This is a genomic window from Micromonospora sp. WMMD730, assembly GCF_049178955.1.
Taxonomy (GTDB): Bacteria; Actinomycetota; Actinomycetes; order Mycobacteriales; family Micromonosporaceae; genus Micromonospora; species Micromonospora wenchangensis.
Map to the genome: position 1 here is coordinate 7,437,263 of NZ_JBMHML010000002.1, position 57,671 is coordinate 7,494,933.

Below are 57,671 nucleotides of genomic sequence, written 5' to 3' on the forward strand. Positions count from 1 at the left end.
ACCGGTTCATCGCCGACATGAGCGACCTCTACGACACGGTGTACGCCGAACCGCCCTACAACGGCGGCCCCCTGTTCACCCGGGACCGGTTCCAACAACGCACCGACCGCCAGAAGCAGACGCCAGGATTCACCCTCGTCACCGCCCACACGGGCCATGTCCTGGTGGGCTTCGCCTTCGGTCTGCCGTTCGGCGAGGACAAATGGTGGGGTGGCACCAGCACACCGCAACCCCCCGCCGAGGTAGTCGCTGGGACCAAGTTCGCCGTCATCGAACTCGTCGTCCACCCCGACTGGCGCGGCCAGGGACTCGGCCGCACCCTACTCGACAACCTCCTGGACCAGCGGCCGGAACGCTACGCCATCCTGCTAGCCGAACCCACCGCCCCAGCCCGACAGATCTACCACCGATGGGGCTGGCAGCAACTCGGCGACGTACAACCCGCCACGGATGCCCCCCACCTCAACGCACTCGTGCGCCCCCTCAAATCCGAAGCAGTCTGACGCTCAACTGCTCCACGTTCTGACGAACAGTCCATTCTGTAGTCGCATGCCCGCCTCGCTGGACAATCGGCGTCTGACGAGGCGGTCAGGTTCAACAGCGACTTCTCCCTCGTCGCTTCCACGGTCAGACTGTGGTCATGGATTTGATCACCACCGCCACGACCGCAAGGCTTATGACTTGACGCCGTCGATCGACCGGTAGTCCCACCAGCTCGGGCTGAAGTCGCTGTTCTCAGCGAACGGATACCAGATCACCTGGTCACCCGGTCCTGGTTGCTTCTCGATGAAGTCGAAAGTCACTCGACACATCCTATTTCGCGCACGGAGCGAGACGGGAGCGGCGGCATCGCCATGGCCGGGCGCCCGGCCAGCGCACCCCACGGTCGGCAAGATCGCCACTGCCCTGATCAGCTGTCACCGCGCCCGAGGTGCCCGTTCGGAGAGCACCATGGGCAGTCCTTGTCACGGCGTGGCATCTGGCCTGTGCGTTCGCGCCGTCTGGGCAGGTGGATCGTGGAGGTGGTGTCGTCGGGGTCGTGGTGCATGCCGGTGACGGCGAGCATGAAGTGGTTGATGGCCTCGGTGGCGACGAGGCCGTTGAGGGCGATGACGCTGGGTGCTGGAACGCTTGCGACGTAGCGGGCGGCAGCCCGTACGTGTTCGGGTTGCATGTCGATCGCGAGTTCGGTCGGGTCGATGAGGCCGTTGCACCACAGGCAGCCGCTTCCAGGAGCGATGAACCGGTTGACAGCGTGGATCTCGCCGACGACGCCGTCGTTCACGGGGATCTTGACGCCGATCTGCGTCGTGGGGATCAGGTACTGGTTGGCGGCGGCGTTGACCCAGTACCGGGCGGAGTGGCTGTCTGCGGCGAGGAAGATCCAGTCACAGGAGTTCAACGACTGTCTCGCCGTGCTGCTCTCGACTCGTTCCGCCATCACCGTCAGGTCGATATCCGGGTTCGCCCGACGGGCGTTCCGGACTGCGGGGAGGGTTTTCGGCCGGCCGACGTCGTCGCGTTCGGCGGCGAGCAGCCGGGGCAGGTTCGTCTCGTCGACGATGTCGTCGTCGATCAGGACGAGGCTGCCGACGCCGAGGCGGGCGAGGAATTCGACGAGGATGCTGCCGACTCCGCCGAGGCCGACGACGGCGACCCGCAGTCGGCTGAGGGACTCTTGGCCGAGCTGGCCGAAGAGCCTCGCCTGGCGGTCGTGCAGGAGCTCGGCTGTGCCGGCGTGGGCGGGGCGAGGCCGCAGGCGAATGAGGTTGCCGCTGGGGATGACGACCTCCGCGAGGTCGACGCGGGACCCGTCGGGCAACCACAGGTCACCGGCGGCGGCCTGGGCGGTGAGGACCAGTCCGCCGACGACTTGGCCGGTGATTTGTCGTAGCGCCGGGTAGCCCCGCTCGTGGCTGGCCAGGTCGATCCGGGAGAAGTCGACCGTGGCACCGCCGAGGTGGTTATGAATGGCGAGGTAGGCGAGTCCCTCTTCCCGTGCCCGGACTGCGGCGTCGCGTACGAAGGACGGTGCGAGGGCCCGGTACCCGGTCTCACCCGGCACATAGTCGACCCCGTCGTTGGCGAGGATCAGCTCACGGGCGAGCAGCCGGGGCCCGCGCGGGCCCTTCGCGCGGCCTGCGAGGATGACCGCGCCGTGTTCGTCCCTGTCGCCCCGGAACAGGTGTTTGGACAGGTCGGCCCACAGCCGAGCTGGCATGGTGAGGCTCCAGCCGTCCGCCGGCGGGTTCACTGGGTGACGAGCCATGTGATCACCTTCTCGGCCTTGAGCGCGGCGTTGTCGATCCCGGCCTGCCACCCGTTGGAGCGGCGGGATAGCTGCATGGCCGGCCGGTTCTGCCATTCGACCTGTTGGATGGCCTGCCCGTGGGGCTGCCCGTCGGTGCGGGTCAGCCTGCCGGTGTAGTGGGGGTACACGTCCGCGCAGGGATAGGCGGCGCTGATCTGGAAGCCCAGCCACGTGGTCGACGGGATGTAGCCCGGGCCGATCTCAATGTCGTTGACGATCACGAAAGCGCCGCCGGCGCCGTCCGGGGTCACCTCGACCGGCTTGCCGGCGAAGTGTTCCCGGACGGCGTCGACCGCGGTGGTGACCGCCGGGGTCGGCTCGGTCACGAGTTGTCGTCCGGCGCGACCGCGAGGAACTCCTGGTGAGGGTGCACCGTGATGGTGTCGTCGTCGCCGATGACCTCGTAACGGTTGCCCCGCTTGACCGAGAGCTGGAAGTTGGGCTGGATGTGGACGCCCTGGGCGACGGCGGCCTGCTTGATGTCCAGGCCGCTGAGCCGGCGCTCACGCAACTCGACCTGCTGGTTGTTGACCGAGACCGTGATGGTCTGGGGCGGGCGCTGGGTCTCGTGCACGCCCTTATCGATGCTGCTCGTCATGTTGATCTCCTCGGGTTGAGTCCTCACATCTGCTCCTTCTGCTTGAGCGGGACCGTGTCGACCGGCTCCGCGGTGTCGGGGACTGCAGGTAGAACACCTGCCGCTCCTGAACAACCAGTTTCACTGAGACCAGTTAAACCGATGATAGCCGGGGGCGCAACCCCGAAGGACCCATGAGCTCGCTCCGTCGCTTGAGGACGTGCGGGCAGCCCCGCGAGCTAGCTGTCATGCTTGCTGGGTGCGCATCGAGCTAGCCGGCCGGAACCCCCTCCGACGCCGAGAGCTGAGGGCTGACTTTCACGGCGACACGGGGAACCTGGTGCTCGACGCACGAGGACTGCGGTGGGTCAGCCCACTCGAGCTCGCCGCCATCGTCACGATGGGGACCGTCGCCGCTGCCCGCGGCCGTGAAGTCCACCTGCTCGTACCTCACGACCCGAAGATCGCGTCCTATCTCGTGCGGATGAACGTGGTGGAGCTGCTTGAGCCCTTCACCGAGATCGAGGGGCCGGTCCCAACCCAGGTGCGCCGCGACCACTCCGACAAACTCCTCGAGGTTGCCGAGGTTACGCCCGCCAACATCGACGATGTAAGCGACAGGCTCGGTCAACTGGTAACGGCGAGGCTTGGACCGAAAGCGGGCAGAGCGGCATTCGGCAGCCTCAGTGAACTGCTTGACAACGCCACTACACACGGCTACGGCAAGACCGGTGCCTTCACTGCGGCCCAGCTCTACACCGGCACCCTCAGCCGTACACCTGGGTTCGAGTTCGCCGTCTGCGACTCCGGCGACGGGATCCGAAAAGTTCTGTCCAGCACTACCAACCAGGACCTGGAAGGACCCGTGGCTCTTGAGCTAGCACTAAATGGCGGCAACCGGCTCCCCGAAGGGGGAGGTCACGGACTGCCGAGCCTGTGGCGGCAGGCCGTCCGAGGTGGCAAGGGAGGTGAACTTATGCTCCGCAGCGGAGACGCCGTCGCCACCGTGAAGCTCCGCCTGGAACCCACCTCGATCTGCAGCCGCGTCGCTGAACCGGTGGACGGCACCTGGGCCTGGCTCCGCGTCCGAGTTCCGTAACGAGCCGTAACGTGTTTCAATCAGTCAGGTGAAACCGGATCCCGCTACGACCATCACCTACGATGTCGGACAACACCGGGCGTTCCTGGCAACCAGGGAACGCGGCAGGAAAGTGCTTCACGACTTAGAAGATCACGTCCCGCCTGACGCCAGCCTTCTTGTCATCGACTTCGCCACCGTGGAGGCGATGACTGTCAGCTTCGCCGATGAGTTCCTCCGCAAGTACTACTCCACCCTCGCCACGCAGGACGACGGGCCGACCTCCGTGCTCGTCGCCGGACTCAACAACGACACCCGCGAAACGATCGTCATCGCCTTCGAGCGCCGTGAACTTCTCGCGTTGGAGCGACTCGGTGATGACCTTGTGCTGCTGGCGGCGTCGGATGTTCTCTCGGACACCTTCAAGCTCGCTAGGGAGCTGGGAACTTTCACGGCGACGACGGTCGCTGAACAAATGGGCATCAGTGCCCCCAACGCGAATAACCGACTAAAACGCCTCGTTGCTGCGAGAGCGCTCGTTCGGCGGCGTGGGGTCGCCGAGCGCGGCGGCAAAGAATTCACCTACTCCGCACTCGAACCTTGAGCGCCTGCCGTTATGCCCCCCCTCGCGGCCCAGCAACGCACGCTCCGCTCAGGCTCATCACGTGACGCTGTCTGGGGCCGTCGACTGCCCTACTGGTGGGCCGTACAACGAATCCGTCCGTGCGGTCCGCCGCGTCAAGGGCACCGAGGCTGCTTCGGCTGCTGACTACGGCGTTGGTCGGAACGAGGCGTCGCTCGCCCCCGCGTGCTGGTCAACGCCCAGATGCGGCTTCGTCGCGAACCACACGCGCTCGGGAACGTGGCAGTGAAGCCTGGGATGTCAGCGCTGCCACGTGGTCGCTCTGGCGCAGGGCTTCGGGCTGCTGACGCCGGCGGCGGTGAGCGAGACGCTGCGGGTGCGTGTCCTCGCCGCTGAGGCCTTGCAGCGGACGGGCAGGCCGCACCAGCAGCAGGAGTTGTACCTGGTCATCGCGCAGGCGGCGGCGCTGCTGGCCAGCGCGAGCGCTGACCTGAGCCTGTGGGCGTCAGCGATGCAGTACGCCCGTGCCGCGGACGCGTACGGGGAGATCATCGGCCATTCCGGTGTGCGTGCGTATGCGCGGGGGATGCAGGCCACCGTCGCGTACTGGACGGGCCGGTACGACGATGCCGTGCGGTACGCCTCTGCTGCGGTCGAGATCGCGCCGCCCGGCGTCGCGCGGGTGCGCGCGCACATGGGGGTTATCCGGCGTTGGTTGCCGCTATGAGGACAACTCGTTTCCGATCGCTGAGGGCGTCGGTTGGTCGCGTCCCACGGTGTTGACCCGTGCGCGGTCGCCGTTGAAGCCCGGGTCCAAGCGGTCGGCCAGACAGGACCGGTGCGCGGTGAACGACGCACATCCCGGTCCTTCACTGCTGCGCACGTCGACGGTGACGCCGTCGCCGCCGGGGCTGAGGATTGTCAGCTGACCGCAGCATCCGCATGGCCAGCTGAACTCCTGTAGGTCCGCTGCACGCATCGTGAGGCGTATCCAGACGGGTGGGTGGTACCGGCTGATCTCTTGGACGACCGCGTCGACCTGATCGCCGACTGGCGGGTACTCCTCGGGCAGTGCGCGAGGTCTGCCCGACGGGCTGTCGATCACGGCGGCGTCGACCGACGCGCCCACCGTTTCATGCCCGAGGACCTCGGCCCTGACCCCCCAACGCTCATGACTGATGATCGTCGCCCGCACGGCGGTGCCCACCACCAGGTCACCACCGACGCTGTCGAAACGCTGCATTGGTTGATCGTCGCGCATCACCTCGTCAGCGGCACAGCCCCGGCATGCCCGTACTCGGTGGTAGCGCCGGCTCTGCACTCGGAGCTGCACGCCGGCAACACGGGCCGTACTCGTCGCGCCTGACGCGCCGGGCCGTGTCGAAGGTTCGTGTCGAGGGTGTTCGACGAGTGTCGACCCGCTTCTACTTGTTTCTGGCATTGAGGGTTCGGTGGTTGGCCGGGCACCAGGGACGGCGTCAGTGGCGTCGGGAGGCATTCCGGATGCGGCGGCACCCGTAGAGGCGGGGGGCGCAGCGGGCGTGTCCAGACCGCATCGCGATCTGTGGACGGGTGCCGTTGAAGAAGGGAAGCGGTGGTCATGGGCTTGGATCACGCGTTTGCTGGGGAAGAGATCATCCGGCACCGCAGGATGTTCATTGGCCCGGAGGGGATTGACGGGGTCGGCAGGACAATCGCTGTCGATCGTGCCGTCGAGGTGTTGGGCGGTCGTACCGCCCTGAGGCTGCGCTGATGGCTCGGCCGCCGATTCCCCACGTCGCTATGCGTCCGCTCTGGCGGTGTCGCAACTGCGGTGCCGAGTGGCCTTGTCAGCCGGCTCGGCTGTCGCTGCTGGCGGAGTACCGGCATGACCGGACCGCGCTGCTGCTGTTCCTCGGGGCGTTGATGACTGAGGCGAGTGGTCAGCTTCACCAGCTCCACCCGGACCGCAGGCTCGACCTGACGGACCGGTTCATGTCCTGGGCCAGGGCCCGCTGATGAGGGCCATGCCACGGGTGAGAGGGCCCCCGGCCTCGACCCTGCCGCGAGTCACCTGCGCTTCATGACCGCTTCATCAGAGAACAGGCATGCGGACCCCAGCTCCGTGCGCGGCGTCGATCAGCGCCGCTGACTGCACCAGGTGTAAGGAGAGAAGTCGTGACTGTCACCGCACACGAACCGACCACGACCGCGAGCACGACCGCCCTCGACCCTCGGACCCTCGTCACGTCCGAGGTGTTCGGGAAGCTGGTCGACTACTTCGCTGCCGACCGGCACGTCACCCGCGTGTACGCGGAGCGGGCCGTGGAGCAGTTCCTGGTCTTCCTCAAGGCGCACGCCGACACCGTGGGCAACGAGGACTTCGGGATGCTGCTGCCCGACGGGTCGATCGGCCGTGTCGTGCCGACCCTCCCGGTCGACGCCGTGTGGCATTCCGTATTGCAGCACACGGTGCCCTACAACGCCGCCTGCGAGCAGATCGCCGGGAGCTTCGTCCACCACATCCCCATCCTGACCGAGGGGATGATGGACGGCACCGCCGTCACGTTCACCCTTGCGGCGCTGCACGCCACCGGGTACCGGGTCGACATGGAGTTCTGGCACGGTGAAGCCGAGTCGTGCTGCCCGCCCGGGGAACCGGATTTCACCGGCAAGTAACGAGAGGTGACCATGCGCAGCGACTGGGCCGCACTACCCGAGCGAGTCGGGATGGCGGTCGCCGAACGAGTCGGCGGCATCGTCGGCGTGTACCCGGCTCCGTGTGGTGACCACGCGGAGATCGCGTCGACCGTCATCGGTTCCACCGGCACCGTCTTCGTCAAGGCCGCCTGGTCGGGCCCGGGCGTCCGGTCACTGCGCTACGAACTGGCGGTCACCAGGACCATCGACAGGTTTCCGCCTGCTGTTTTGTGGGACTTCGAGTCCGACGGCTGGTTGGTGGTGGGGGCCGAGCACCTGGACGGCCCCCACCCCGACCTTTCCCCTGGTAGTCCCGACCTCGACACACTCGCCGTGACCCTCACACGGCTGCAGGAGACCACCGCACCGGACCTGCGGCTGTACGGCCCGGCCGGGAGGCTCAGCTTCGCCCACCCGGCGATGGACGGCGATGCGCTCGTGCACTCCGACCTCAACGCGGCCAACCTGATCCTGACACCGCAGGGACTCCGGATCGTCGATTGGGCGTACGCGACCAAGGCCGCACCGTGGGTCGAGCTGGCGTTGCTCACTCAGTGGCTGATCGGCAACGGCCACACCCCGGCCCAGGCGGAAGACTGGCTGAGCCAGTTCCCCGCCTGGGCCGGGACCGACCCTGAAATGCTGGACGACTTCGCAGCGAGGAACGCCTCGAAGTGGGCCACCAAGTCACGACAGAGCACAGAGAGTTGGGTGCACGACCTCGCCTGCTGGACCCACGAATGGGCGGCCTACCGGGCATAAAGTATCGGCCGCGCAAACGGAAGGCACCCCTGTCAGGATCATTGCATTGTGGGTAGCTGCTGGTCACGATGGCGATGGTGAGCGGACCGTTGGCTTAAAGGGTGGCGCAACACGCACGCCCGGGTATCGAACACCCTCGACGCCAAGTCCCGACAGCCGCTCCGGCCGTCACCCGCTCAAAGGGCTCGATCAGTCGGCGTGGTCCGTTCCGTCGTCCCGGTTGGCCAGTTCGATGAGAAGTCGTTTGTACTCGGCCTGGCTGCCGATAGCCGGCCGGTGTTCAGGACGATAGACGTAGTGTCGGATCGCGGCGGCGAGGAACCGGGCGTCGACGTTGTCTGTGCGCAGTGCGTTTCGGCTCCACGGGATGCCACGGCGCTTCACGAGCAGCGGTTGCGCGAAGGCCATGCGAAGCCGCAAGGGACGATCGGCGCTTGGGCGGAGCTGAGCTGCGGGGAGGGCCTCCCACGGTACGGTGAGCGAGCCGAGCGGCCAGCTCTGCCGTATGCCGTAGGGCCGTAGTTGCACCTCGTTGTCCCGCCAGGCATCGATCAGTAGCAACGTGACTGCCACGAGCCAGGCGAGAGCGAGGACCACGTCGAGCGTTGACACGATGTCCGCCCTCGTGGAGCGGACCAATGCGCCGAGGCTCGCCGAGTTGGGCCAGAGGACGCCCAGGGCGAGGAACACCTTCCATGCCGGCGGCGGCGTCGCGAAGGCCGGCACCTGCGGAAGCACCACGAACGAGGCCGGCCGTATCCCCATGGCGATGACCAACAGGACCAGGACCGCCAGGGTGATCAGGACGAGCGGGATGAACAGGACCTGTCCCAGGGCGGGCGTGAGCCCGATGGTGGCAGCGTTCACGACTGCTACCAGCAGGCCAAGCAGGAGAACGACATGCCGATGGCGAGCTCACTGATCATGCCCGTGACGATACGAGCCAGCGGTAGCGGGACGGGCTGGGCCAGCCGGCTCTCATCCGCAGACGTCTTCGGTCAGATCGACTGACCGTCGATCTCACGGCACCGGGCGGGACGGGCTACTCGACAACGACCTTGCGACGGCGGCGGCGTTCGCAGGCTGACCTGGGTGACGATGAGCGTGACCAGTGCGGGGCGCCTGCGAGTTCCGGTGGAACGGCAGGCCAGTTCAGCCCTGCTTTCGCAGCCCGTCGACGGTCCGTCGTGTCGCGCGACGAAGAGGCCGTGTCGTACCTGCGGTGTTCGTCTTCGCCTGATAGTTCGAGGCAACCAACGCGGACAGGTGCTTCGGTGTGCTCATGATTCGCACAGGGTTGTTCCGGTGGGTGTCCCCGGGGAAGGTGGAGTGGGTTTTGCTCCTGATCGCCTCAATCGTGGGCGGGCTGGTATGGCAGGCGGGTGCACCTGGCTGGGCGGGCGTCGTCCTGTCGGTCGTCATCGCCCTGATGGTTCGATGGGTGCGGCACCGAGGTCTCATCGATCGTTTCCTCGTCCGCTGGCTGCACCGTCCCGAGACGCCTTCCGTTTCTTGAGAGTTGGCGGCAGCCGCTTCTGCTCGATCGGGGCGCGTTGGGTCGTGCGTCGAAGTGCTCTCTGACTGGACGTTTGTTTCGCGTTCGCGTCAGTAGTGGCCGATTCATGTTTGGACATCGGTAGCGCGATATGTCCAAACCGGTCCAGTAAGAGCGCATAATGGCAGACGCACACCTGCCCGACTTCAGCGCATTCCACCCCGGGATCGTGTCTGGTTCACATTCATCCCCGCATAGGCGGACATGGCGTCCGCCCAGCCGTCGCCCCGACACGTACGCCTACTGCATGACCACACGACGCCCCTACCCGTCCGACCTGTCCGACGCCCGGTGGGCCCTGATCGCACCCCGACTGACGGCCTGGCGACAGGCCCGCACCGACGCTGGCGTCAGCGGACGCGCACCCACCCACAACCTCCGCGACATCTTCGACGCAATCCTCTACGTCAACCGCACCGGCATCGCCTGGCGCTACCTGCCTCACGATTTCCCGCCCCACGCCACGGTCTACGGCTACTTCGCCGCTTGGAGCAAGGAAGGCATCTTCACCGACCTGAACTACCAGCTCACCGGCCTCGTCCGTGACCACCACGGCCGCACCGTCGAACCAACCGCATCCATCATGGACAGCCAGAGCGTGAAGACCTCCACCAACGTTCCATTGTCCACACAAGGCACCGATGCAGGGAAGAAGATCGTCGGCCGCAAACGCGGCATCATCACCGACACCATCGGCCTGCTCCTCGCCGTCACCGTCTGCGCCGCCAGCACCAGCGACAACAACATCGGCATGAACCTGCTCGACCAGGCCACCACCACCTACCCCACCCTGACCAAGACCTGGGCCGACGCCGGCTTCAAGAACCGCGTCGTCGAACACGGCGCACACCTCGGCGTCGACGTCGAGATCGTCACCAAAGACCCACAGATCAAGGGCTTCAGCGTCGTCAAACGCCGATGGGTCGTCGAGCGCACCATCGGCTGGCTCATGCACCACCGCCGACTCGTCCGCGACTACGAAACCCGACCCCACAACTCCGCCAGCATGATCACCCTCGCCATGATCGACAACCTCGCCAAACGCCTCACCACCGAAACCACCCCAACCTGGCGAGAACCCCTACAACCACAACACACACAAAATACGTGAATCAGACGTCCTCTGAGGACCGGCTCGTAACCCTAGGTGGGCCGGCGGGGGTGCCTATGTTGCGAACCCTCGTAGGGCGGATGAGGACCCGCCGGCCGCCGCCGTAGGTGCGGACTTCCCCCTCATTGCGAACCCTCGTAGGGCGGATGAGGACGAGTAGTAGGACACCTGCCCGTAGGAGCTGACCTCCGGTTGCGAACCCTCGTAGGGCGGATGAGGACGGCCGCCCGGACCTGCGCCCGCTGCCAGGCCATCCGGTTGCGAACCCTCGTAGGGCGATGAGGACTCGTCGGTATCCAGCGCGTGATCGGCGGCCAGCACAGGTTGCGAACCCTCGTAGGGCGGATGAGGACGCGGATCACCGCTCTGCACCTGGTCGTGACCCAGGCGTTGCGAACCCTCGTAGGGCGGATGAGGACGAACACCCGCAGGTCGCTGCCGGCGGAGTCCATCTGTTGCGAACCCTCGTAGGGCGGATGAGGACCGCCGGGTCGACCGGTGGCCCGGATGACTGCTCCGCGTTGCGAACCCTCGTAGGGCGGATGAGGACGGCGCCGGCTGGCGCGGGCGAGCAGCTCGTCACCCCGTTGCGAACCCTCGTAGGGCGGATGAGGACGAGTGCGGGCAGGCTGCCCAGCACCCCGCCGAGCAGGTTGCGAACCCTCGTAGGGCGGATGAGGACGCGGGTACAGCAGCGCCCGGTACACCCCGGGCGGCTGTTGCGAACCCTCGTAGGGCGGATGAGGACGAGGCGGTCGACAAGCTCACCGGCCTCGGCATGATGTTGCGAACCCTCGTAGGGCGGATGAGGACGTTTCCCACGACACGGCGATCTGGTCGCCGTACTTCGGTTGCGAACCCTCGTAGGGCGGATGAGGACCCGCGCCTCGCCCCTACCACCAGACAGGAGGGAGCGTTGCGAACCCTCGTAGGGCGGATGAGGACCCGGGATGACCGGCTCACCGGTGAGAGGGTTGAGTTGCGAACCCTCGTAGGGCGGATGAGGACCGGTCACATGCTGGGCCAGCGGGTACACCGCCTCAGGTTGCGAACCCTCGTAGGGCGGATGAGGACCACCACCCCCAAGTTCGTCGGCTGCCTGGCCAAGCGGTTGCGAACCCTCGTAGGGCGGATGAGGACCACCACCCCCAAGTTCGTCGGCTGCCTGGCCAAGCGGTTGCGAACCCTCATAGGGCGGATGAGGACCGGTCACATGCTGGGCCAGCGGGTACACCGCCTCAGGTTGCGAACCCTCGTAGGGCGGATGAGGACCACCACCCCCAAGTTCGTCGGCTGCCTGGCCAAGCGGTTGCGAACCCTCATAGGGCGGATGAGGACCGGTCACATGCTGGGCCAGCGGGTACACCGCCTCAGGTTGCGAACCCTCGTAGGGCGGATGAGGACCACCACCCCCAAGTTCGTCGGCTGCCTGGCCAAGCGGTTGCGAACCCTCGTAGGGCGGATGAGGACCCCGCCGACCGGCGGGACCTCTGGTGAGCCCCACCATGTTGCGAACCCTCGTAGGGCGGATGAGGACCTCCGCGCACGGCACCGCGATCCCCGACAGCACCGTATTGCGAACCCTCGTAGGGCGGATGAGGACATCAGCAAGGAGTCCCGATGCACCTGAACCCTATCCGTTGCGAACCCTCGTAGGGCGGATGAGGACCGGTGTGCATGGCGTTCGGGGGTGTGATGGTCGCTGTGTTGCGAACCCTCGTAGGGCGGATGAGGACCCGGCGGCGCGTCGACGGCAGCCGGCGTGTGGGTGTCGTTGCGAACCCTCGTAGGGCGGATGAGGACGGTGCTCGTGGGGGGGGGGGGGGGGGGGGGGGGGGGGGGGGGGGGGGGGGGGCAGCTGGTCCACCTCGACATGTTGCGAACCCTCGTAGGGCGGATGAGGACCGGGCGAGGCTGTCAATGCCGCCGCCGTAGGCCCAGCGTTGCGAACCCTCGTAGGGCGGATGAGGACCTTAGCTCCAGCCGCACCCCGGTCGCCACTTCATGTTGCGAACCCTCGTAGGGCGGATAAGGACGTACGACGCCCTCGACCCCCTGGCCGCGGCGTTGCAGTTGCGAACCCTCGTAGGGCGGATGAGGACCCAGCACCGCAGGGTTGGCGGCGGACGGCTCCATCTTGTTGCGAACCCTCGTAGGGCGGATGAGGACTTGACGCTCTCGCCGAGCTGGTTGCGGAGGTCGGGTTGCGAACCCTCGTAGGGCGGATGAGGACCACCCGATCGACCAGCTGGCCTATCCGGACGGCGTGTTGCGAACCCTCGTAGGGCGGATGAGGACACGGGGCCCGAGGCAGTGGCTGACATCTGGCGGGGATGTTGCGAACCCTCGTAGGGCGGATGAGGACATGTGGAGCCGCTACGGGCGCTGGTGCTGCGCCCGTTGCGAACCCTCGTAGGGCGGATGAGGACCACCAACAACCCGACCGAAGGGAACCCTGTGCCCATGTTGCGAACCCTCGTAGGGCGGATGAGGACTTGAACGCCATGTCCCACGAGGCGATCAGTTCGTGTTGCGAACCCTCGTAGGGCGGATGAGGACACCCGAACCACCTGGCCGGCAAGACGTTCTACTACGGGTTGCGAACCCTCGTAGGGCGGATGAGGACCCGCGCCGGCGAGGGCATCGGCGGACGGACGCTGGGTTGCGAACCCTCGTAGGGCGGATGAGGACCCTTGTAGTCGGCACCCTTGGCCAGCCCGTCGGCGACCGTTGCGAACCCTCGTAGGGCGGATGAGGACGCCACCCCCGCTGCGGGGGAGGTCACCGCGATGACCGGGTTGCGAACCCTCGTAGGGCGGATGAGGACCGTCCGTCATCTAGCGCCCCAGGATGCCAGCGGAGAGTTGCGAACCCTCGTAGGGCGGATGAGGACGGAATGGGTGGACCTGTGGGTGCGCCGGTGGCGCCGGTTGCGAACCCTCGTAGGGCGGATGAGGACCCGAAGATTAAGTTGCAGGTCAAACGGGTTGGAAGGGCTGTCTTCGGGCTTGATTTTTCAGCGGACCTCCGGTTGTGGAGCTTACTCCGGCGTGTTGCTGAAATCCTGATGATGATCTAGAGGATGTCCAATGGTGCCGGTTGGGTGCGACCCCACTCCTGTCGTTGGCCTGTAGTGCCCGGCTGGAATGTGTACACGAGGACGCTGTCGTAGCCGCTGTCGATGGCCTGTTCGACGGCAGCGCGGAAGCGGCGTAGCTGGGCTTCGCTGAGGTCGCCCTCGAAGACGCTGCGCTGCACGTGGTGCAGGTACTGGCGGCAGGTACGCAGAATCAGCGGGTTCCGCTTTACGGCGGTGTCGTAGACGACGAGGACGTACATGGGTTTACCACCAGATCCGGAACGGCTTGTACGGTTCGCCTTCCAGGCAGTGCCGAGCTAATCGCAGTGCTTCCAGGTAGAGCAGTTCGTCGTAGGCGACTTTGCGGCCGAGGGAACGATGTTGGACGGTCGTGCCGAGTTCGTCGCGGACGGTCTGCACGACGAAGCGGCGTCCGCTTTCGCTGAGCATCGCCTGGTTGACCTCGCTGTCGAAGTGCTCCATGCGGAGTTGACCCCGGCCGGCGAGACGTAGCAGCAGCCGTTCGGCGAACAGCGGCTTGAACACCTCGGCCAGGTCCAGGACCAGCGAGTGACGTTGCCGTTCCATCGTCGAGTGCAGGAAGGCCAGGCCGCTGTGCAGCGGGGTCAGCCGCACGGCGGTCAGCACTCGGGCGTAGATGATGCCGTTGACGTAGCTGATGAAGGCGTTGCCGGCGTTGCTAGGCGGGCGGCGGGTGCGGCCACCGAGTTGGAGCCACTCCGGTAGCCGGGTGTCGAGCATCTGCCAGGCTGAGCGGCGGAAGGTGCCCTCCGCGCCCATCAGTTGCGCGGCACTGGTCGCCTTCGCGGCCGACTCCTTGAGCGTGGTGTATGGCGCGGTGAGCAGGTCGCGGTCGATGACTCGGCGGACGTTGAACGCGGTCGCCACCACCAAGTCCCGGGCGATCCTCAAGCTGGCCGTCGGGTCGGCAACCAGCCTGGCCTGGGCCAGCACTGTTTCGCCGGAGACGCTGGTTTCGCTGGTCAGCAGCGAGCCGACATAGTCGCCGTAGTGGCCCAGCAGGTGCACGCTGACATGGTGCCGGTTGAGCAGTGACGCGACCGCCGTGTTGATGTCCACCGGCTGAACGGCGACGATATCCCGGACGTCGGTGACTGGGATGTGTACCTTGTCGCCGGACTCGCGTTCGATGACCAGGGACTGGTCCTGTCGGCGGATTCGGCATGCGGTGGTCAGCCAGTAGGTACGGGTGGCAGCGGGCATCAGTCGCTCCAGCAGTAGTCGGCGAAGCTGCATCCCCGGCAACGGGTGCGGGGGAGCCGGGGAGGGGACTCGGCAGCGCCGGTGACAGTGAGGGCCTCAGCGATGTCCTGCTCGGCGCGGGCGGCCTCTATCGCGTCGTACTCGATCCTCCTGGTCCTTCTGGTCTTCGGGTAGTGCAGCACCGCGCCCCGGGTTGCCACCCCGACCTGCCGCAGCCGGTAGCAGTAGTGCACGACTTGGGCCTCGTCGGCGCTGGAGGGCCGCGAGGACGACTTGACCTCATGCACCCACTGGTCGCCGTCGATGAAGTCCAGCACTGCCGCACCGAGATCAACCGGGGAGTTGCGCCGGTAGGATAAGTCGTGTACCGCCTCGCCGAGCTGCACGGCGGCGCTGAGCTGTTCCGGTCGCACACCGCGGGCGTAGAGCCAGAGTTGGCGGCGGCAGTGGTGTAGGTATTTGATATGTACGCCGCCGATGTCGTCGGTTCGCATCAGAACACCTCGCCGAGTCGGTAGCGGGCGCCTTCGACCGCGTTCACCTTCGTCAACCCGTACTCTTCGTCGTATTCGCCGTTGACCACTCGAACGCCGAGGCGGTGGTCGAGCCGGGCAAGCCGGGCGGCGTATGCCGGCATCGGGATCAGGTAGTCGTCGGCGAGTAGCCTGCCCACCGGCCGCTGGCCGGCCAGCCCGAGAGCCGTCTCGTAGGAGGCTAGGTCGTCTTGGATGATCGCTTCGGTGCCGTCGAACAGCTCGTCGAACCGGTCGGTCAGGGGTATGCGGTCCGCGTACGGCTCGCTGAAGGATAGGAAGTCGTCGTGGAACCGGGCGCGTTCTCGGTCGACTTCGGCCCACCACGCCTGTCCCCACACGGTCACATAGATGCTGTCCAGCCAGCCTCCAGCCTGGACTTCGTCGACCGACTGCCCGTCGTGCCCGCACAGGATCCGCCAGCCCGCCTCGACCGGTTCGCGTAGGTACACGCCGTCGGCATAGTCCCGCCTGGTCGGGTCGCCCCGACGCGGACCGAACGCCGCTGGATGCACGATGACATCGGCGGCGGCGCGGCGACCGAGCCGGTTGACCCGACCGAATCTCTGCAGCAGCGCCTCCAGTGGTGCCGCCGAGGTGAACAGCACATCGAAGTCCACGTCGAGCGATACCTCGACGACCTGGGTGGCCACCACCAAGCCGCCACGGCCCCGTCCGGCCGCCCTGGCCTGGGTGCCGTACCTTCCGATAATCCGCCGCTCGATGTGCGACCGGTCGACCCGCCGGAACCGCGAGTGCAGCAAGATCGCCGCATCAGGGTCAGTGCCGTCGGGGCTGTCATGGTGGCGGGCACGGGCGCTCGGTGCCAGCGCGTCGTAAAGCTGCTGGGCCTGGGCCACGTTGTTCGCTACCACCACGACCGACTCGCCCGCAACGAGCCGTCCCCTCATTTCGGCGATCGCGTCTGGGCTGATGAGCGTGTGGTCGCGGATCCTGACCCGGTGTCTCGGCGGGACGCAACCGGGGTCGGCCGACACCGCTTGCACGGGGGACCGCATGGCCTGGGTGAAGAGTTCGGCCAGCACGGTCGGTAGTGTCGCCGAGAGTACTGCGACTCGTCCGCCGAGCCGTTCCCACAGTTGCGCCGTTGCCAGGATGTAGCCCAGCCGGACGGGTTCGTAGGCGTGCAGCTCGTCTAGGACGAACACTGAGTTCGCCGAGTCGACCACGATGCCGGCGTGGATCGGGCCAGCCAGGGCGCCGCGCAGCAGTTGGTAGGGCGTCGATATCCGCACCGTCTCCCGGAATAGCCGGGTCGCCGCCGCCCGTGACACCGCTTTACGGGCTGCCGCCACCCGCCGGGCGTCCTCATCGGCCGTCCCAGGGGTCGCTGCCGCGTTCTCGTCCTCGGCGCTGATCGCCGTCGCGAGGTGATAGGAAGCAGCACGCGAGTGGGCCACGCCGGTCACCTCGTCGCCACCGAGCAGCCGGCCGAGCCTGCGCGCCATTGCGTTGATCGACGCGAGGTAGGGCAGGGTGTAGACCACTCGGGGTACCCCGCCGACCGTCGCCATAAGCTCGGCGACCTGTCCAGCCGCCCACAGCAGACCAGCCTCCGTCTTGCCGGTCCCGGTCGGTGCCCGCAGCAGCAGATGCCCCCGTACGTCCCGCGCCTGCTCCTGGTGCCGGTGCAACGCCCGGCCACTGGCGGCGAAGTCGCCGGCCAGCCGGGTCACGAACCCGGGCGCGATCGGTTGTGTCCTGTGCAGCGTGCCGTGCGCCGAGGACAGGTGGTCGGCTAGCGTTACGGCTCCCTGCACCAGGATCGCGGCGAGATCGTGATCGTGTCCTGCCCAGCCCTGCTCATCCCAGTACCGCAGCGTCTCGTCGAGCAGGGCATGCGCTGACGCGACAACGTCCGGTGCGGTGGCGGGCCCGAGCGTCGGCAGGCCCGCCGACATCGCTGTGCCGGCTAGCCAGCGGGCAAGCTCGGCGGCCACCGCCTGATCGACGGGGCCGATCCGTGCCCGGAAATCCGCCAGCGGCAGGCCGCCGTGTCCGTATGTCTGGGCGATCGACGGCTTGCCCGCGCCGTCGGGCGACGAGGCCAGTGCCCGGTGGTGGGTGACCACCCCGAACGCCACCCACCGACGGAGCAACTCGTTGTCGATCAGCAGCGGCAGGAAACCGAGCGACAGGACCTCGTGCCGTTGCCCCCACGCTGCCGATCTGCCCGCGAGCATGTCCTGGAAGCCGTCCGCAATCTTCCCGGCGTCGTGGCTAAGCGCCGCCCAGCGCACCACCTGCCAGAACAGCTCACCGAGGGTCTTCTCCACGACCTCGATCCGACCGACCCGTTCAGCCAGGGCGTCCGCTGCCGCCAAGGTGGCAGCCAGGTGAGCGGTGAGCGACTCGACCGGCCGACCACGCTGGGAACTCTTGGCTAGCACACGGTCGAGGACCGTCGTCGTGGACGACGCCGTGCCCGGCTGAGCCGCTCCGGCCGGCGTCGTGTCCAAGGGTGCCGTCACGATCGTCGCCCCCGTCCCAGCACGGATCAGCCGGCCGTTGACGGGTGAGGCGCCGGCAGCAACGCCACGGCTTGATCGTGCTCGTCAATCCACTCGGAGGTGATCGTGCCGGCACGGCTGGAGGCGTCGTAGCGATACTCGTCCCACCGGGTACGCGCCCGATCCAGCGACACCGCAGTCGGCAGGCGCAGCCGCAGCCCTTGCGCGGATTGGGAGCCCGGCACGACCGCCGTGCCCTGCCGGCCACCGCCGGCACGGAGGGCCACCTGGCGTAGCTGCACCCCGACAAGGTCCTGGCTGCGGCCCAGCCGCAGTGGCCACACCGGCCGCCGCAGCCGGTTCCACCAACCATCAATGTCGTCGACCAGCCAGACCGTCAACGTGACGTCAGCCAGGAACGCCCGCAGCCGGGGCGTCGGATCCGCCTTCCGGCCGGTCGCCTCCAACGGGTGGTAGGTCTCCAGATCCTCGCCAGAGCCACCGCACCGAAACGCCATCGCAAACCGTAGACCCGGATCGACTCGGTGCCACCCACCTGCGGCGGCGGCGAGCATCCCACCGACCGTAGCTGGCGGCGGACACGGAAGACCGACCTGCACCCCGGCGTAAAGCGGATTCCGGAACGACACCACCGGCGCGGTGACCGTCACCTCCAGCGCACGCAGTTCACCGGGCATTAGCGCTTCGCATCCTCGAACCACGCGTCGTGGGCACCCCGGGCGAACTCATCCCCGAGGGCGTTGAGCAGCGAGCGCGGATGACCGAACACGACCTGCCCGCCCTCAATCAGGTCGGCCAGCTCGCGGCGGACCCGCTCCCGCTGGTCGCCGAGGAAGCCCGGCGCCCAGCCGAGCAACACCGGCCCGTCCAACTCGTCCGCCCATGCGCCGATCTCCTCCCGAAGGACATCGGCCCGGAACACAGTGTGCCGATCCTGCGCCGCCAACACCCGAGTGAACGGGTTCACTCCGCCCTTGACCGGGGCCAGCACCATCAGCGCCGGCGCCCGGTCACCGTAGTGCAGCGACTGCTTGGCACCCCCACGCACGGCGGCGAGCGTACGTAGCAGCAGCGCGACCCGCCGGCGCCGCTCGTCGAGTGGCAACCGCAGCGCCTGCGCGTCGCGGAACTCAGTCGGCTCCGCACCATCCTCCCTGGCCTCAACAGCACCGGCCGATGTCAACGCCACCTTCAACCCGGAGGCGTCCGTCTCGAATACCCCAACGCGAGGCAGGTCGAGCAACAGGTCACCAGCCAACTCGGCGGTATAGAACTCGTGCCCGTGAATGACTGGATTCTCCCCGGCACCGAAACCCCGGCTCATCGTGCCGAAATCAGACTCCGGGTAGCGCGGGGAAACCGCGACCAGGGTGCCGGTGGCCAGCACCGTGTCCCGCTGGCAGGTACTGGAATTGCCATCGGCGTCCTTCTTCACCGCCACCATGTAGCCGAACAGGTCGTCGTCGAGGTAGCGGTGCGGTCGGCCCGCCGTGTACGCCTGCTGCTTCTTGCCGCTGCCGGACCGGATCACCGGGGACCGTGGCTCGCCGGCCGGTAGGGAATCCCGTAGCCAACGGCGGAACGCCTGCGCCGACACGTACGGGAAGACATCCCGACCGACCCGCATCGTCTTGACCTTGGCGACGTTATCCTCACCCAGGCCGTTGTTCGGCGCTCCGGCCACCACCCCGAGCGCTACCTTGCCCACTAAATAGGTCACCGCTGGTCCTCCTCATCGTCGTCACGGTGGAACATGAACCCGTTGTCGGTCGGGCCCAGGTCGTCGTTGGTCAGCTCAACGGCGACCTTCGCCGCGTCGGACGGTCGCCACCGCAGCCGGTGCAGCTCCTCCAACACCGCGATCAGGAACACCTCCCGGTGAAACCACGCGTTGCTGTCTGCTCCCGGGTCGAACAGCAGCTCATAGCCACGGGTGGTGACCAGCGCGCCCGCTGGGTCAGGGACGGACGCCGGAGGGGCGAGCATCCACCACACGGCCTGCCTGCGTAGCCAGCTCCGCAGCCGCGCCGGCTGTTTGAAATCCGCGTGGAAGGCCTTTATCTTGCCTGCGCTGTCCTGCGCGGCCAGGAGCGCAGCGACCCGTGCCGCCGTCCCCTGGATCTCTTTCAACGTGCTGTCATCCATATCGAGAACCTCGGTGGTGTACGAGTAACAGATGGCGGCGATCCGGTCGGTGTCCGGTCGGTGATTGCCGGTGACGGCAGCGGCTGCCAGGTAGTGGCCACAAGTGGTCACGACCCGCTGCGGGTCGCGGAACGCGTTCCTGGCCATGTTGACGATTCCCGGCCGGTCCGCAGTCTGGTGCGCCCGCAGCAGTGGCCGGAAGCTGCCCTGGTGCGGGCCGCCCGTCAGCGTCGCCCGCAGCCACTCTGCCAATGGCTGGTCCAGGGCGTAGGTCTCCAGCGTCTGCCCACGGTTGTTGTTGTTGAAAACGATCAACTCGATGCCGGCGCTGATCCGGTGTTCGTAGTCACGGAGCCGGCGCAGCGCCAGCACCTCACGCGAGGGCGGCTTGCGCGGCTCCCGGCCAACGCCGATGACCATACGGTTGCCGCGGACCTGGCGCCGCACGCTGTGCGCGAGGAACTGGTCGTCCCAACTGTGGACCGCGACTGTCGATCCACCAGTGAGCTGACATCCGTACGGCAGAGCGTGGAAACTGCACACACACGGCCAACACAACGCCAACCCCTCATGTCCACGAGGCGTGTTGTTGCGGTAGACGTTGCTCTCGGCAAGCGGCACATCGACCTTGCCGAAGAAGCCGACCGCTTCTCGCCCGCATAGAGCACACGGCACCCCAGGCCAGGATGCTTCCGGCGGCCGGGTGCGCCACCGCCGTACGCCGTCGCCGATCTCCTCGTCGGTTCGCTTGCCGAGCGTCGGCATGTGGTTCATCTTCGAGTTCGGGAAAAGCGACTGGCTGCACTTCAACCAGAACCCGCGCGCCGCCTTCGTATCACGCACCAACGCGGCACCGGTCGCGTCCTCCGCCATCGTCGACACCGCCTGGTCGAAGGCGTCCCGGGTCAACCGGTGCGGATCAGGCGCGCCAGCCAGGACCGCGAGCGCGTAAGCGCCCACCCGCTGCAGCGGATGCGGTGTCAGCACCACGCTCTCGGCCGACGACGCGATCATGCGGCCGTGCCCTCCGCCGCGACCCAACCGAATCCAGCCGAGTTGGCCTGCCCGAGCCCCCAACTCCAGATTGCCTGCAACCCCTCAGGATCGCCTCGCAATTCGGCCTCCACCGGCGCACCGGGCTTGAGCCCCTTTCCCACCGAGAACGACCGCTTCGCGCCGACCCACGTCAGCCCATCGAGCGCAACTTTCGCCTCAAGACCCAACGTCTCAAGCTTCCGCCGCAGATTCTGATCAAGGTAGGCCGGGAACTCGATATCGGTCGGCAAGAGCCACGCCTGCCGCGTCGTCCGCTCCCCGCTCTCGTCGCGGCCGGAGCCCTTCATCACCACAGGGGTGGCGGTCCGCATCCGGGCGACACCGGCCTCGAACTCTGGAGGATCGACCGGGGTCACCCGGGTGATCCGGAACGCCACCCCTCCCCAATCGATCAACTCACACTGCCGCAGCGCGGCAGCCCACGCTTCGACGATCTCGGGGACCGGGCTACCGAACTCGACGAAACCCCGCCCACCGACCGCATACCTACCGCGAACTCGAACCGCCGCCGGGAAGAGCGGCGCGCTGAAACCGAACGGCGCCATGCGGTTCGGCCCCCACCCGTTCGCATGTACCTGCTGGCCCAACCCACGAGCCGTGCGGGACAACAGCTCATACGCCAGGCTCCGCCCCGGCGCCAACACGTTCGACCAGGGCAACTCAGTAGCCGAAGTGACCACCTCGATCCGCAATCGCATCAAGACTCCTTGACTCGCCACGCTGAGACCAGCGGAACCTACAACGTGCATCCGACAACAGACCGAAACGAGCTACTCCGGCGCTCAACAAGCAAAGGAGGGTCGAGCCCAATACTCCGACTGCCGCGCCCGTCGACGCGGCTCCGACCGGCGGAACCGCACCCCGATCCGGGCATGAAGCTGATCCAGTTCCGCATGCCAACGATCGACATCAACGTCTGCCACGACATGACCAACGAACCTGACCCGAAGACGATTCGCCTACTGCTGTGGGAGCCTTAACCCGCGCCTCCACCGCAGCGATCCAGCCAATCGTTGATTTCTCGTTTAAAGCTACGGGCGGGCCTGAGTGCGGCGGCCCCGACCGGATCACTGTGCACCCCGACATCGCCCTGCGCCTGACCGACTAGCCGGCGCCACCCGCTCATAGGTCGCCAGACGAGCTGAGGGCCGGCTGGCGGGTGACGTCAGGCCGCGTTCAGGTCGCGGGCGTCGAGCCGGAACGGGTGCCCGTACTCGGCGCCGCAGCTGGCGCACCAGGCCCGGAACAGCAGGCTGGTCGCGGTGTTCGCCGTGGCCGGTTCCACCCTGTACCGCACGCCCTCGATCACGGTGTACAGCCGCCGCCACCGGGCCGGGCAGGTGCAGACCGTGCTCACGCGGTCGCCTCGCTGTCGTCGGGATCGGGGGCCCGCCACTCTCGGGGCTTGGCGCCGGTGGCGTCGGCCACCTGGGCGACGTCGCGGTGGCCGTAGGCGGTGCGTACGCCGGAGATGGACATGCCCGCAGCCGCGGCCAGGTCGCCCAGCGTGTACGGGCGGGGCTGGACGAACTCTCGGCCGTAGGCGAGCAACTCGCGGATCTGCTGCTCGGCCTCTTCCTTGGTGCGGCGTGCGAAGGAGAGGGCTCCGAGCAGCGGATCCTGGTCGCCCTCCTCCCACGACAGCCGCAGGCTCTCGGCGGCGTCCCGCTGTTCCTCGGCTGCCTGCCTGCGCCATTCGAGGAAGCCGTCGCGGTCTTCCTCGGCCGCCTCGGTGGGTTGCGGGAGTGGGTGCAGGATCGCGGCCACGTCGGTGAAGATGTCTCGTCGACTCATGCCTACAGTCTACGCACTAAATTGCGACGATCGCAATAGTCTGCGCCGAGCGCACCTCCGTCTTCGGTTCCTACTCCTGGCTGTTGCCGCGGGAAATGACCGATTCCCCACGACAACGCGCTACGGCGCGACCTGACCGACCACAGCGAGTAGCACGAGGTCGAAGTTGTCGTACCGCTCTGCCACCCTCGACCCGTACGCATTTCCTGCGACGAGCCATGAGGTGCGCCGGTGGGGCAGGTCCACAAGCTCAGGACGTCGTATCCGACGCCGACCTTCGCCCACGCGATCGCGACGTTCCTCGTCGCCCACACCGCCGTCGGCGCCTGGTCGTCCGGGAAACACCGTCAAGTCCCGGCAGACCCTGACCGCGCTTGCCGGCACCTCGGTCGGTGACGACCTCGCCGCGCTGGACACCGGACCCGGTGCGGCGGCACTCGCCCGGGCGTACACGGCAGCTTTCGGCACCACCGCCCCGGCCACCCGGGTCCGGCACCTCTCCACCCTGCGCTCGGCGCTGGCCTGGTGGCGCGAGCCGGCCGGGTGGATCGCCAGGGACCCCACCGCAAGCTGGGTCCGGCCGAAGGTCACCGTGGACACCACCCCGGCGTTGACTCGCGACCAGGTCGCCGCGCTGTGGCGCCTCGACGTCGGCCTGCGCGACAAGACGCTGTGGCGGCTGCTCTACGAGACCGTCGCCCGCGCCGAGGAGACCCTCACTCTCGACGTGTCCGATCTCGGCCTGGCCAGCAAACGGGCCCGCGTGGTGTCCAAGGGCGGCAGGACCGAGTGGGTGTTCTGGCAGACCGGCGCCGCCATGCTGCTGCCCCGGCTACTCGCCGCACCCACGGCCCGGTGTTCTCGCCGACCGCAAGCCGACCCGCGCCGTGGCCACCGTCGACCTGTGCTCCATCACCGGCCGGGCCCGGCCGTCTTACCGCCGCGCCGCCGAGACCTTCGAGTACGCGACCCACCCTCTCGCCGATCCGGTCGACCGGGCGCAGGGCTTCACGCTGCACCAGTTCCGCCACGTGATGCTCACCCACGAGGCCGAGAACGGCACCAACACCGCCACCCTGCTCGCCCGCTCCCGGCACGCCTCCGTGCGCTGCCTGGAGCGCTACGCCCGGCCCGATCCGGAAGCCGTCGCCGCGCACGCCGCCTCCCCCGACTCGGCCGTCCGCCGCTGGACGGGGCAGGGTCGGTGACATGGCGTTCGCGGCGGGTATCTGCCTACGACTTGCGCTTACTCCTCTACGGCCGCGATCACGCCGCAACGAAGAAGCTGCCGTTGTTCGCGGCCTCGGTGCTTCTCACCCGTCCATCACGACTCGAACGTGAAGCGCAGCGCCTTGGCGTCGCGGACGCCTCCCAGGTTGACGGAGCCCTGCGGAAGTACGCTGAGGTGGTTGAGCGGATCCGTGATGATCCGGACCTCCGGGGCCTTGCCGCCTTCCTCAACGTTCCCGACCACGACGAGGAAGAACTGCTCGGTCTCCTGCGCACGGCGGAACTCGGAGCTGGTCAGCGAGATTGTCTCCGGGATCTGCCCGGCATAGACCTTGAGCTCGAAGAAGTTCTTCAGATCGTCCATCGCGTCAGCGCCGACGTTGCGCTGGTGCCGGATGTCGACAATCTGTTCCTCGTCGCCGCCGAGCACACGCCGTACCAACGCTAGCCCGGCAGATTCGCGCTCGAGCTCGGTGTAATTCTTGGGACCTCGTCCGCCATCCACCGACGGCTTTTTAGGGTTTGAGGCGTCGGGGTCGCGAGGCTTACCGGACGACGTCGTCGACCTTTTGCCAGTGGGTTCACCGTCTCCGGCAGGTGCCCCACCGATGATCTCGCCGTCCTCGTTCTTCAGTTTCAGGCTGTCGGGGTCGACCAACTTTCTGGTCGTCTTCGGCTCGGCCTCGGTCGCGGTAGCCGCCTTGCTGCCCTTGGCGTCCGAAACGCCCTTGCTTTTCGAGCGTCGGTTCTTGCCCTGCTCGGCCAACTCCCGCAGGAGTTCCTCACTGCGCTCGTCGCGTTCCTTCTTACGCTCGGCGTCCAAGCGCGCCGCCGTCGTGACTTCTTCCTCGCGGTGCCCTTCGAGGGCGACCGACCAGGCGGCCACCCAGTCGTGAGCGATGCGACGGGCGTCGCCGTCGAAGACGGATGCGATGGCGTAGGCACCCGAACTCGGGGAGCCAATCGCCCCTTCGTCAGCGACATAGAATACGCCGGCGGGTAGGTCGAGCCAGGTGTCAAGCTCGACGGTTTCGTCGAGGCCGTAGGTTGGCTCGACCAACCGGACCCGGAGCCGAGGCGACTGCTTGATGGTGACTGCCTCCAGCTCGCCCCACGAGACGTGCAGGCTCTGCTCAGCCTTGGGGTCGCTCAGCGCAAGGTCGGCCCGGAGATTGGCGACAGCGCGGGAGAAGACCTGCGTGAGTTCAGCCTGGTAGGTCGCACCGTCCGGGTCAAGCACCTGCCCGTGGGGAGCGTCGAGCCGCGCCAGCTTGTATGCGTCAACCAGCGGATCAAGCTGGGCCAGTGACCCGCCGGGGCTCCAGATCGGCACTCGGCCCTTGAGCACCTGAGCGATCAGCGCATTGCGCGTCGCGTAGACCGGTCGCTTTCGCTCCCACCGATCACCGACCCAGACAGCCGCCTTCCTAAGCTTGGCCAGTTCGCTCTCAGGCACTCCGATTAGCAATCGAAGTGCTTCGAGCATGATCAGCTTTTCATCGGGCTTCAGCGACTTCTTGCGGGCAAGTTCGCCAAGTACGCCGCGCGCGTCCTGAGCGGTTGGTCGTTGGATGGCGAGCAGCGCCCAGAGCGCGTCAGTGCCCGAGACTGATGGCACGAAGTCGCGCATGTCGCCGAAAATTGGAGGACCAGCAAGCACCACGCTCGGTCGACGCCAGCCGGCCCGGGTTGCGATCAGGCCGTCGCCGCGACCGAAGGCGTTCCGGGCTGTGATTGCCGGCTGCCCGCCGAGTCGCTGGCCGCGGACCTGGGCGGCGAGCGCCTGGTAGAGCGGTGCCGCGAGGTCCTCAGCGGTCTTGGGCGTCGAGTTGGTCTCGGCGCGTACTTCCTCGAGCTTCTGGATCAGTTCGGTCACGGCCGGATCGCCGGCGACGCCGAGGCGAGCGAGAATTTCGTGGTAGGCCTCGTTGTCGAGGGCCGGGCTCAGGTACCGCTCCGGGTCGTCACCGTAGAGCGCCATGGTCGCCGAGCTCTTGATTCGGAGCTGTTCGGGCGCCGTCGCCCTGCCTTTCTCGGACGGCAGCCACGCGATTGAGGCGGCGCTGTTGATCCACCAGGCATCGACCACGCCCTGGTCCTCCCAACCGTAGTAGGGCGTGGCCGCTATGACGCGCGAGTGTTCGCGCAGACGATCCCAGGCCCGCGCGAGGGCGCCGAGCACAGCGCCCGCTCGTCGGCGCTGTTGGCGTGGGTCCTTCTCCGTTGCAATGCTCTTCAGGACCGCATCGAGGTCCGGTGCGATCCAGTCCTCAAGGGTGTAGGTCGCCTGCAGCTGCCGCAGTGCCTCGCGACGGCGTGCCGGTGACCCGGTAGCCGAGGCAGGTACGCCGGGGCTGTAGTTCGCATACCGCCATTGGTTGGCCGGGTGACTCTTGATGCGTGGCGCTACCTCTGCACCGAGCAGGCGGAACAAGCGCTGGGCGCCGATGCCATCACGGCCGCCGTCGGTCCGGATCTTGTCCGAGTAGCGCCGGTCAATCCAGATCAGGCCCGGCGTCTTCCCAGCAGCCACGATCCAGGTGTTGACCTCGCGCTCGATAAAGTAGGCATCGCACGGACGGGCTTGGGTGCCCTGCCGCTGGCCATTCGCGTCGTGCACGACAGCATCGACCTTCACCGCCCGGCCAAGGCCAGCGCCGAGGGCCGGGCGCTCGGCCTCTGTGATCGCTTCGAGTGCCCGACGAAGCCCGTCGACCTGCGCATCGGTCAAGGGCCGTTCCAGCGCGGTTCCCGCCTTGCCAGCGCCGGCCAGGACGAACAGCGCGTCCGCACTCGTCGCCGAAGACCGCAGCCACTTCCTTTCCTGGAGCCAGTCGCGGATTACGGCCCAGTGCGGCCGACCCATGAACGCCGGGTGTAGCCGTGCCCCGATTCCCAGCAGCTCCCACACCGCATCGGGCCCCGCCGGGAGCAGGACCGCCAGGCCCTTGCGACTCGCTGGTGGCACGCGGACGCCGCTGTCAAGGAGCAGACAAGCTCGTGAATCGAGAGCGGTGCCAAGGCCCGCTTCGACCGCGACTGCCAGCAGATCGGCGATGAACTGTGGCGATCTCTGACCGTCATCCAGCAGGACGCTCGCGTCCTCAACCCTCACGAATGTCGGCGTAGTGGTTCCTACGGCACGAAGGTCGTCAAGTACCTCGCGCCAGCGGTCGTCACTCGATCGCGCCGACTGGGCCAGCACGCCTGGCTGTCCCGACACCAAGCGAACATCCTCGGGCGAGAGGACCGCAGTGAGTTCGGCCGCCTCGTAGGCGAGTTCGTCCAGCCTGTGCGTGGTCCCTGCGTAGGTGAGGGTCAGGGTTGCAGCGAACTCGATGCGAGCCCGGCGTAGTAGATGCTCCTTGAGGCAGGCCCCGAGCCGACCGGTGGTTCGTTCGTCTGCCTCGAACTCGGCCGTCGTCGGGACGATCGCCCAGCCCTGCGCCGGCGCCAGTTGGAAGACGTCGAGCGCCGCGTCGCGCCAGAGATCGCTGAGCAATGGGACGAGAGCCAGGTTCCAGTCGGTGTCGGCGATGTCGCGACGAGAAGGTTGGGGATCAAACTGCGCGAGAAGGCGGAAGGGCAGGCCCACTGGCCGAACTGGCAAGCCGACGTGGATGTGCCCGGTGTCGCCTTCGTGCAAGGCGAACGCGAAGGCCAGTGGTGTACGAGCGCCTTGCGCCTTCCCCACCCGCTCCATCTCCGCGGGTGAAGCGGCGCTGCGGCTGTAGACCAGCCACTGACGGCCGTCGGCGGCCGCGACGCGGCGCCGAGACGTGCGACCGCCGGGAAGCTCCAGTGCGGCCTCAGCGCCGTACTCAAGCTGCAGTCGAACAATCTCGCGCTCCGACTCGTCGACCAGCCGGACCGTCGAGAGGTGGCGGAGGAAGACCAGGCCCGCGTCATCCCAGTGCCTGAGCCACTTCGCGGCGTCGTCGCTCTCGATAGCGCCAGAGAGGAAGGGGACAGCGAACGTAGTCAACGAAATGTCGGCCCGCGGCCAGGCGATGTGATCGTTCAGCGGCCGAATCGTGTCGGCACCGAACCGCACGCGGAAGTGGCCTTGGTAGACCTCGAGGACGTCCGAGAGCGAGTGGAGCGTCTTGAGCCCGATGCCGAATCGGCCGAGCTTCTCTTCGTCGGCGGCCTTGAGGCTGAGCCACGGAATAGCCAGAGCCCAGACGTCATGCAGGGTGAGTGCGGCGCCGTTGTGCGAGAACAGCAGCCGGGAACCGAGGCTGTCGACCGCGATAGTGGCCTCGGTTGCGCCGAGGTCGTCCGCGTTTTGAATGAGCTCAGCCAGCCCCTGAAGGCGGTCATCGCTGAGGTAGGCGGCACTGTCGCCCGCCCGCCTCAGGGCGGACCGGATCGACTTCGGCAGGCTGTGTAGGCGCTCAACCAGCGCGATGACGCCCGCGTCGGCCGCCGACTCGTCCTCGGGCAGGAGAGCGGCCGTGCGCGGCGTCTCGGGGTCATGATCGGCAACGAGGTGGGCCACCTCGGACGCTTCGTGGGCAGCGAAGATGCGCGGCGTCAGCTCACTCGCCATATCCACTCCCCATTCACGTTGATCCAGCGGTGCCTCCTCATCCTCCCGCACCGTACCGACAAGGAGATGGGCCTTACGGGTACGGATGACCACGTCAATGGCACGGCAAGCCTCGCTCGGGTTCTTTGTTCGATCTGGCGACGAACTCGCCGCAAGGTGAGGTTGATGAAGGCGAGCCCCACTCGGTGATCAGTCTGGGCCAGCGGGGCGGCGTCAGCCGCTGAAGCCTTCGGAAGGGTGTCGTACTCGGCTGGGATGGTGCCGGCGTGGCTACAAAGACCCGGGAGACGGTGGCGAGCGCCCATCCGGAACTCCTGCCGGAACTGCTCGAGGTGAAAGGTTGGACGGGGGCTTTGGGCGACCTTCCCCGGGGCTCGAACCGTGAGGCGCGGTGGAGGTGCGCGACCTGTGAGCACAAGTGGTGGCAGGCCGCCGCCGTGCGGGTGCGAGCGGCACCCGGTTGCAAGGCTTGCCGGAGCCGTCTACGGCGCAAGGCCGAGACGCCGGAGCCGGGCCGTAGCCTGGCGAACGTCATGCCGGAGCTGGCCGCGGAGTGGCTGGAGTGCATCACCTACCCCACCGCCACACCCGAGACCATTAGCGCCCAGTCCTCGGCCGAGGTGCGGTGGCGCTGCTCGGCCTGCGGCCACTGCTGGGTGGGGCCGATCGTCCGGCGGACCCGGTCTGGGGGCGGCGGTTGCAAGCCGTGCGCGAGCAAACGCCGCTCCGAGGCCAACTCCCGGCGAGTGGCCAACCGGGTCGGCGACGCGTGCCCGGAGATCGTCGAGTTTTTCCTGCGCTGGGAGGACCCGGCTGAGCAGGCACCGGTGGCAGAGGTGAGCGTCCGCTCCGACAAAGTGGCCTGGTGGCGCTGCGCCTGCGGCAACGCCTGGCACACGAGAGTTCGGCTCCGGGTCGCCGGAAGCGTCTGCCCACGGTGCCGGGCCGCGAACCGTCGGCCGCGTACCACAGCGCCATTGCGCAGCACCCACCCCAGGGTCGCCGACATGTTTGTCCGCAACCTCACCCATCCGCAACGCACCCCCGACTCCATGCCGAAATCCGCGACTGACCGGTGCCGATGGCGGTGCAGCGCCTGCGATCACGAGTGGGAGCAAACGGTGTTGAACGTGGTCGGCGCCAGTCGGCCCTGCCCTCGATGCGCCGTCTTGATGGTCGGCGCGCCGCAGCCCGGCCGATCGCTCGCTGACCTGTACCCCGAGATCGCGACCCAGTTCGTCGCCAACCAGCGGCGTCCCGAGCGCGGCCCCACCCTTCTGCGTCCGAGCTCGGTCGACCGGTGCTTATGGCGCTGCGGCGACTGTGCGCACGAGTGGATGTCCACCGTGACGAATCGGACCGCTGGCCGCGGCTGCCCGCCCTGCGGGCGCCGACGAGCGGGTGAGCTTCTGCGGGATCCTGGTGAAGCCGCTTCGTTCAGCAGCACGCATCCCGAGCAGGCCGCCACGTTCGTCGCCAACAAGTCCCACCCTGGCCGGGGCCCGCAGAGCTTCACCGCAGGGACCAACGACATCTGCGTCTGGCGCTGCCCAGAGTGTTCCCGGCACTTCGAACGCTCCGTCGCCACCCATGCAACCCGGCTGCTCTGCGCCACATGCGCGTACCTGGCTCTGGGTGCCGCCAAGCGGATCGCCCCTGAGAAGAAATCGCTCGCCACGCTCATGCCGAAGGTCGCTTCGTCCTTCGTGGCGAACCTCTCCTGGCCCGGGGAGGGACCGGCGACGCTGTACCCGCGAGCCGGTGCCCTCTGCTCTTGGCGCTGCCGGTGCGGTGCGCTCTTCGAGGCGCGCGTGCGCGATCGCGCGAAATCGCCCGACTACGGCTGCGGCCGGTGCCGCCGCCGTGGCCGAAGCCTCCTTGAACTGGAGCTCGCCCACCTGCTGGCGGCCGCTACGGGCGAGGAGGTGGAAGTTGACGTCCGCATCGACGGCGGCCGGCGCTCGGCGGAGCGGCTTGACCTCTTTCTGCCCAATGCCGAGATCTACGTCGACTTGGACCCAGCCCAGTGGCACGCCGGCACTGCCGCTCACGCCCGTGACCTGCGCAAAACGGAGGTCATGGCCAAGCTGGGTGTGCGCTATGTGCGGGTTCGGCAGCCCGGCACTCCGCCGGTTCCAGGGGAGACCGTGGTCGCGGGCACCAAGGACGCGACGGAATGGTTTCTGGTCCTCGCAAAATGGCTGCAGACGCAGTCCGTTCCGTGCCCGCCCCTGTCCGCCGACCGGATCGCCGCATGCCTCGCCGCAGCGCGCGAGGAGTGGAAGGCTTTCCAGATCACACCACCAAGCGGGAGCCTGGCCGTCGTGCTTCCCGAGCTGGCGAGCGAGCTGGTCGAGAACCTGACTCGTCCGGAGATGGGCGCGCAGTGGCTGCTTCCCGGCTCCGCGGACCGGTGCGTTTGGCGGTGCGGGACCTGCCGGCACGTCTGGCGCACCCGGGTGGTCAGTCGGACCCGCGACAAAACCGGCTGCCCGAAATGCTCCCGGCGGGAACACTCCTACCAGGCTCGCCTGAGCCGGGCCAAACTCCGGGTCCGTGACGTTGCTCCCGAACTGCTCGCCCAGGCTGTGCGCATCCTCGACGTCGAAAAGGCCCACGACATCGAGCTGCTCGACCTGGCCCGCGGGTCGACCATCCGCGTGCTCTGGCGATGCCCCGACTGTGCACACGACTGGGTGGCCCCGGTCGTAAGCCGCACTTCCGGGCGCGGTTGCCAGCCGTGCGGCATCCGCCGGCGCACCGCGTCCCGCCGAGAGCCGCCGCCCGGTGGATCGCTGACCGACCTACATCCTAAGATTGCGCGCACCTTCCTGGCGAACCTGGACCATCCTGATCGGGGGCCAGATCGGCTCCGCCCAGGATCCCACGACCGTTGCCGGTGGCACTGCCCCTGCTGTGGATCGACGGAATGGGTGACAACGGTCTCAGCCCGAATCCAGCGGCAGGGCTGCGGAGGGTGCCGCGGTCTGAGGACCGGCAGGCGGAGCGTCATCGCCAGCAAGGACGAAAAGCTGCCGTTCGATGCGCTTCTACTGTTCTGATGGCGGCCGGTCGCGCAGTTTCGCAGCACCCGTGCGATGCCGAAAACGGTTACAGACACTGGTTGACGAAATTGCTCCCGCCCCGTCCGGTACCTCGATCTCAAGAACACGCACGTACCGCTCGATGTCCACCCGCGCGGCAGCGAGCGGGTCGAGACCCTAGCCGGTACACGAGCGTAGGAAGATCCGCAGGGCGCATGAGGAAGCAGGAACGGCGGCCATATAGCACCGTGCGTCACCAGCGGCGATGAACGCCAGCCCACCCAGAGTGGCATGATCGGATACGCCGCGGTCAGCGTTAGCCACCAGCGTGGCAACGGGTCAGGAGCAGTCGTGACGCGGACGCAGCGCCGTGACGGCGACAACGTGCCGTCTGAATGCCGTAGTGCGAGGAAGGCGAGCGCCGCCCGGCTTGTCATACGCTGGTGCTACGACTGCCCTGTGACCCACAGCCTCGGCCTCATCGATGCACTTTGGTTCGTGCTGCCAGCATTCGGGTCCCCAAATCCCAAGACGTCACCAAGGTGCTCGCCCAATCTCGAGACGGTACGGGAGGTCCGATGACCGAGTTGCTGACCGCGACCGATCTAGAACAGTGGTCGGAGCGCAACGACTCGCGCGAGCACCTGCCGACGCTGGTCCGGCGCCTCATCCTCGCGGTGGCCGCTCCTGACACACTCCGCATGCCCGCCGCCGAAGCCGTCGGGCTGCCCGGCCTTGACGGCGAGGTCACGAGCTCATCCGGCGCTCCGCCGTTCCTGCCGCCGGGCCGCTCGGTGTGGGAGCTGGGAACGGGCCGCGAACCCCAGGACAAGGCTCAGCGCGACTACCGCAAGCGGGTCGACGGGTCGACCCGGGACGAGCGCGCAGGCGTCGTCTTCGTGTTCGTGACGAGCCGACGGTGGCCCGGCTCGCAGGATTGGGTCGATCGCCGCACGGAAGACGACGATGGCTGGGCGGGCATCCGGGTGCTCGACGCGGAGGACCTTGCTGCGTGGCTCGCCCTGTGCCCTGGAGTGCACCGGTGGCTAACGTCCGAGCAGCTCGGGCGGGATCCGCACGGCGTGATCGGTCTTCGCGACTGGTATCGGAACTGGGCCGAGCGCACCCAGCCGGCTATTCCGGCAGCGCTGCTACTGGCGGGCCGTGACGACCAAGTTCGCCGCCTTCGGGGCCGCCTCCGGGCCGAGCCGGGCGAGCAGGTGGTGGCTTCGGCGAGCCGGGATGAGTCCGTGGCCTTCGTTGCGGCCAGTTTGATGGCGGAGCCGCCGCAGGACGCGACCACGACACCGCGCCAGACGTCAGAAGATCCGCCGGTGGACGCGCCCAGCGGGTCGGAGGTACCGGCCGGGGCTATTGCGGATGCGGAACCGACCGAGCCCCTCGGATCATCCGCCGCAGAGGAGGGCGACGCCGCAGCAGGACTCGCGCGCGCCACCGGCGCACCGGCCGAACTCGAAGCGCTCCTCGAACGGGCCCTCGTCATCGAGGACCTGCGGGCATGGCGGCGAGTGGCCGCTGACGAGAGCCCGACGGTGCTCGTGCCTGTGTTCGCCGAGCCTGAGATCGGCGACGCTCTCCGCGCCGGTCACCACGTCGTGCTGCCCCACGCCGGCCGGCCCGCCGACGACCGGCTCCCACGGCTGCACCGGCACCTCGCACGGGAGGTCTGGATCGCCGCCGGGCTCGACCGTGACCGCGCCGACGAGTACGCACGGGCGGCGAGACGGAGCTTGACATCGCTGCGTCGGCGCATCGGCCGGTCCGGCTGGCTTCGCCAGCCGCCGTGGGCCTCGGACACCACGGCGAACCTACTCGCTCCGCTGTTGCTCGCCGGTGCCTGGGCCGACGACGTTCAGGGCGACCTAGAGGCGCTGCAGAGCTTGACCGACCGCGGCTGGCGGGCGACGGCCCGGGACCTGAGCACCCTGACGTCAGGCGAGGACGCACCGCTGCTCTTGAGGGACCGCCGGTGGGAGTTCGCCGATCCGGTGGATGCATGGGACGCCCTCAACCACGCGCTGACGGCTGAGGATCTGGATGCGTTCCAGTCGCTGGCGCCGGGCGTGCTGGGCGAGAGTGACCCCGCTTCAGGGCTAACCGCACGAAACCGCATCGCTGCCTCGCTCAGCGAGACCGACGCGCCGCGTCGACGGCACTCCAGCACGCTTCGCCGCGGGATGGCCACGACCACGGCGATCCTCGGCGCGGTCGTCGGCGACCGTGAACTCCCCGGCGGTCTCACCGGTCAGCAGCGTGCGTACCGAGTCGTCCGCGAGTTGCTCCATGACACCGACGCCGCACGCTGGCACGCGGTCGCTGATCTGCTGCCGCTGCTGGCTGAGGCCTCGCCCGAGGCCTTCCTCGCGTGCGTCGAGCGGTCCCTCGACGGAACCGACCCGCCGGTAATGTCGCTGTTCGCCGAGACGACCGACGACTTCGGGCTGGGCAGCCACAGCACCCACTCCCCGCTGCTGTGGGCGCTGGAGAGCCTCGCCTGGTCTCCGGCACTGCTGTCTCGGGTAGCTGTCGTGCTCGGCCGCCTCGCCGATCGGGACCCGGGCGGGCGGCTGGCCAACCGGCCCAGCGCCTCTCTCGCTGCCGCTCTGCACCTGCGCATCCCGCAAGGCGCGGGCGACGCGGCGACACGTATCGCTGCGTTCGACGCTGTCCGGACCGTCGCGCCGATGGCAGCTTGGCGGCTCGCGCTCGACCTCGTTAGCCACGCCAACCGAGGGATGATCCTAGTCAGCGGCCCGAAGTTCCGAGATTGGCCTCGGCCGCCGCACGCCACCGTCAACGACATCGTCGACGCACTGGACGCCCTGGCCCGACGCATCGCCGATGATGCCGGCGCCGACCCGGGCCGGCTCGCCGCCGCATTCACTCTCATCGATCGGTTCCGAGAGCCCGGCAGGCTCGCGCTACTCAACGCAGCCCAGACCGCATTACAGGAGCTGCAGGAGGAGGGCCGTCGCACCGTCCTCGCCAGCCTCGCGGAGAGGGTTGCGATGCACCGCCGGCACCCGGATGCGGGCTGGGCTCTGCTCGACCAGGCCCTCCAGCCCCTTGAGGCGTTCCTGGACGCCCACGCCCTCCCGGGGAGCCACCCCGACGATGCCGAGCTGTTCTCGTGGCTGCCTTTTCGACGCGGGCTCAACCTCGAATGCGAGGACCCCGACCCAGGGGCGCTCGCGTCCGCGAGGGCCGAAGCGGTCCGACGTTGCCTCAACGACGGGCTCCTAGGGGTCCTACGCCTGGCCGAGGCGTCCGAGAACCCGGCAGCCGTCGGCGACGCCCTGGCTTCAGTAACGACCGATCACGACCCAGCGGTCCTCGAGCATCTCGCGGGCTCGTCGCAGCCCCTGCACGCGATGGCCGCCGGCCTAGCGGTGCACCGGCAGCGGGAGGACGCAGGCTGGCTCGCTGCCACGGCAGCCGCCAGGCCCGCCCAGGCCGCAGCGCTGTGCCGGACCGCGACGATTAACGAAGCTCTGCTGACGCTCGTGGACGGCCTGGAGCCGGACACGCAAGACGAGTTTTGGCGCGACATGCAACCGCTGGGGGTTCCGGACGGCCTGACGCCGACCGTCGCGCGGTGCCTGCTCGAGCGCGGCCGGGCCTGGGCCGCGATCGACTTGCTCAGCCACGCCGGTTTCGGCGCTGGCCTCGACCTGGCCATCCAGGCTCTGAAGGCGCCGGCCCTCCTAGCCACCGAAGATATCTCGTGCGCACGGTCGCCGGAGTACACGGTCGGACGCCTGCTCGACCGTCTCGAGGAAGCAGGCGCGGACGACACGCTGCTCGCAGACCTCGAGTGGTTCTACCAGCCGCTTCTAGACCACAGCCGCAGACCGACAGCTTTGCACCGAGAACTCGCCCGCAATCCCGCCCGCTTCGTCGGCCTCGTGTCCTTGATGTACCGGCCGGACCCGGACACCGGCGCGAACTCAGCCGACGAAGAGGTGAGGGTCGACGCTGCTTCGTCGCAGGCCTTCAACGCGGCTTGGGCCGTCCTGCGGGAGTGGCGCGCGCCGCTCCCGGGCTCCGTCGACGGACAGTTACCGACAACCGAGGACATGCTGCGATGGGTGGAATCGGTACGCGAAATGCTCACCGCGTCCGGCCGCGCTCGGGTGCTACCCGTCGTTCTGGGCGATGCGCTGTCCGGCGCCGTCGCAGACGAGGACGGCACGTGGCCCAGCGAGCCAGTCCGGGATGTCCTCGAGATCCTCGGAGACGCAGACCTCGACGAGCATCTCGCTGTCGCGAGGATGAACCAGCGCGGCGTCACAATTCGCGGTGTCTACGACGGCGGAGTGCAGGAGCGCGCGCTCGCCGAGCAGTACAGCGCGGCGGCGGACCGTATACGCGGCCGGTGGCCTCGTTCGGGAACGCTGCTCGACGGGCTGAGCCGGTCCTACCGCGATGACGCCCGCCGAGAGGACCGCTCGGCTGAGCGCCAAGGCGATCGTTGACGGCTGGTCAGCCCGACTAACGCAAGACGCCCAGCCTCCATCGTGAAGGTGCCGTAGCCATACCGGCAGGTGGCCAGTGCGCGGGTGTGTTCGTGGTTGCCGGTGGTGGCTACCGCTTGGGTCACGGCGGTGAGGGTCTGCGCCTGTTGGTTCGGGTCGGCGATGGGTCCGTCGGTGACATCGATGGCGCCCAGCCGTGGTCGGCTCTGTACCGCGCCGGGCAGGGGCGTACGCCTCGGCGTCGCCCGGTAGCGGCGGATACCAAGACGTGAGCAGTACGTGCGGCATGGGCGCTCCTCAGCCGCCGCCGGTCGCCTCGATGAAGGCTCGCAACAAACAGGCCGGACTGTTCGCCACCCACATCGAGTGTGGGATTGTTGAAGGGTACGCCCGGTGCTGCGGGCGCTCTGGTCCCACAACACCATCCTCGGCGACCTCCCCACCCTGGCCGCCGCCGCGATCAACCTCGCCACACCCCTCGAACCCCGATCCAGCCGCGATCGCAACCAGCAAAGCCACCACGACGGGCCGACAACCCGAGGAACCCTGCGCCGACGTAGGAACGCAACTGCGGCCGGGACCGTTCGCCGACAGAGCCGCCGCGTCGATAGTTGCGGCATGGGGGTGGCATCCTGTGGATCGTGAGGCCCAAATGCTCCCTGTACGTGGACGTCGGTTACCTGCTCAGCGCCGCAGCGGTCCGGGTGACGGGGACGTCGCTGCGGAACGGGATTCAGGTCGACTACGAGTCACTGATCGACGCGCTCGTCCAGCAGTCCGAGGCACTGTCGGAGCTACCGATGTTGCGCGTGCACTGGTACGACTCCGCGAGAGACGGTGTACCCGACGGCTCGCAGCAGTTCATCGGTGAACTGCCCAACGTCAAGCTGCGGCTCGGCCGGTTCGGCGTCGACGGCCAGCAGAAGGGCGTCGACCTGCGCATCGGGCTCGACCTGGTGATGCACGCGCGCAACGCGGTTGCGGACGTCTTCGTCCTCGTCTCGGGAGACGATGACCTGACCGAGGCCGTGGAGGAGGCCCAGGTGCACGGGGTGCAGGTCATCCTGCTCGCCGTCCCCAACGGGCAGGACCGGCCCCACGGCATCAGCCGGCATCTGATCCGGGCGGCCGACGGGCTCAAGATCATATTTCCGGACGCCATCGACACTGCCGTGACGAAGATGGAGACACCCTCGGCGGTGCCGTCACCGATGGCGGTGTCGCCGGGCGGGCACCAGCCGGGCGGGCGTGCCAAGGCCCCGATGACGGGCTCCACCGCACAGGAAGGCTCACGAGCACCCCGCCTGTCGTCCGTGCCCGCGTCCAGCGGGGCCCTGGCCATCAGGACGGACACGACGAATCACGAGGATCCTCCTGACCTTGCCGAACAGATCGGCTCGGTCGTCACCAACGTCCTGACGACGTTCCGCAGTTCCGCCACGCCGGAGGCCCTGGCGGAACTCACCGCCGGCAAACCATCGATTCCACGTGACATCGACAAAGCCTTACTGACCGACCTGTCTGAACGCCTCGGTGAAGTCGATTTAGGTGAAGCCGTGCGACACCAGCTTCGGGCACGGTTCTGGGAGCAGTATGACCAGGCCTAGCTGGAAGGCGACGCGCTGGTGCTACTCCCGAAGTCACGGTGGGCTGCCAGTACGCCAAGGAGCTCGACCTCGGCTTCGAGTCAGTGCCGCCTGGGCGTGCCCCGCGTCGGTTCGCCGCAAGGTTGTCTCCCGCTCCGGTGCTCGATGCGGGTCGACTGTGCTGCAGGACCCTTAGCGGGCGGTGCTGTCGAGGATGTCCCATCGGCGAGGGGCGTCGGCTTGGACGAGGTGTCGGATCGGTGCTGAAAGTATGTGGGTGCAGCCGTCTCGTGGGGGGTGCTGGCGTGCTCGCAGGAGGGGGGTGGCGAAGGTGAGGTCGAGCTGCCAGTGGTTGAAGCGCCCGGCTACTGCTGCGGCGTCGTTGAGGTCGGCGAGTGCGGCGGCGAGGAGGAGACCGGCGGCGGCGGACAGGAATGGAAGGGCGGCGTCAGGGCTGTCGGGCTGGGTAGGGATGGTGGGGCCCGTGGCGCAGTCCAGTGTGGGTTGGGTGGTGTCGGGCAGGCGGCAAGCGGGGCAGTCGTCTCGGTCGGGGAGGTGGCGGTGGAGTTCGGCGGTCCAGTTGGCCGAGGTGGTGGCGTGTAGTAGCAGCGGCTCTGCGCGTTGAGCGACGGCTGCGCGGACGCCTCGGTCGTTGGCGAGGGTGAGGACGAGGTCGTGTCGGCCGGTGTCGTGCTGGGGTAGCCACTGGTCGTACCAGTGGGGATGCGGGGTGGCGCCGATGGCCCAGGCGGCGGCGGTGGCCTTGTCGACGGGTGCGCCGGACGGGGTGCCGTCGGGCCATCCGGCGTCGGCGGCGGTCATGGTCATGCACCGGTTCGTGTTGTGTAGTTCGGCGTCGTCGGCGTCGATGATGTCCCATGCGGCGCCGTCGGTGCGCAGCTGGCGGGCCCAGTAGATGAGGGCGGCGGCGACGGCGCCGGCGCCGATGACGAGCGCGCTGCCGATGTCGATCGGTTTCGACCGGTCCTGGGTGCCGGCATTGTCGTCGGCGGTGAGTTCGACAGGATTGAACCGAACGGCTCGCACGGGCTGGTCGTGCGCGAGCTGGAACAGTGCGGCAGCACCGAGGACTGCGGCGGTCGCTGCGCCGAAAGTCGAGTTGGGGTCCCAGGTGCCGGGTGCCGGCGATAGCGTCAGTTCGCCTCTGCCGCCGATCCAGTCGAGGTAGAGGTCCAGGTTGTTGGGGACGTGGCGGCCAAGGCCGATGGAGATCTCGTCATCGGGTTCGCCGGAAGCGGGACCGGGTGACAGGTTCAGGTCGATGACCGGGTTGATCGCGGTGGCTGTGGCGACCGCGGTGGTGTGCAGGTCGCCGGTGGCCGTGAGGCCGGGGACGAGCACCGCGACCGGGGGGATGTCGAGGGTGACGCGGCGGTGGACCCGCACGGTCAGGTTGATCAGGGCGAGAGCGGCGTGTTGCCCGGCTTCGCTCGCAGCGACGTCGGCGCCGACGACGATCCGAATCGGGCGCTCCAGTGCGGTGTCGTGGCCCCCGTACTGACGGGTCCGCCGGTCACGTTCGGCGTAGAAGGTGTCGCGGCGGCTGTTCATCGATGCACTCCGATCCCGATGGTGGACGGCACGATCACGACGGCGTCGTCGGTGTCCACACGCACCCAGCGACCCTCCTGGAACTGGTGGAGTCCCGCTCCGTGCGCGGGCAGGAGACTGCCTTGGCCGTAGTCGGCGACGACGAGGGAGAACATTCCCTCGTACGGCATCAGGATGAGCTGATCGTCGCCGTCGGAGTGGCGGGTGTCGGTGCCGGGGTGGCTGTGGACCTGGGCGACGAGGCCGAGCCCGACCGCGCGGGCCGCGCGGGCGGTGGCAGCCACTGCGGGTTCGGCGACGAACACGCCATCGGTGCGGTGCTCGGTCGGCGGGGCGGCAGCCGCCATCACGACGGTGTCCGCGCCGGCGTGACGGCCAAGCCAAAGGACCAGACCTTCATGCGAGCGGTGCTGACCGCTGCTGGCCTGCAAGGCCGCCTGGGTCGGGGCGAGGATGTGCTCGGCGACCAGGAGCCGACCGGTGGCCGGGCCGGTCGGCAACGGGGTGTTGCGGAGGACGCTCATCAGCTCATTCCTGGGCTCAAGGTCAGGTGCAGGTGGATCTGGCTGAGCATGTCGGCCAGGGTGTCGGCCTTGGTGGAACCGGCGCCCGCGTTCTTCCAGTTCGTCAAGCCGCCCCAGTCGCCGTGCGGGCCGTTGTGTTCCGCGTAGGCCAGTTGGTTCCACGGCGCGCAGATCACCCGGTTGCCGTGGAAGATCGAGCCGGGCACGATCTCAGCGTTCGTGCCGGCCTGCGGGAACGGCGGCGCACTGCCCCCGGCCGGGTCGGTGAACCGCCATGCCGGCGGGACGGCCGGGTACCCGGACAGCTGCGCCGTGATCCGCAGCGCCGAACCGCTGCGGGGGTGGACGGCGTTGACGATGAGCATCAGCGCCGTGTCGTCGAGGTGGACGGCCCAGCCTGGGCGGCGCGCCGCCCAGGCTTGCACTGCCGGCAGTTCGGTGGTGACCACCGTCCTGGTGACGGCCGCCGGAATCACTCAGACACCGCCGCCGACGTCGACGAGGTGCAGCACATCACCGTCGCGAACGTGCGCCCCGGCCAGGGTCTTGTTCCGGTCGAGGACCACCTGGTCGTCGGTGGCCAGCGACGGGTTGCCGCCCTGGTAGCCGAACGCGTCGGCCGCCTGACGGGCGGCCTCGGCGACGGTGTCGTTGCGCCGAAACTGCAGGGTCTTGGGCTCCGGCGAGCGCGGCGCGTACACCGTCACAGTGATGTGCGGGCCGCCCGGATGCGGCTTCTTCTCTTCGACCTCGACGGCCACGTTGTCATGCGTGTCGTTGCTCATCTCGTTGTCCTAGATCTCCGGCGTACCGCCGGTCGCGGTGAAGTGTGGACAGGTGGCACCGCTGTACCGCGACCCCCGCGGTGTTCCAGTGCCATCAGCGCGATCCCGAGGGGATCTTGCTGAGGGGAGCATACACCCCATCACCCCTGAGGTGATGTTGGGTTGACGAGCAGCGGCTCGCTCGGCTCGCGCGGGTGGCGTGTAGCGTCCGTTGGTGGAGTGCATGTCATCAGCCAATGGGTGATGGAGAATGAACGCGTGGAACGGGAGTACCTGGATGAGACTCTGCGCCGCCTCGCCGTCGAACCGGACTTTCAGCCGAAGGGCTGGAGCGCTCAGGAGGTCGCGGAGTTCCATCGCCTCGTTCAGTGCGCGCGGGCGGCGTACGTCGACACCGACCTTCGGAACATGCGCGTGCTGCGCATCAGGCCTAACGACCATGGCTTGCCAGGCAAGGCCCAAGCGACGTTGAGCTCCGGCCGCTCGATCGACCTCACGTTCAAGAACTCCGACAGCTACGGCGCCGTCGTCTTCGAACTCTTGACTCCCGAGATGGAAGCCAGATGAGCAACCCTGAACGCGACCCGCTGCCACCCCACCAGATTCCGGTGGGGCAACTCCTAGGCGACGAGTTGGAAATGAGAGGCTGGTCACAGGCCGACTTCGCCGCCGTCCTCGACCGGCCTACTCAGTTCGTGTCCGAGATCGTGACTGGCAAGAAGGAGATCACCAGAGAGTCGGCAGCCCAGATCGGTGCCGCGCTTGGTCTGACGGCCGAATTCTTACTCAGGCTGCAGGATCAATATCTTCTTGCCGAACAGGGCAAGAACAAAGCCGCTCAGGGGAAACTTGAAGAAGTGCGCCGACGCGCGCTACTCAACGGCAAAGCCCCCATCCAATTGCTTCGTAAGCGGGGCCTCCTCGTGGGAAGCACGCTCGACGAACTCGAAGTCGAAGTCATGGAATTGTTTGAGCTGCCCTCGCTGGATGCGGAACCGGCACTGGCTGCAGCGGCAAGGCGAGGGAATCAGGGTGAGGAAATCAGCGTTCTTCAACGCGCCTGGGTGGCGTGCGTCCGTCGGGCTGCGCGTGCTCTGCCCCCACGGAAGAGCTACTCGGCAACTGGACTTGAGAACCTTGCCCGTACCCTCTCTCGGACCCTCAAGACGTCGCAGGCGTTTTCTGACTTGCCCAAGCGGTTCGCGGATGTCGGTGTAAGGCTGGTTTACGTGGAGATGCTTCCTGGTGGCAAGATTGACGGCTGCGCCATGTACGTCGATGGCTATCCCGTCATCGGGCTCTCAGGGAGAGGGCAGCGGCTCGATAAAGTCCTGTTTACCCTACTCCACGAGGTCGCTCATATCCTCCGAGGGCATGTAGATCGCGATCGTATCATCGCCGAAGAGATCGACGACAGGGGTAGTCAAGAATCGACTCAAGAGGCGGAAGCAAACAGCTTGGCATCTGAGTGTCTTTTTCCAAACGGATTCCTTGGCATTCCGGCACGCATTAGTAGTTCGTGGGTCGACCAGGCTGCTGGCGAATTAGGAGTCGCACGAATCGTCGTCGTAGGCTACCTTCAGCACCGCAAACGTCTTGACTGGCGTACGACCTTCACTAGGAATGCGCCGAACGTCAGCGATGCCCTGGGATTGTGGAAGTAGGGGCCAAGGTGCACGACGCGATACTGGCTGCCGGCTGGGACCCTACAGCTCGGCCTTCCGCCGCTCTCCCTGGGTGCTCTATGGGTGCTCGGACGTCGGGGACTGGCATGGACCCTCTCGGCCCGACGCGGAAGTTGGGCCCCTGCCCCGATCGTGGGAAGTAGTGATACGCGGCTTCTGGTCCGGCAGGGGGCGTGGAACTGCGGCTATCCGGTCGGACCCACCAGGATCTAGGGCTAGACACTCGGACCAATTTTGATAGAGTGCTATATGGATGACTCTGCCTACAGGGCTGGCGACTACGGATCAGAAGGTTAGGGGTTCGAGTCCCTTCGGGCGCACAAGATCATAAAGGGTCTGACCTGCCGATACGGCGGTCAGACCCTTTCTGCTGTCTGGCCTGTGTGGACGGTGGGTGTCACGTGGGTGCGATGTGTGCAGCCCCGGAAGCGGCCTTCTCGTGGGTTCGCTGGGACGTGACCTGCGGCTTTGCGGCCTGCTCGCGCTTCGGCCGGTTTGGAGCACCTGTTTTCGGTTTCGTCGGCGCCGGGATGCCGGCTTTGGGGCCGCGGTGGGGGCGGTTCTTGCGGGCGCTGGCTTTGATCTTCCGGCGGGTGCGGCGGGCGGCGTCGAGGACCAGTTGGGCGGTGGCGTCGGCGCAGCGGCGCTGGATCTGCGGCAGGACGCTGGTGTGGGTGTCGGCCGTGATCACGATGCTGGAGTGCCCGAGGAGGTCCTGCAGGGTCTTCCGGTCGGCGCCGGCCTCGTGGGCGAGCGACGCGGCGCCGTGATGTCCGGGCGTGGCCCAATCTCCGCGGCGGTGCTGCTCGTGAGCCAGGTCCGGCGGCTGATCCGGGGCGACGCGCCGTTACGGTCAAAGATTGCCGCGGCTTTCCTGCTCGCGTTCGATGGCCTCGAACAGGGCCTTGAAGTTGCCCTTCCCGAAGCCTGCCGAGCCGTGCCGCTCGATCAGCTCGAAGAACACCGTCGGGCGGTCCTGGACCGGCTTGGTGAAGATCTGCAGCAGGTAGCCGTTCTCGTCCCGGTCGACCAGGATCCGGCGCCGGCGCAGATCCTCGATCGGAACCCGGACGTCGCCGACGCGCGCGCGAAGCTCCGCGTCGTAGTACGAGTCGGGGGTGTCGAGGAACTCGACGCCGGCCGCCGTCATCGCGTCGACGCTCGCGACGATGTCGGGCGTCGCCAGCGCCACGTGCTGGACCCCGGGCCCGCCGTAGAACTGCAGGTACTCGTCGATCTGCGAGCGCTCGCGGGACACGGCCGGCTCGTTGAGCGTGAACTTCACCCGGCGCGTACCGTCGGCGACGACCTTGCTCATCAGCGCCGAGTACTCGGTGGCGATGTCGTCGGCGACGAACTCGGCCATGTTGGTGAAGCCCATGACGCAGCGGTAGAACTCGACCCACTCGTCCATCGCGCCGAGCTCCACGTTGCCGACCACGTGGTCGACGGCCAGGAAGAACTCGCCGGCGGCCGGTGCCTTCGGCGCGCACGCGACGAAGCCCGGCAGGAACGGTCCGGTGTACCGGGAACGGTCGATCAAGGTGTGTCGGGTGTCGCCGTATGCGGCGATCGTGGCCGTGCGCACCGTACCGTGCTCGTCGGTGAGGTCGTGCGGCTCGGCGACCGCCGTGGCACCCCGTTGCGTGGCGTACCAGAAGGCGGCGTCCACGTCCGTCACCTCGATCGCTACGTCCTGGATGCCGTCGCCGTGCTTCGCGTGGTGAGCCGCCCCGTCTGCCTCGGCGTGCACCGCGCCGGCGAGGACGAACCGGGCCGTTCCGCTGACCATCACGTATTCGGCGTAGTCACGGTACCCCTGATGCGGGCCGCGCATCGCGACGCAAGTCATGCCGAACGCGGTGCGGTAGTAGTGGGCCGCCTGTACCGCGTTGCCGACGACGAACCGGAGGTGGTCGAGGTCCTCGACCGGGAAGGGATCGTCAGCGGCGCGCTCGACGGCGCCGATGAGGTCGGCGATCGTACGATCGGCGGCGGCGACCGCCGGCGTGGCTTCCGGCTTTGTTGCGGCCGGGGCCTCCAGCGTTGTCGCGGCTGGCGGGGCCTGCGTCACCGTCGCGGCCTCCGGCGCTCCCGAGGCATGAGCCTGGGCTCGGGCTCGGCGCGCGAGCCACAGGCGGTGGCCGAACAGTGCCGCGTAAGCGGCCAGGACGACGCTCAGCACGGCGATCGACGTGCCGCCGGCCCCGCGCCGGGCGGCGTCGAGGACCATGCCCAGCATCGCCGCCGCGACGATGAGCGACACGTGGTTGGACGCCCAGAACACGACCGGCGTCATCCGGCGCGGGTCGAGATCGCGCATGGCGCCGCCGCGCAGCTGCACGGCGAGCCACCAGGACAGCGGCGCGGTCACCGTCATCAGCGCCCAGACCAGCCACGGAACCCAGCCGGCCAGCGCGAAGGCGGTCAGGGCCAGGTAAGCGACGGGCTGCGCGCCGACGATCACGGTCACCGCGCGGCGGTAGCCGAGGATCACCGGCAAGGTGCGCTTGCCGACCAGTTCGTCGGACTGCCGGTCGCCGAGGTTCATCACCATCATCCGGGCCGCCTGCAGCAGCGCGGTCGGGGCCAGCACGGCCAGCAGGAGCGTTGGTACCCGCCCGGTCTGCAGCACCACCGCAACCGCGGGCCACAGGCCGTTGAGGATCGCAGCGACCGTGAACTCCCCCGCCGCGCGGTAGTTAAGCCGCAGTGGCGGCGCCGTGTAGAACCAGGCCAGCACGACGGCACCGGTCGCGAGCAGTCGCGCGGGCCAGGTCGGCATGACCGCCACCATCACGATCGACGCGCTCAGCAGCACGAACGCGGTGCCGAGCGCCACCAGCGGTGGCACGAGCCCGTCGACCAAGGCTCGGCTGCCGCCGGTCCAAGGCGTGAAGTAGACGTTCGCCCGGTCGGCCTCTAGGTCGAAGTACTCGTTGCAGTAGTGGGTGGTGACGTGAACGGTCCAGGCGAACACCTGGGCGAGCAAGTACCACTTTACGTCTATCGCATGCCCCTGGTGCACCGCCACGGCCACCCCGAGGCCGACCGGCAGGACGTTGTACAGCAGGAAGCGCAGGCGGGCCAGGCGCACGAAGCCGCGCATGTTGACGCGCGGAGCGATAAATCCGGTCGATGCGGTGGTCAGGCGGTTTCCCGGTACAACACTCATCGGGACCATCTCTTCGTAGGCGGACGGTTGCCTGGACCGTACGCCACCGTCGAGGGCCAGCACTATCGGCGACATCAATGTTTTACATTTAGCATTATCGGGATGATTACGTTAATCCAAATGACGCTGATTGATTTGTTGAACCTGCGACGCGGCTCTGCCGGTCGTGTGCCAACGTCCTACCGGCTGGCCGGGATCCCCAGGGCGATTACGTAGTCGGGTAGCAGTGCCTTGAGCCGGGAGCCTCCGAGGTCGGTGGCGTCTGCGAAGGACTGCGCACCGCCGGCACGCCGCGCACCCCGCCAGGCGGGCGTCGACGAGGGCCGGCAATGGCCAGTTCGGAGGTCATCCGACCAGTCGGTCATCGCCGCACCGTCATCGGCGCCCCGGGCGGAGTGGCCGTCGCCGACCGGCCCGGAACAGGGCGGGCCGGCGACGGCGGCCGATCAGAAGTCGCTGTCGGTGTCGTTCCGGCCCCCGCTGGGGATGTCGTCGATGGTCTTCGACGAACCCCCGACGTCCCGCCTCGGCAGGCCGCCCAGCATTCGGGCGAGCTGCTCGTCGGCCAGTTCCACGCCGCCTGCCGGAATCGTGTCGATCCGCACGGTCTTGCGCCTCATGTCGTACCCCTGTTCACCCTGAGGGAGCGCCCGGCTGCTCGGCCGGACGAACGCCAGTGTGTGGCCGCCGGGAACCGCCTGGGACCAGGGATCTCCCTGGTTCGGGACCCCAGTCTTGGCTGGCCGGGTGTCCGCCGGACGCGCGGCCGGGCCGGCGCTGGAGCGATCGTCGCCGGGGTCCGACTCACGACGGGGGTCGGGCCGAGGTGTAGGCCGGCAGCGGCAGCGGCTCGTCGCGCAGGAACGCGCGGAGCAGCGCGTCGTACGCCTCCCGCTGGCCGGAGGTGATGTCGTGTCCCGTGTGCGGCAGGTAGACCAGGGTCGCCTGCGGCAGCGTGCGCCGGTATTCGTGCGTTTCCTCCCACGGGACGAAGTCGCACTCGCCGCGCATGATCAGCGCCGGCACCCGGGCCTGCCGGAGCGCGGGCCGCGGATCGGGGATGCGGGCGAAGTCCTTGACCGTCAGTTGGTTGACGTAGAAGCCCTGGTGGTTGTCGTGCACCTCGGCGGGTGCCGAACCGGGGCAGCGGGCGGTGTCCTTGCCGAGCACGGCGACGGCGTGCATCAGCGCGTCCGCCTCGTCGTCGCCGACGAGCGCGTGCGCCGCGTTCGGGTTGACGCCCTGCAGGACCGCCTGGGCGACGACCCGGGGCGAGGCGAACAGCTCGTCGCGCTGCCGACGCTGCTCGGCGGTCATCCGGGCCCAGGGGTCGCCGCCTCCGCCGTCCGGGTAGGCGCCCGCCCAGATCGGTCCGGGCGAGGTGAACACGACCCGGGCGACGTGCTGCGGGTGGGCCGCGAGATACTGCGCCGCGAGCGACCCGCCCCACGACTGCCCGACGAGAACGACGCGCTCGGCGCCCAGCTCGACACGGATCGCGTCGAGGTCGGCGACCTGCCGGGCGACGGTGTAGCCGGTGACGTCGGCGAGCCGGGTGGACCGGCCGGCGCCGAGCTGGTCGTAGGCGTAGACCTCGAAGCCGTCGGCAGCGAGCAGGGCACCGACGGCGGGCACCCCCTCCCCCGGGGTGCCGGGGCCGCCGTGCAGGAAGAGCACGGGCGTCGGGCGGGGCGTGCCGGAGGCGGCGGCGTGGACGTACGCGATCCGTGATCCGGTGGGCAGGTCCCAGAACCGGACGCCGGCGGGCGGGGGCGGGGCGGCCGGGTGCGGGCCGGGCCGGAACACGGTCACGGCGGCGAGTCCGGCGACGGCGACGGTGACGGCGGCGGCCAGCGCCGTCGCGGCGCGGCTCCGGCGTCGTACGCCGAGCAGCGCGAACGCGGGCCGGGAGAGGAGCTGGGCGACGGTGCCCAGCAACACGAGCCCTACCGCGCACAGCAGCGGTATCCAGGCGGTGACGAGCGCGGTGGCGACGAAGCCCGCGCCGCCCACGGTCACGGCGGTGGCCACGGCGACCGGCAGCAGCAGGACGCCGATGCTCCGGTGAACAAGGGAACGAACCATGAAGATCATGCTGGCCGGCGCCTGGCGCAGTCGCGTCGTGCCACAGGACGGCTTCCGCGCGCCCCACCCCCGTCTCGCGGCGGGGTCCCGACCGGCCGGGCGGCCCGTACCATCGGGGGATGCGACGCTGGGCCCCTGACCTGGGCGACACCTGGGCTCCCGGTGCCGTGGCGGTGTCGCAGGCGCTGTGGTGGCTCGCCGCCCGGCCGGACCCGCGGCTGGCGCCCGGCGTCTGCGTCGTCGCCGTCGTCGCCGTGGTCGCGCTGCTCTACCGCAGGCGGGTGCCCGGCCCGGCGCTGGCCGGTGCCGCCCTGGCCACCGCGCTGGCCGCCTCCGTCGTCGGGGCCGCCCCGGCCGGCCCGGCCGCGGTGCTGCTGACGGCGTACGCGCTGGTGGTGCACCGCACGGCGGCGGTCTCGGCGGCCGGCGTCGCGGCCGTGGTGGCTGGGTTCGCCGTGACGGCGGCGGCCTCCGGCGCGTCGGCGCGGGCCACCGTCGCGACCGCGCTCGTGCTCGGGGCCGTGGCCGCCGGGGTGTGGGCGGTCGGGCGGTTCCGCCGTCGGGTCCGCGCCGACCGGGCCTCGGCCGAGACCTTCCGGGCGGCCGTGGACGGGTTCGCGCCGCTCGCGGTCGCGCAGGAACGCCGGCGGCTCTCGACCGAGCTGCACGACGTGGCCGGTCACCGGCTGACCGCGATCCTCGTGTCCGCCGGTGCGGCGCTGCGCCTCGCCGACCCGGTGCTGCGGGAGCGGGCGATCGAACACGCGATCGGCGCCGGGCAGGCGGCGGTCGACGACCTGGACCGGGTGGTGGCGTCGGCGGGGCGGGACGACGAGGTCGGCATCGAGGCGGTCGACCAGCTGGTGGCGGGCCACCCGTGGGTGCACTACGAGCGCACCGCGCGGGTCGTCCCGCCGGCGGTCGCGGCCCTGGTGCACCTGATCGTCCGCGAGGCGCTGACCAACCTCATGCGGTACGCGCAGGGCGCGGCGGCGACGGTGCGGATCACCGCCGAACCCGGCGGGTGCACCGTGACGGTGCTCGACGGGGGTGGCAGCCGCGCGGCCGGCGACGTGGGCAGCGGGCTCGGCATCGCCGGGCTCCGCGCCCGGGTCGAGGCGGTCGGCGGCGACCTCGACGCCGGGCCGGCCGGTCCGGGATGGCGGGTCCGGGCCCGGCTGCCGTGGCGGCCCGGGGCGGCACCGGGCGCCCCGCCAGGGACCGGAGCGACGCCGCCCGTCCGGGCGACGACGGGAGCGCCGCCGGGCGTCCGGACCTGGGCCGGGGCCGGCGCGGCGGTCCGGGACGGGGCGATGGTCGTCCTCGCGCTCGGGCTGTCCACGGGCACGGTGCTGCTGCCGGGCGGGGACGGCCCCGATCCGCTGGCCGCGCCGATTCCGGCGACGCTGCTGGTCGCGCTGCTGGTGCTGCACGCGCTGCCGTTGGCATGGCGCCGGCTCGCGCCCGGCGCGGCGCTGGTCGCGGCGTTGACGGTCCAGGTCGCCTGGCTCGCCGGCACCGCTGCCGGCTGGACCCGGCACGACCCGGCGGAGACGTTCCTGTGGTGCTGGTGGGTCGAGCTGGCGCTGGTGTACGCGGTGGCCGCCTACCGGCCCGCAGCCAGCCTCGGGTTCGCCGCGCCGTTGGCGGTGGCCGCCGTCGGCGGGGTGGCCCTGGGCGCGGGCGCCGACATCACCGGAAACCGTGCCGCGGCCGGTGCGGTGCTGGGCGTCGTACTCGCGATACCGCTGGGTGCCGCCTGGCTCGCCGGCAGGCTGGTGACGACGCGGCGGGCCCGCCGGTCGACCGCCGAGGCCGCCGCACGGGAGTCCGTGCGCCGGCACGCCGACAGCGCGGCGCGGGGCGAGCGCGCGCGCATCGTGGACGACCTGCGCGTGAGCGCGCGGCTGCACGCCACCTCGGCGCTCGCCGCAGCCGAGGCTGGCCGGCTGGACGAGGTCGCGGCGCAGGCCCGCGCCGGCCTGGTCGCCCTGCGACGGCTGCTGCACGGGCTGCCCCAGGACCGGCCCGACCCGCCGCCCGCCGTCGCCGCCCTGTCCGACCTGGCGGCGCGCCGCCGGTCGGCGCTGCGGTTCGTCGGCGAGCCACGGTCCCTGCCCGCGCCCCTGGAGGTGGCCGCGCACCGGGCGGGCGCGGCGCTCATCGCCGACGGCGCGGTGGCCACGGTGACGTACGTCGCCGGCGGGATCGGCCTGGAGGTCCGCCGCTGCCCGCCCGTCGGTGTGGAGGTGCTGCGGTCGCTGCGGGATGCGACGGACGCCGCCAGCGGTTCGGTGGCGGTCGACACCGACCGCACCACGGTCCGCGTCTGGTTGCCGGAGGCGCTGCGATGATCCGGGTCATCGTCGCCGACGACGAGGCCACGGTGCGCGCCGGCATCGCCGCGATCCTCGACGCAGAGCCGGACATCGCGGTCGTCGGCCAGGCCCACGACGGTGACTCGGCCGTCGCGCTCGTCGCGTCGACCACTCCCGACGTCGCCGTCCTGGACGTACGCATGCCAGCCCGCCGGCCCCCCACCCCGGGTCCTCCGGTTCGGGGGCTCCGCCCGGAGGGCCCGCCCTCGGGCCGGCCGACCTGCGCCGACGGGATCGCGGCGGCCGCCGCGATCGGGCAGCGGCATCCGGCGACCCGGATCGTCATGCTGACGACGTTCGGCCTTGACGAGTACGTGTTCGCGGCGCTACGGGCCGGAGCGGCCGGGTTCCTGCTCAAGGACGCGGAGCCGCAGCGGGTCATCGACGCCGTCCGGGTCGTCGCCGCCGGGGACGCGATGCTCGACCCGGGGGTCACCCACCGGCTCATCGACCGGTTCGCGACCGGGCCCGGGCCCGAGGACGCCGCACGCCTCGGCGGGCTGACCCCCCGCGAGACGCAGGTGCTGCACCAGGTGGCACGCGGGCTGTCCAACGCCGAGATCGCGGCGGTCCTGGGCATCAGCGCGTCGACGGTCAAGGACCACGTGGCGGTCGTCCTGGGCAAGCTGGGCGTGCGCGACCGGGTGCAGGCGACGATCGCGGCGTACGAGGGCGGGCTGATCCGCCCGGGGGTACGCGAGCAGCAGGCCCCGGAATCGTCGGGGCACCACGGGTCTCCACCGTCGAAGGGCCGGCTGCTCGGATGAAGGTCCGGCCGGTCGGCCATGCCGCACCCGGCCCCTACCGCCCCGTCGACTCCCTGAGTCACGCACGGCTTTTTTCAAGATCTCCTTCTCCAGCTAGTCAGGAGGTGTCCGGTCTCAGGGGGTCACTTCACTCGGGGCTGGGTGGTGACTCCTGTCGAGGGGCCGGTCCGAGACCTTCCTTGGCCGCGCGGTGAGACCGAGTGAGGCGCGAACCACGCATCAGATACCCCCCGGGGGTATAGGATGGATGGCGAGGAGGTGACGAGATGTCCCGTCACGCGCACCAGCACGGCGATCACTCGGCGGCTGCAGGCCATGAACAGCACGGCGCGCCCGGGCACGGGGGACACGACAAGCACGCCGGGCATGATCCGGAGGCGTTCCGCCGCAAGTTCTGGCTGAGCCTCGTGCTGACTGTGCCCATCGTGGTGACCAGCCACATGGTGATGGACTGGTTCGGCTATCGGGTCGACTTCCCCGGGATGAACCTGGTCGGGCCGGTGCTGGGCACCGTCGTGTTCGGCTATGGCGGCTGGCCGTTCCTCCAGGGAGCCGTGCGGGAGATCCGGGATCGCGCGCCCGGGATGATGCTGCTGATCGCGATGGCGATCACCGTGGCCTACGTGGCCTCGCTGGCCACCGCGCTGGGCGCCTTCGACCTGGACTTCTGGTGGGAACTGGCCGCCCTGGTCACCATCATGCTGCTCGGTCACTGGCAGGAGATGAAGGCCATCGGTCAAGCCCAGGGGGCCCTTGCCGCGCTGGCCGCGCTGCTGCCCGACGACGCCGAACGCGTCGGCGAGGACGGCCAACCGCGGCCGGTGGCGGTCGCGGACCTGCGCGTCGGGGACGTGGTGCTGGTCCGGCCGGGCGGGCGGGTACCGGCCGACGGCCAGGTGGTCGACGGCGGCGCCGAACTCGACGAGTCGATGATCACCGGAGAGTCCCGGCCGGTCGACCGGGGTGTTGGTGACCGGGTCGTGGCCGGAACGGTGGCCACCGACGCGGCGATCCGGGTCCGCGTGAACGCGGTCGGCGAGGACACCGCCCTGGCCGGTATCCAGCGACTGGTCGCGCAGGCGCAGCAGTCCAGCGGGCGGGCGCAGGTGCTCGCCGACCGGTTCGCGGCCTGGCTGTTCTACATCGCCACCGCCACGGCGGCGGTCACCCTCGTCGTCTGGACCGTCGTCGGCAACCTCGGCGAGGCGGTGGTCCGCACCGTCACGGTGCTGGTGATCGCCTGCCCCCACGCCCTCGGTCTGGCCATCCCGCTGGTCATCGCCCTGTCCACCGCCGTGGCGGCCAGGGGTGGGATCCTGGTGAAGGATCGGCTCGCGTTGGAGCGGATGCGTACTGTGGACGCGGTGCTGTTCGACAAGACCGGCACCCTGACCCGCGGCGAACACGCGCTGACCGGCGTCGCGGGCGTCGGCGGCACCGCCGACGACGAGGTCCTCGCGGTCGCGGCCGCGGTCGAGGCCGACAGCGAGCACCCCCTGGCCCGGGCGATCGTGTCCGCCGCCCAGGCACGGCAGCCGGCCCGCCGGGCGTCGGGGTTCCGGTCGTTGACCGGGCGGGGCGTGCGGGCCGAGGTCGACGGCGTCAGCTACGCGGTCGGCGGCCCCGCGATGCTGCGGGAAATGGGCGTGGCAATACCCGAGGAGCTGACCCACCGGCAGCGGGAGTGGTCCGACCGGGGAGCCGCGGTGTTGCACCTGCTGCGCCTGGACGGCGACCGGGCCACCGTGGTCGGGGCCCTGGCGTTGGAGGACGAGGTCCGCCCGGAGGCCCGGCAGGCCATCGCCAATCTGCGGGCCCGGGGTGTCCGGAAGATCGTCATGATCACGGGGGACGCGCGGCCGGTCGCCGAGGCGGTTGCCGCAGACCTGGGCTTCCGGGCCGGCGAGGATGAGGTGTACGCGGAGGTGTTGCCCGCCGACAAGGATGACGCCGTGGCCGACCTGCAGCGGCGGGGCCTGCGGGTGGCGATGGTCGGCGACGGGGTCAACGACGCCCCGGCGCTGGCCCGAGCCGACGTGGGTATCGCGATCGGCGCCGGCACCGATGTGGCCATCGAGTCGGCCGGGGTCGTGTTGGCCTCCTCCGATCCGCGTGGGGTGACCGGGGTGATCGCGCTGTCCCGGGCCTCCTACCGCAAGATGATCCAGAACCTGGCCTGGGCTGCTGGCTACAACGTCGTCGCACTTCCCCTCGCGGCGGGCGCGTTGGCGTGGGCCGGGGTGACTCTCAGTCCGGCCGTCGGGGCGGTGCTGATGTCGGCGTCGACGATCGTGGTGGCGCTGAACGCCCAACTGCTGCGCCGCGTGCGTCTGCGCCCGGAAGAGATGACGTGACGAGGTTGGCGTCGAGACCCGGCAGGAGCCCGGTAGCGTGATGACCGTGACCGGTATGTCGGCGGTGGGCTGATGGGTTCACGCATTGCTGTGCGTCAGCTTGCGGAGGACAGGTAGTCCGCGAGGCGGGCCGAGCCGGTGAGCATCGCCCGACCGCGGGTCGTGATCCGTTCGCGCCACTGGTCGATCGACGCTGCCAGCGGGCCGGGGCCGCCGGCAGCGTGGACTTGCTCGATCACGGCCGCGATGTGCTGTAGTGGGTAGCCGCCTCGGCGCAGCAGGTGGGCGAGTTCGGCGTCGCGTACGTCGTCGGCGTGGTAGGCGCGTGCGGTCCGTGACCGGGCTGGGGCCAGGATTCCGGCTCGTTCCCATTTACGCAGGGTGGCCGGGGTGACACCGAGCCGATGGGCGAGGACTCCGATCGAGACGGGCCGATCTGAGTCCAGCGTGGCCGGCGGGCCGGAGGCGAGCAGGACGACCGCTGAGGCGACTCGTTCCACGGTCTCCCGGTCGCGGTGAAGCTGTATGTGAGCGGTGTCGAGCACGGCCAGCGCCGTCGGGAGGTCGTCGCCGAGCACGGATTTCGTGATCTCCCCGGCGGCGCGGTGGCCGTATCCCGCGATGAGCGCGACATAGGCGGACAGCGCGCGCACGTGGTCATCGGTGTAGACCCGGTAGCCGCTGGCCGTGCGGGCGGCGGGCGGGATCATCCCGGCCTGCTCGTAGTTGCGGACCGCCTGCGCGGACAGCCCGACTGCCCGGCCCAGATCCACCGGCCGGTACCTCGCCGTTTGAGGCTTCACGTGGCAATCTCCGAGCGAGAAATTGGTGAAGTTTCACAGGTTGGTTCAACGATACGGTTGAGGTCATGGCTTTCGACGCCGAGTTGCTGTCCCTTGTCCGTGCCCGCCGGCCGCACCTGCTCGCGATCGGTGAGCCCTACCACGGGGAGCCGGCATTCCCCCGCCTGCGTAACCGGATCCTCGAAACCCTCGTCGGGCACGGCTTCCGGTCGATCGCCATCGAATCGGACCGGGCCGCCGGCCTCGCCGTCGACGACTACGTCCAGGGCCGGCGCGACGAGGTGGACCTGAGCACCGGCATCAGTCACGGCTGGGGTGCTCACCCGGCCACCCGTGAACTGGTGGACTGGCTGCGCGAACACAACGGGAAACTGCCACCCGCAGAGCGCGTCACCTTCCATGGCTTCGACGCCCCGACCGAGATCACCGGTGCGCCGAGCCCTGGCCCGCTGCTGCGTGAGCTGTGCGAATACCTCGGCGCAGCGACGACCGACCTGGACCGCCTGGTCGGCGAGGAAGACCGCTGGAGCGCCCCGGAGATCATGTACGACGCGTCGCGTTCACCGGGCCGTTCACCGCAGGCCGCCGCGCTACGCGGCCTCGCCGAGGACCTGCGATCCCGGTTGTACGCCGACGCGCCCCATCTCATCGGCGACACCTCCGCCCAGGCCTGGAACCGCGCCAGGGTGCTCGCCACCACGGCGATCGGCCTGCTCACCTACCACGGCGCAATGGCCGAGCCGGGCACCCAGTCCCAGCGGATCGGCCGCCTGCTCGCGGCGCGGGACGCGCTGATGGCGCAGAATCTGCTCGACATCCTCGCCCTGGAACGCGACCGTGGACCGGTCCTGGTCTCCGCCAACAACGCCCACCTCCAGCGGCACCCGAGCCGGTGGGACACCCACTGGGATGGTCAGGACCTCGCAGCACAGTGGAACGGCGCCGGCTCGATCGTGTCGCCACTGCTCGGCGACAGATACCTGTACGTGGCCGGCAGCCTCGGGGCAAGCGGGCCGGTCGGCCTCGGCCAACCGGAGGCCGGCACCTATGAGGAACGTCTCGGCCCGCAGACCGGCATCTTCGCACCGCCCGACGGCGGTAACCTGCGCCCACGCGTGACGGACCTGCTCGGGTACTTTTCGCTCGACGCGGCCACGGTCGAGACCTGCGACGCGATCCTGCACATCGGCTCGGAGCCCGGCGCCGCTGACGCGGCCCGGATCGCCGGCCGTCCCGCAGTGACCGAGACCCGGATCGAAGCGGGCTCCGAGATGCCGCCCTACACCTGGGGCGACCGGTTCTTCTTCGCCGGCGAGGACCGGATGCGGCCGTTCGCCACGATCGTCGGGCACGACGTGCCCGGTTTCGACGAACGATCCCGGCTGTCCGAGCCCGGACGATACCGGCTCAACATCGAGGTCGGGCGCGCCGAGTTCCGCAACCTGTTCGACTACGGGCCCGAGGAGTTCGCCGCGCACAGCGACACAATCGACTTCACGCAGACCGACCAGCTGATGCCCCATCCCGCCTACGCCGTGCAGGGCTGGGTCAGCGTGGTCAACCCGGGCCCGGCCACCGCGGACGAGGTAGATCGACTGCTGGAACGGGCACATGCCCGTGCCGCTGATCGTGAGCGCCGCAGGAACCGGTAGGTGCGGTAAGCCCGCGGGCTCTACATCTGGTCCCGGCGCAGTTGCAGGGCGGGGTGGCGGGGTGGTGCGAATCCGAGGGTCCGGTAGAGACGTTCGCCGCCCGGGGTGGCGTTGAGGTCGACCACGCTGACCGTGGTGTCGTCGGCGAACCAGCGCAGGAGCGCGTTCAGGCAGTCCCGGGCGTGGCCACGTCCGCGCGCGTGGGGCACGGTGCTGATGTTGAAGACATGACCGCGCAGCCCTCCTGGGTTGCCGGGTCCCGGCGCGTGCCGGTCGCAGAGGCCGGAGGCGTTGCTGACGATGCCGTGTTCGGGGTCTTCGATCACGAAGGCGGCGAACATCTGCGGGTCGCTCAGCGAACGGGTGAACCAGTCCAGGGCGGCGGCCCGCCACGGTGCCGTGGCGTCGCCGACGGGTGCCCCCATCGCCTCCAGCATGGTGACGCGGAGTCGTACCAGCGCAGCCGCGTCGTCGGGGACGGCCCTACGTGGTCGTGCCATTGTTCGTCCTGCTCCCTGCGGCTACCGGCCGACGTCGAGGACGACCTTGCCGCGCACCCGTCCCTCGCTCAGCGCCCGGATCGTGGTGCCGGCGTCCTGCCAACTGTCGCGCCTGGCGATGTGCGGTGTCAGCGTATTGTCCGTGACCCGCGCGGCCAACCATGCCAGGTCCTCGGACAGCCCGGCATGGGCGCCCAGGAAGAAGGAGGTGATGGAGCGGTCGTTGCGCCCGTCGTGGCCGGAGAAGGCGAGGGCGGGGAAACACTCACCCGTACCGCCGACGTTGCCGACCGACACCAGGGTGCCGTGTTCGGCGAGTTTGTCGTACGCCTGCACCAGGGTCTCGCCACCCACCACGTCGATGACGCCGGTCACCGCCCGGTCGAGCTGCCCCGGGGACCGGATCACCTCGTGGGCGCCCAGTTCCCGCAGTTCGCCGCCGTGGGTGTCGGGGTCGCTGGTCGACGCCGTGACGTGCGCACCGCCGAGCCGGGCCAGTTGCACGGCGTACCGGCCGACCGCACCGGTGGCACCGGTCACGAGCACCCGGCGTCCGATGATCGGGCCGAGTCGGTGCAGGGCGCGCAGCGCGGTCGTGCCGGCGACCGGCACCGTGCTGAGGGCCCCCAGGTCGGCGTCCGCCGGTGCCACGCCGATCCAGTCGGTGCGCACTGCGCGTAGCTCCGCCCAGCCGCCGGCGAAGCCCAGCGTCACCACAGGCGTGCCGACGGCCGGACCGGAACCGTCGGCGGCTGCCCGCACCACCACTCCGGCGGCGTCGTAGCCCGGCACGGCTCCGTCCGGGGTGTTGTCCAGGTACAGGTCGCCCGGATTGATGGAACTGGCGACGACACGGATCAGGGATTCGTTGGCGGCGGGCAGCGGGTCGGGTGCCGGGCCGAGCCGGAGACCGCCGGGCACGGTGCGATCAACGAGCAGAGCTTGCATGACGTCGCCTCCCAGGTTGGACTTGCTCTTGAAGCAGAATGCCACTGAGTGGCATTAGCCTGCAAGTGGCGTACGCCGCTCGGTAGTATCACCGCATGGCCACCGCGTCGTCAGCCTCCCCCCCGCCACGGCCCTCGCTGCGGGAACGCAAGAAGCAGCGCACCCGTGAAGCGCTGACGGACACCGCCCTGGACCTGTTCACCCAGCGGGGCTTCGACGGGGTGACGCTCGACGAGCTGTGCGACCGCGTCGAGGTCTCCAAGCGCACCTTCTTCCGCACCTTCGCCAGCAAGGAGGAGGTGGCGATGGCGCCCTACGAGGACCTGTGGAGAACGTTCCTCGATGACCTGGCGCTGCGGCCGGTCCCTCCCGGCCGGCCGGTCCTGCTGGTGTTGCAGGACAGCGTGCTGGCCGCCATGCAGGTCATGGACTCGGGTGACTGGACCCGCCGGCTCCTGCTCTGCACGCAACTGGCCGGCAGGACCCCCGCGATCGAAGCCCACTGCCTCTACTTCTGCGACGTCACCGTCCGCGC

Annotated in this window: 46 protein-coding genes, 2 pseudogenes and 1 CRISPR repeat array (2 of these 49 running past the window's edge); of the genes and pseudogenes, 19 read left to right on the forward strand and 29 right to left on the reverse strand. The window is 69.0% G+C overall.

Features of this window, described 5'->3' with window-relative positions:
* Positions 1 to 503: the 3' portion of a GNAT family N-acetyltransferase gene (locus ACN265_RS32075; RefSeq protein ID WP_421411103.1), read on the forward strand. Its footprint begins 52 nt before the window's first position; 503 of the gene's 555 nt are visible here — the last part of the coding sequence; its start codon lies off the left edge, out of view; it ends in the stop codon at positions 501 to 503.
* Between the two features lie 171 nt (positions 504 to 674).
* Here the strand turns inward: ACN265_RS32075 and ACN265_RS32080 are convergent, their stop codons facing one another.
* From ACN265_RS32080 to ACN265_RS32095, 4 genes are all read right to left on the reverse strand, one after another.
* Complete coding sequence (locus ACN265_RS32080; protein WP_421411105.1) at positions 675 to 803, reverse strand: hypothetical protein; 129 nt, start codon at positions 801 to 803, stop codon at positions 675 to 677.
* 107 nt (positions 804 to 910) lie between these two features.
* On the reverse strand, positions 911 to 2,320 hold the full coding sequence (locus ACN265_RS32085; protein WP_421411107.1) for a ThiF family adenylyltransferase: 1,410 nt from the start codon (positions 2,318 to 2,320) through the stop codon (positions 911 to 913).
* Positions 2,251 to 2,637, reverse strand: a complete 387-nt coding sequence (locus ACN265_RS32090; protein WP_421411109.1) for a hypothetical protein — start codon at positions 2,635 to 2,637, stop codon at positions 2,251 to 2,253. Before ACN265_RS32090 ends, ACN265_RS32085 begins: the two co-directional genes overlap by 70 nt.
* Positions 2,634 to 2,909: a multiubiquitin domain-containing protein gene (locus tag ACN265_RS32095; protein WP_421411110.1), complete on the reverse strand. Its 276-nt coding sequence runs from the start codon at positions 2,907 to 2,909 to the stop codon at positions 2,634 to 2,636. The genes ACN265_RS32090 and ACN265_RS32095 overlap by 4 nt, the downstream gene beginning before the upstream one ends.
* A gap of 238 nt (positions 2,910 to 3,147) precedes the next feature.
* Here ACN265_RS32095 and ACN265_RS32100 point away from each other — a divergent pair, with 238 nt between their 5' ends.
* From ACN265_RS32100 to ACN265_RS32110, 3 genes are all read left to right on the forward strand, one after another.
* Positions 3,148 to 3,987: a hypothetical protein gene (locus ACN265_RS32100; RefSeq protein WP_421411112.1), complete on the forward strand. Its 840-nt coding sequence runs from the start codon at positions 3,148 to 3,150 to the stop codon at positions 3,985 to 3,987.
* Between the two features lie 28 nt (positions 3,988 to 4,015).
* Positions 4,016 to 4,570 (forward strand): hypothetical protein, encoded by a 555-nt coding sequence (locus ACN265_RS32105; RefSeq protein WP_421411114.1) that lies wholly within the window; start codon positions 4,016 to 4,018, stop codon positions 4,568 to 4,570.
* Positions 4,571 to 4,862: 292 nt separating this feature from the next.
* Entirely contained in the window at positions 4,863 to 5,276 is a 414-nt protein-coding gene (locus ACN265_RS32110) for a hypothetical protein (protein WP_421411115.1), read from the forward strand.
* Here ACN265_RS32110 and ACN265_RS32115 read toward each other — a convergent pair.
* The gene (locus tag ACN265_RS32115) at positions 5,271 to 5,792 is read right to left on the reverse strand and encodes a hypothetical protein (protein WP_421411117.1); all 522 of its coding nucleotides are present in this window, start codon (positions 5,790 to 5,792) and stop codon (positions 5,271 to 5,273) included. The genes ACN265_RS32110 and ACN265_RS32115 overlap by 6 nt on opposite strands.
* 914 nt (positions 5,793 to 6,706) lie before the next feature.
* On the opposite strand from ACN265_RS32115, the gene ACN265_RS32120 reads away from it, so the two are divergent.
* Together ACN265_RS32120 and ACN265_RS32125 are read left to right on the forward strand one after the other, a co-directional pair.
* On the forward strand, positions 6,707 to 7,207 hold the full coding sequence (locus tag ACN265_RS32120; RefSeq protein WP_421411119.1) for a hypothetical protein: 501 nt from the start codon (positions 6,707 to 6,709) through the stop codon (positions 7,205 to 7,207).
* Positions 7,208 to 7,219: 12 nt separating this feature from the next.
* Entirely contained in the window at positions 7,220 to 7,990 is a 771-nt protein-coding gene (locus tag ACN265_RS32125; protein WP_421411121.1) for an aminoglycoside phosphotransferase, read from the forward strand.
* A 189-nt stretch (positions 7,991 to 8,179) separates the two neighbouring features.
* Here ACN265_RS32125 and ACN265_RS32130 read toward each other — a convergent pair whose 3' ends face one another.
* Positions 8,180 to 8,857, reverse strand: coding sequence for a hypothetical protein (locus tag ACN265_RS32130; RefSeq protein ID WP_421411123.1), 678 nt, complete (start codon positions 8,855 to 8,857; stop codon positions 8,180 to 8,182).
* A gap of 935 nt (positions 8,858 to 9,792) precedes the next feature.
* Between ACN265_RS32130 and ACN265_RS32135 the strand changes: the two genes are divergently transcribed.
* Positions 9,793 to 10,656: an IS5 family transposase gene (locus ACN265_RS32135; protein ID WP_421411124.1), complete on the forward strand. Its 864-nt coding sequence runs from the start codon at positions 9,793 to 9,795 to the stop codon at positions 10,654 to 10,656.
* 323 nt (positions 10,657 to 10,979) lie between these two features.
* Positions 10,980 to 13,615: direct repeats of the CRISPR family, unit length 30 nt; unit sequence GTTGCGAACCCTCGTAGGGCGGATGAGGAC.
* A 116-nt stretch (positions 13,616 to 13,731) separates the two neighbouring features.
* Here the strand turns inward: ACN265_RS32135 and cas2 are convergent.
* The 10 genes from cas2 to ACN265_RS32185 form a co-directional block, all read right to left on the reverse strand.
* Positions 13,732 to 13,995: a CRISPR-associated endonuclease Cas2 gene (gene cas2, locus ACN265_RS32140; protein WP_421411126.1), complete on the reverse strand. Its 264-nt coding sequence runs from the start codon at positions 13,993 to 13,995 to the stop codon at positions 13,732 to 13,734.
* A gap of 4 nt (positions 13,996 to 13,999) precedes the next feature.
* The gene (cas1b, locus tag ACN265_RS32145) at positions 14,000 to 14,980 is read right to left on the reverse strand and encodes a type I-B CRISPR-associated endonuclease Cas1b (protein WP_421411128.1); all 981 of its coding nucleotides are present in this window, start codon (positions 14,978 to 14,980) and stop codon (positions 14,000 to 14,002) included.
* The gene (locus ACN265_RS32150; RefSeq protein ID WP_421411130.1) at positions 14,980 to 15,474 is read right to left on the reverse strand and encodes a CRISPR-associated protein Cas4; all 495 of its coding nucleotides are present in this window, start codon (positions 15,472 to 15,474) and stop codon (positions 14,980 to 14,982) included. Before ACN265_RS32150 ends, cas1b begins: the two co-directional genes overlap by 1 nt.
* Entirely contained in the window at positions 15,474 to 17,924 is a 2,451-nt protein-coding gene (gene cas3 / locus ACN265_RS32155; protein ID WP_421411725.1) for a CRISPR-associated helicase Cas3', read from the reverse strand. Before cas3 ends, ACN265_RS32150 begins: the two co-directional genes overlap by 1 nt.
* Positions 17,925 to 18,031: 107 nt before the next feature.
* Positions 18,032 to 18,682 carry a CRISPR-associated protein Cas5 gene (gene cas5, locus ACN265_RS32160; RefSeq protein WP_421411132.1) on the reverse strand — a complete coding sequence of 217 codons (651 nt, stop codon included), beginning with the start codon at positions 18,680 to 18,682 and terminating at the stop codon, positions 18,032 to 18,034.
* The gene (cas7i, locus tag ACN265_RS32165) at positions 18,682 to 19,725 is read right to left on the reverse strand and encodes a type I-B CRISPR-associated protein Cas7/Cst2/DevR (RefSeq protein ID WP_421411134.1); all 1,044 of its coding nucleotides are present in this window, start codon (positions 19,723 to 19,725) and stop codon (positions 18,682 to 18,684) included. Before cas7i ends, cas5 begins: the two co-directional genes overlap by 1 nt.
* Positions 19,722 to 21,164: a hypothetical protein gene (locus ACN265_RS32170; protein WP_421411136.1), complete on the reverse strand. Its 1,443-nt coding sequence runs from the start codon at positions 21,162 to 21,164 to the stop codon at positions 19,722 to 19,724. Before ACN265_RS32170 ends, cas7i begins: the two co-directional genes overlap by 4 nt.
* Positions 21,161 to 21,904 (reverse strand): CRISPR-associated endoribonuclease Cas6, encoded by a 744-nt coding sequence (locus ACN265_RS32175; protein ID WP_421411137.1) that lies wholly within the window; start codon positions 21,902 to 21,904, stop codon positions 21,161 to 21,163. Before ACN265_RS32175 ends, ACN265_RS32170 begins: the two co-directional genes overlap by 4 nt.
* A 467-nt stretch (positions 21,905 to 22,371) precedes the next feature.
* Positions 22,372 to 22,563 (reverse strand): hypothetical protein, encoded by a 192-nt coding sequence (locus ACN265_RS32180; protein WP_421411139.1) that lies wholly within the window; start codon positions 22,561 to 22,563, stop codon positions 22,372 to 22,374.
* Complete coding sequence (locus ACN265_RS32185) at positions 22,560 to 23,000, reverse strand: hypothetical protein (protein ID WP_421411141.1); 441 nt, start codon at positions 22,998 to 23,000, stop codon at positions 22,560 to 22,562. Before ACN265_RS32185 ends, ACN265_RS32180 begins: the two co-directional genes overlap by 4 nt.
* Before the next feature lie 887 nt (positions 23,001 to 23,887).
* Between ACN265_RS32185 and ACN265_RS32190 the strand changes: the two genes are divergently transcribed.
* Positions 23,888 to 24,208, forward strand: coding sequence for a hypothetical protein (locus ACN265_RS32190; RefSeq protein WP_421411143.1), 321 nt, complete (start codon positions 23,888 to 23,890; stop codon positions 24,206 to 24,208).
* A 116-nt stretch (positions 24,209 to 24,324) separates the two neighbouring features.
* Here the strand turns inward: ACN265_RS32190 and ACN265_RS32195 are convergent, their stop codons facing one another.
* A complete protein-coding gene (locus tag ACN265_RS32195) occupies positions 24,325 to 28,875 on the reverse strand; it encodes a sacsin N-terminal ATP-binding-like domain-containing protein (protein ID WP_421411145.1) in 4,551 nt (1,516 codons plus the stop codon).
* Positions 28,876 to 29,114: 239 nt separating this feature from the next.
* Here ACN265_RS32195 and ACN265_RS32200 point away from each other — a divergent pair.
* From ACN265_RS32200 to ACN265_RS32215, 4 genes and pseudogenes are all read left to right on the forward strand, one after another.
* Positions 29,115 to 29,249, forward strand: a pseudogene (locus ACN265_RS32200) (zinc-ribbon domain-containing protein); the annotation flags it as partial.
* Positions 29,250 to 29,315: 66 nt separating this feature from the next.
* Positions 29,316 to 31,844, forward strand: coding sequence for a zinc-ribbon domain-containing protein (locus ACN265_RS32205; protein WP_421411727.1), 2,529 nt, complete (start codon positions 29,316 to 29,318; stop codon positions 31,842 to 31,844).
* Positions 31,845 to 32,404: 560 nt separating this feature from the next.
* A complete protein-coding gene (locus ACN265_RS32210; RefSeq protein WP_421411146.1) occupies positions 32,405 to 36,322 on the forward strand; it encodes a hypothetical protein in 3,918 nt (1,305 codons plus the stop codon).
* A gap of 665 nt (positions 36,323 to 36,987) precedes the next feature.
* Positions 36,988 to 37,929, forward strand: coding sequence for an NYN domain-containing protein (locus ACN265_RS32215; RefSeq protein ID WP_421411148.1), 942 nt, complete (start codon positions 36,988 to 36,990; stop codon positions 37,927 to 37,929).
* Between the two features lie 171 nt (positions 37,930 to 38,100).
* Here the strand turns inward: ACN265_RS32215 and ACN265_RS32220 are convergent, their stop codons facing one another.
* From ACN265_RS32220 to ACN265_RS32235, 4 genes are read right to left on the reverse strand one after another with little or no spacing between them, the layout of a single operon-like run.
* Positions 38,101 to 39,480: a hypothetical protein gene (locus tag ACN265_RS32220; RefSeq protein WP_421411150.1), complete on the reverse strand. Its 1,380-nt coding sequence runs from the start codon at positions 39,478 to 39,480 to the stop codon at positions 38,101 to 38,103.
* Positions 39,477 to 40,004 (reverse strand): Mov34/MPN/PAD-1 family protein, encoded by a 528-nt coding sequence (locus ACN265_RS32225; RefSeq protein ID WP_421411152.1) that lies wholly within the window; start codon positions 40,002 to 40,004, stop codon positions 39,477 to 39,479. The genes ACN265_RS32220 and ACN265_RS32225 overlap by 4 nt, the downstream gene beginning before the upstream one ends.
* Complete coding sequence (locus ACN265_RS32230; RefSeq protein ID WP_421411154.1) at positions 40,004 to 40,480, reverse strand: hypothetical protein; 477 nt, start codon at positions 40,478 to 40,480, stop codon at positions 40,004 to 40,006. The genes ACN265_RS32225 and ACN265_RS32230 overlap by 1 nt, the downstream gene beginning before the upstream one ends.
* A complete protein-coding gene (locus ACN265_RS32235) occupies positions 40,481 to 40,789 on the reverse strand; it encodes a hypothetical protein (RefSeq protein WP_421411155.1) in 309 nt (102 codons plus the stop codon). It lies immediately after the preceding gene.
* 258 nt (positions 40,790 to 41,047) lie between these two features.
* Here ACN265_RS32235 and ACN265_RS32240 point away from each other — a divergent pair, with 258 nt between their 5' ends.
* Together ACN265_RS32240 and ACN265_RS32245 are read left to right on the forward strand one after the other, a co-directional pair.
* Positions 41,048 to 41,356 carry a hypothetical protein gene (locus ACN265_RS32240; RefSeq protein ID WP_421411157.1) on the forward strand — a complete coding sequence of 103 codons (309 nt, stop codon included), beginning with the start codon at positions 41,048 to 41,050 and terminating at the stop codon, positions 41,354 to 41,356.
* Positions 41,353 to 42,453, forward strand: a complete 1,101-nt coding sequence (locus ACN265_RS32245) for an ImmA/IrrE family metallo-endopeptidase (protein WP_421411159.1) — start codon at positions 41,353 to 41,355, stop codon at positions 42,451 to 42,453. Before ACN265_RS32240 ends, ACN265_RS32245 begins: the two co-directional genes overlap by 4 nt.
* A gap of 418 nt (positions 42,454 to 42,871) precedes the next feature.
* On the opposite strand, the gene ACN265_RS32250 is transcribed toward ACN265_RS32245, so the two are convergent.
* The 5 genes and pseudogenes from ACN265_RS32250 to ACN265_RS32270 form a co-directional block, all read right to left on the reverse strand.
* Positions 42,872 to 43,165: a hypothetical protein gene (locus tag ACN265_RS32250; RefSeq protein ID WP_421411161.1), complete on the reverse strand. Its 294-nt coding sequence runs from the start codon at positions 43,163 to 43,165 to the stop codon at positions 42,872 to 42,874.
* Positions 43,166 to 43,327: 162 nt separating this feature from the next.
* A complete protein-coding gene (gene hppD / locus ACN265_RS32255; protein ID WP_421411729.1) occupies positions 43,328 to 44,455 on the reverse strand; it encodes a 4-hydroxyphenylpyruvate dioxygenase in 1,128 nt (375 codons plus the stop codon).
* A gap of 369 nt (positions 44,456 to 44,824) precedes the next feature.
* Positions 44,825 to 45,724: pseudogene (locus ACN265_RS32260) on the reverse strand (prenyltransferase); the annotation flags it as partial.
* Between the two features lie 371 nt (positions 45,725 to 46,095).
* Positions 46,096 to 46,269 (reverse strand): putative ATP-grasp target RiPP, encoded by a 174-nt coding sequence (locus ACN265_RS32265; protein WP_204925396.1) that lies wholly within the window; start codon positions 46,267 to 46,269, stop codon positions 46,096 to 46,098.
* A gap of 184 nt (positions 46,270 to 46,453) precedes the next feature.
* Complete coding sequence (locus tag ACN265_RS32270; RefSeq protein ID WP_421411162.1) at positions 46,454 to 47,734, reverse strand: alpha/beta fold hydrolase; 1,281 nt, start codon at positions 47,732 to 47,734, stop codon at positions 46,454 to 46,456.
* A gap of 119 nt (positions 47,735 to 47,853) precedes the next feature.
* Between ACN265_RS32270 and ACN265_RS32275 the strand changes: the two genes are divergently transcribed.
* From ACN265_RS32275 to ACN265_RS32285, 3 genes are all read left to right on the forward strand, one after another.
* On the forward strand, positions 47,854 to 50,088 hold the full coding sequence (locus ACN265_RS32275; protein ID WP_421411164.1) for a histidine kinase: 2,235 nt from the start codon (positions 47,854 to 47,856) through the stop codon (positions 50,086 to 50,088).
* A complete protein-coding gene (locus ACN265_RS32280; RefSeq protein ID WP_208565009.1) occupies positions 50,085 to 50,879 on the forward strand; it encodes a response regulator in 795 nt (264 codons plus the stop codon). The genes ACN265_RS32275 and ACN265_RS32280 overlap by 4 nt, the downstream gene beginning before the upstream one ends.
* A 266-nt stretch (positions 50,880 to 51,145) precedes the next feature.
* Positions 51,146 to 53,233, forward strand: coding sequence for a copper-translocating P-type ATPase (locus ACN265_RS32285; RefSeq protein ID WP_421411166.1), 2,088 nt, complete (start codon positions 51,146 to 51,148; stop codon positions 53,231 to 53,233).
* Positions 53,234 to 53,328: 95 nt separating this feature from the next.
* On the opposite strand, the gene ACN265_RS32290 is transcribed toward ACN265_RS32285, so the two are convergent.
* Positions 53,329 to 54,036, reverse strand: a complete 708-nt coding sequence (locus ACN265_RS32290; protein WP_421411168.1) for a TioE family transcriptional regulator — start codon at positions 54,034 to 54,036, stop codon at positions 53,329 to 53,331.
* A 65-nt stretch (positions 54,037 to 54,101) separates the two neighbouring features.
* Here ACN265_RS32290 and ACN265_RS32295 point away from each other — a divergent pair, with 65 nt between their 5' ends.
* Positions 54,102 to 55,688: a DUF6194 family protein gene (locus tag ACN265_RS32295; protein ID WP_421411170.1), complete on the forward strand. Its 1,587-nt coding sequence runs from the start codon at positions 54,102 to 54,104 to the stop codon at positions 55,686 to 55,688.
* A 20-nt stretch (positions 55,689 to 55,708) separates the two neighbouring features.
* On the opposite strand, the gene ACN265_RS32300 is transcribed toward ACN265_RS32295, so the two are convergent.
* Entirely contained in the window at positions 55,709 to 56,188 is a 480-nt protein-coding gene (locus ACN265_RS32300) for a GNAT family N-acetyltransferase (RefSeq protein WP_420119633.1), read from the reverse strand.
* Between the two features lie 21 nt (positions 56,189 to 56,209).
* Positions 56,210 to 57,136: a zinc-binding dehydrogenase gene (locus tag ACN265_RS32305; protein WP_421411172.1), complete on the reverse strand. Its 927-nt coding sequence runs from the start codon at positions 57,134 to 57,136 to the stop codon at positions 56,210 to 56,212.
* A 95-nt stretch (positions 57,137 to 57,231) separates the two neighbouring features.
* Here ACN265_RS32305 and ACN265_RS32310 point away from each other — a divergent pair, with 95 nt between their 5' ends.
* Positions 57,232 to 57,671 carry the 5' portion of a TetR/AcrR family transcriptional regulator gene (locus ACN265_RS32310; RefSeq protein ID WP_421411174.1) on the forward strand. 226 nt of this gene lie beyond the right edge of the window, so 440 of the gene's 666 nt are visible here — the first part of the coding sequence; its start codon is at positions 57,232 to 57,234; its stop codon lies beyond the right edge, outside the window.

Coding starts and splice junctions, on each gene's coding strand:
- ACN265_RS32225 (WP_421411152.1), bottom strand. CDS start 40,004: ATGAGCGTCCTCCGCAACACCCCGTTGCCGACCGGCCCGGCCACCGGT.
- ACN265_RS32095 (WP_421411110.1), bottom strand. CDS start 2,909: ATGACGAGCAGCATCGATAAGGGCGTGCACGAGACCCAGCGCCCGCCC.
- ACN265_RS32115 (WP_421411117.1), bottom strand. CDS start 5,792: ATGCAGCGTTTCGACAGCGTCGGTGGTGACCTGGTGGTGGGCACCGCC.
- ACN265_RS32220 (WP_421411150.1), bottom strand. CDS start 39,480: ATGAACAGCCGCCGCGACACCTTCTACGCCGAACGTGACCGGCGGACC.
- cas1b (WP_421411128.1), bottom strand. CDS start 14,980: ATGCCCGCTGCCACCCGTACCTACTGGCTGACCACCGCATGCCGAATC.
- ACN265_RS32245 (WP_421411159.1), top strand. CDS start 41,353: ATGAGCAACCCTGAACGCGACCCGCTGCCACCCCACCAGATTCCGGTG.
- ACN265_RS32275 (WP_421411164.1), top strand. CDS start 47,854: ATGCGACGCTGGGCCCCTGACCTGGGCGACACCTGGGCTCCCGGTGCC.
- ACN265_RS32125 (WP_421411121.1), top strand. CDS start 7,220: ATGCGCAGCGACTGGGCCGCACTACCCGAGCGAGTCGGGATGGCGGTC.
- ACN265_RS32300 (WP_420119633.1), bottom strand. CDS start 56,188: ATGGCACGACCACGTAGGGCCGTCCCCGACGACGCGGCTGCGCTGGTA.
- cas5 (WP_421411132.1), bottom strand. CDS start 18,682: ATGCCCGGTGAACTGCGTGCGCTGGAGGTGACGGTCACCGCGCCGGTG.
- ACN265_RS32235 (WP_421411155.1), bottom strand. CDS start 40,789: ATGAGCAACGACACGCATGACAACGTGGCCGTCGAGGTCGAAGAGAAG.
- ACN265_RS32175 (WP_421411137.1), bottom strand. CDS start 21,904: ATGCGATTGCGGATCGAGGTGGTCACTTCGGCTACTGAGTTGCCCTGG.
- ACN265_RS32185 (WP_421411141.1), bottom strand. CDS start 23,000: ATGAGTCGACGAGACATCTTCACCGACGTGGCCGCGATCCTGCACCCA.
- ACN265_RS32280 (WP_208565009.1), top strand. CDS start 50,085: ATGATCCGGGTCATCGTCGCCGACGACGAGGCCACGGTGCGCGCCGGC.
- ACN265_RS32135 (WP_421411124.1), top strand. CDS start 9,793: ATGACCACACGACGCCCCTACCCGTCCGACCTGTCCGACGCCCGGTGG.
- ACN265_RS32150 (WP_421411130.1), bottom strand. CDS start 15,474: ATGCGAACCGACGACATCGGCGGCGTACATATCAAATACCTACACCAC.
- ACN265_RS32285 (WP_421411166.1), top strand. CDS start 51,146: ATGTCCCGTCACGCGCACCAGCACGGCGATCACTCGGCGGCTGCAGGC.
- ACN265_RS32270 (WP_421411162.1), bottom strand. CDS start 47,734: ATGGTTCGTTCCCTTGTTCACCGGAGCATCGGCGTCCTGCTGCTGCCG.
- ACN265_RS32170 (WP_421411136.1), bottom strand. CDS start 21,164: ATGATCGCGTCGTCGGCCGAGAGCGTGGTGCTGACACCGCATCCGCTG.
- ACN265_RS32205 (WP_421411727.1), top strand. CDS start 29,316: ATGCCGGAGCTGGCCGCGGAGTGGCTGGAGTGCATCACCTACCCCACC.
- ACN265_RS32210 (WP_421411146.1), top strand. CDS start 32,405: ATGACCGAGTTGCTGACCGCGACCGATCTAGAACAGTGGTCGGAGCGC.
- cas2 (WP_421411126.1), bottom strand. CDS start 13,995: ATGTACGTCCTCGTCGTCTACGACACCGCCGTAAAGCGGAACCCGCTG.
- ACN265_RS32295 (WP_421411170.1), top strand. CDS start 54,102: ATGGCTTTCGACGCCGAGTTGCTGTCCCTTGTCCGTGCCCGCCGGCCG.
- ACN265_RS32305 (WP_421411172.1), bottom strand. CDS start 57,136: ATGCAAGCTCTGCTCGTTGATCGCACCGTGCCCGGCGGTCTCCGGCTC.
- ACN265_RS32265 (WP_204925396.1), bottom strand. CDS start 46,269: ATGAGGCGCAAGACCGTGCGGATCGACACGATTCCGGCAGGCGGCGTG.